At 66.0% G+C, this 54,576-nt stretch carries 55 protein-coding genes (2 of these 55 only partly in view); 27 read left to right on the top strand and 28 right to left on the bottom strand.

Annotated features, from left to right (window positions below; genetic code table 11):
• Positions 1-1,039, top strand: partial view of a Na/Pi cotransporter family protein gene (locus tag QHG62_RS03430; RefSeq protein WP_281149435.1) — the 3' portion only. Its footprint begins 623 nt before the window's first position; the window shows 1,039 of its 1,662 coding nt (coding positions 624-1,662); its start codon lies beyond the left edge, outside the window; its stop codon occupies positions 1,037-1,039.
• 43 nt (positions 1,040-1,082) lie between these two features.
• Here QHG62_RS03430 and QHG62_RS03425 read toward each other — a convergent pair whose 3' ends face one another.
• Together QHG62_RS03425 and QHG62_RS03420 are read right to left on the bottom strand one after the other, a co-directional pair.
• Entirely contained in the window at positions 1,083-1,493 is a 411-nt protein-coding gene (locus QHG62_RS03425) for a response regulator (protein WP_281149434.1), read from the bottom strand.
• A 119-nt stretch (positions 1,494-1,612) separates the two neighbouring features.
• Positions 1,613-2,596 (bottom strand): quinone oxidoreductase family protein, encoded by a 984-nt coding sequence (locus tag QHG62_RS03420; RefSeq protein WP_281151490.1) that lies wholly within the window; start codon positions 2,594-2,596, stop codon positions 1,613-1,615.
• Positions 2,597-2,697: 101 nt separating this feature from the next.
• Here QHG62_RS03420 and QHG62_RS03415 point away from each other — a divergent pair, with 101 nt between their 5' ends.
• Entirely contained in the window at positions 2,698-3,609 is a 912-nt protein-coding gene (locus QHG62_RS03415) for a DMT family transporter (RefSeq protein WP_281149433.1), read from the top strand.
• A 15-nt stretch (positions 3,610-3,624) separates the two neighbouring features.
• Here QHG62_RS03415 and QHG62_RS03410 read toward each other — a convergent pair whose 3' ends face one another.
• The 4 genes from QHG62_RS03410 to QHG62_RS03395 are packed head-to-tail and all read right to left on the bottom strand — an operon-like array spanning position 3,625 to position 8,021.
• Positions 3,625-4,419 carry an SDR family oxidoreductase gene (locus tag QHG62_RS03410; RefSeq protein ID WP_281149432.1) on the bottom strand — a complete coding sequence of 265 codons (795 nt, stop codon included), beginning with the start codon at positions 4,417-4,419 and terminating at the stop codon, positions 3,625-3,627.
• A 26-nt stretch (positions 4,420-4,445) separates the two neighbouring features.
• Positions 4,446-5,393, bottom strand: coding sequence for a DMT family transporter (locus QHG62_RS03405; RefSeq protein ID WP_281149431.1), 948 nt, complete (start codon positions 5,391-5,393; stop codon positions 4,446-4,448).
• A gap of 21 nt (positions 5,394-5,414) precedes the next feature.
• Entirely contained in the window at positions 5,415-7,028 is a 1,614-nt protein-coding gene (locus QHG62_RS03400; protein WP_281149430.1) for a gamma-glutamyltransferase family protein, read from the bottom strand.
• A gap of 15 nt (positions 7,029-7,043) precedes the next feature.
• Complete coding sequence (locus QHG62_RS03395; RefSeq protein WP_281149429.1) at positions 7,044-8,021, bottom strand: Bug family tripartite tricarboxylate transporter substrate binding protein; 978 nt, start codon at positions 8,019-8,021, stop codon at positions 7,044-7,046.
• Between the two features lie 97 nt (positions 8,022-8,118).
• Here QHG62_RS03395 and QHG62_RS03390 point away from each other — a divergent pair, with 97 nt between their 5' ends.
• Positions 8,119-9,045, top strand: coding sequence for a LysR family transcriptional regulator (locus tag QHG62_RS03390; RefSeq protein WP_281149428.1), 927 nt, complete (start codon positions 8,119-8,121; stop codon positions 9,043-9,045).
• Positions 9,046-9,396: 351 nt separating this feature from the next.
• On the opposite strand, the gene QHG62_RS03385 is transcribed toward QHG62_RS03390, so the two are convergent.
• The 7 genes from QHG62_RS03385 to QHG62_RS03355 form a co-directional block, all read right to left on the bottom strand.
• Positions 9,397-10,908 (bottom strand): tripartite tricarboxylate transporter permease, encoded by a 1,512-nt coding sequence (locus QHG62_RS03385; protein WP_281149427.1) that lies wholly within the window; start codon positions 10,906-10,908, stop codon positions 9,397-9,399.
• A gap of 16 nt (positions 10,909-10,924) precedes the next feature.
• Positions 10,925-11,413 carry a tripartite tricarboxylate transporter TctB family protein gene (locus QHG62_RS03380; protein ID WP_281149426.1) on the bottom strand — a complete coding sequence of 163 codons (489 nt, stop codon included), beginning with the start codon at positions 11,411-11,413 and terminating at the stop codon, positions 10,925-10,927.
• 120 nt (positions 11,414-11,533) lie between these two features.
• Positions 11,534-13,330: a GspE/PulE family protein gene (locus tag QHG62_RS03375; RefSeq protein ID WP_281149425.1), complete on the bottom strand. Its 1,797-nt coding sequence runs from the start codon at positions 13,328-13,330 to the stop codon at positions 11,534-11,536.
• Complete coding sequence (locus QHG62_RS03370; RefSeq protein WP_281149424.1) at positions 13,327-14,109, bottom strand: spermidine synthase; 783 nt, start codon at positions 14,107-14,109, stop codon at positions 13,327-13,329. The genes QHG62_RS03375 and QHG62_RS03370 overlap by 4 nt, the downstream gene beginning before the upstream one ends.
• Positions 14,109-14,636 (bottom strand): DNA-deoxyinosine glycosylase, encoded by a 528-nt coding sequence (locus tag QHG62_RS03365; RefSeq protein WP_281149423.1) that lies wholly within the window; start codon positions 14,634-14,636, stop codon positions 14,109-14,111. Before QHG62_RS03365 ends, QHG62_RS03370 begins: the two co-directional genes overlap by 1 nt.
• A gap of 79 nt (positions 14,637-14,715) precedes the next feature.
• Complete coding sequence (locus tag QHG62_RS03360; protein WP_281149422.1) at positions 14,716-15,123, bottom strand: hypothetical protein; 408 nt, start codon at positions 15,121-15,123, stop codon at positions 14,716-14,718.
• Between the two features lie 131 nt (positions 15,124-15,254).
• A complete protein-coding gene (locus QHG62_RS03355) occupies positions 15,255-16,115 on the bottom strand; it encodes a TatD family hydrolase (RefSeq protein ID WP_281149421.1) in 861 nt (286 codons plus the stop codon).
• Positions 16,116-16,203: 88 nt separating this feature from the next.
• On the opposite strand from QHG62_RS03355, the gene QHG62_RS03350 reads away from it, so the two are divergent.
• Genes QHG62_RS03350 through QHG62_RS03335 form a run of 4 tightly spaced genes read left to right on the top strand, consistent with a single transcriptional unit; the run spans position 16,204 to position 20,283 of the window.
• On the top strand, positions 16,204-17,208 hold the full coding sequence (locus QHG62_RS03350; protein ID WP_281149420.1) for a S1C family serine protease: 1,005 nt from the start codon (positions 16,204-16,206) through the stop codon (positions 17,206-17,208).
• A 57-nt stretch (positions 17,209-17,265) separates the two neighbouring features.
• The gene (locus QHG62_RS03345) at positions 17,266-18,279 is read left to right on the top strand and encodes an AAA family ATPase (protein ID WP_281149419.1); all 1,014 of its coding nucleotides are present in this window, start codon (positions 17,266-17,268) and stop codon (positions 18,277-18,279) included.
• Positions 18,260-19,249: a DUF58 domain-containing protein gene (locus QHG62_RS03340; protein ID WP_281149418.1), complete on the top strand. Its 990-nt coding sequence runs from the start codon at positions 18,260-18,262 to the stop codon at positions 19,247-19,249. Before QHG62_RS03345 ends, QHG62_RS03340 begins: the two co-directional genes overlap by 20 nt.
• Entirely contained in the window at positions 19,246-20,283 is a 1,038-nt protein-coding gene (locus QHG62_RS03335; RefSeq protein ID WP_281149417.1) for a VWA domain-containing protein, read from the top strand. The genes QHG62_RS03340 and QHG62_RS03335 overlap by 4 nt, the downstream gene beginning before the upstream one ends.
• Here the strand turns inward: QHG62_RS03335 and QHG62_RS03330 are convergent.
• Entirely contained in the window at positions 20,267-20,863 is a 597-nt protein-coding gene (locus tag QHG62_RS03330; RefSeq protein WP_281149416.1) for a TetR/AcrR family transcriptional regulator, read from the bottom strand. The genes QHG62_RS03335 and QHG62_RS03330 overlap by 17 nt on opposite strands.
• Positions 20,864-21,004: 141 nt before the next feature.
• Between QHG62_RS03330 and QHG62_RS03325 the strand changes: the two genes are divergently transcribed.
• Positions 21,005-21,808, top strand: coding sequence for an SDR family NAD(P)-dependent oxidoreductase (locus tag QHG62_RS03325; RefSeq protein WP_281149415.1), 804 nt, complete (start codon positions 21,005-21,007; stop codon positions 21,806-21,808).
• Here QHG62_RS03325 and QHG62_RS03320 read toward each other — a convergent pair.
• Positions 21,790-22,431, bottom strand: a complete 642-nt coding sequence (locus QHG62_RS03320) for a TetR/AcrR family transcriptional regulator (protein ID WP_281149414.1) — start codon at positions 22,429-22,431, stop codon at positions 21,790-21,792. The two genes, QHG62_RS03325 and QHG62_RS03320, sit on opposite strands and share 19 nt — an antisense overlap.
• 64 nt (positions 22,432-22,495) lie before the next feature.
• The gene (locus QHG62_RS03315) at positions 22,496-23,098 is read right to left on the bottom strand and encodes a phenylacetic acid degradation protein PaaY (RefSeq protein ID WP_281149413.1); all 603 of its coding nucleotides are present in this window, start codon (positions 23,096-23,098) and stop codon (positions 22,496-22,498) included.
• Positions 23,099-23,247: 149 nt separating this feature from the next.
• Here QHG62_RS03315 and QHG62_RS03310 point away from each other — a divergent pair, with 149 nt between their 5' ends.
• The 16 genes from QHG62_RS03310 to QHG62_RS03235 all read left to right on the top strand — a co-directional run bounded on the left by QHG62_RS03310 (position 23,248) and on the right by QHG62_RS03235 (position 38,949).
• Positions 23,248-24,051, top strand: a complete 804-nt coding sequence (locus QHG62_RS03310; protein ID WP_281149412.1) for an enoyl-CoA hydratase-related protein — start codon at positions 23,248-23,250, stop codon at positions 24,049-24,051.
• Position 24,052: 1 nt separating this feature from the next.
• Entirely contained in the window at positions 24,053-24,496 is a 444-nt protein-coding gene (paaI, locus tag QHG62_RS03305) for a hydroxyphenylacetyl-CoA thioesterase PaaI (RefSeq protein ID WP_281149411.1), read from the top strand.
• Positions 24,497-24,511: 15 nt separating this feature from the next.
• Complete coding sequence (paaK, locus tag QHG62_RS03300) at positions 24,512-25,828, top strand: phenylacetate--CoA ligase PaaK (protein WP_281149409.1); 1,317 nt, start codon at positions 24,512-24,514, stop codon at positions 25,826-25,828.
• 43 nt (positions 25,829-25,871) lie between these two features.
• The gene (gene paaA, locus QHG62_RS03295; protein WP_281149408.1) at positions 25,872-26,885 is read left to right on the top strand and encodes a 1,2-phenylacetyl-CoA epoxidase subunit PaaA; all 1,014 of its coding nucleotides are present in this window, start codon (positions 25,872-25,874) and stop codon (positions 26,883-26,885) included.
• Positions 26,882-27,178 carry a 1,2-phenylacetyl-CoA epoxidase subunit PaaB gene (paaB, locus tag QHG62_RS03290; RefSeq protein WP_281149407.1) on the top strand — a complete coding sequence of 99 codons (297 nt, stop codon included), beginning with the start codon at positions 26,882-26,884 and terminating at the stop codon, positions 27,176-27,178. The genes paaA and paaB overlap by 4 nt, the downstream gene beginning before the upstream one ends.
• Positions 27,179-27,187: 9 nt before the next feature.
• Positions 27,188-27,967, top strand: a complete 780-nt coding sequence (gene paaC / locus QHG62_RS03285) for a 1,2-phenylacetyl-CoA epoxidase subunit PaaC (protein WP_281149406.1) — start codon at positions 27,188-27,190, stop codon at positions 27,965-27,967.
• Positions 27,964-28,491, top strand: a complete 528-nt coding sequence (paaD, locus tag QHG62_RS03280; RefSeq protein ID WP_432445577.1) for a 1,2-phenylacetyl-CoA epoxidase subunit PaaD — start codon at positions 27,964-27,966, stop codon at positions 28,489-28,491. Before paaC ends, paaD begins: the two co-directional genes overlap by 4 nt.
• A gap of 7 nt (positions 28,492-28,498) precedes the next feature.
• A complete protein-coding gene (paaE, locus tag QHG62_RS03275; protein WP_281149404.1) occupies positions 28,499-29,593 on the top strand; it encodes a 1,2-phenylacetyl-CoA epoxidase subunit PaaE in 1,095 nt (364 codons plus the stop codon).
• A gap of 35 nt (positions 29,594-29,628) precedes the next feature.
• Positions 29,629-30,774, top strand: coding sequence for an ABC transporter substrate-binding protein (locus tag QHG62_RS03270; protein ID WP_281149403.1), 1,146 nt, complete (start codon positions 29,629-29,631; stop codon positions 30,772-30,774).
• Positions 30,775-30,943: 169 nt separating this feature from the next.
• Positions 30,944-31,972, top strand: a complete 1,029-nt coding sequence (locus QHG62_RS03265; protein WP_281149401.1) for a branched-chain amino acid ABC transporter permease — start codon at positions 30,944-30,946, stop codon at positions 31,970-31,972.
• Positions 31,969-33,879, top strand: coding sequence for a branched-chain amino acid ABC transporter ATP-binding protein/permease (locus tag QHG62_RS03260; RefSeq protein ID WP_281149399.1), 1,911 nt, complete (start codon positions 31,969-31,971; stop codon positions 33,877-33,879). The genes QHG62_RS03265 and QHG62_RS03260 overlap by 4 nt, the downstream gene beginning before the upstream one ends.
• Positions 33,876-34,607 (top strand): ABC transporter ATP-binding protein, encoded by a 732-nt coding sequence (locus QHG62_RS03255; protein WP_281149398.1) that lies wholly within the window; start codon positions 33,876-33,878, stop codon positions 34,605-34,607. The genes QHG62_RS03260 and QHG62_RS03255 overlap by 4 nt, the downstream gene beginning before the upstream one ends.
• Positions 34,608-34,757: 150 nt before the next feature.
• Positions 34,758-36,809 (top strand): phenylacetic acid degradation bifunctional protein PaaZ, encoded by a 2,052-nt coding sequence (gene paaZ / locus QHG62_RS03250; protein WP_281149396.1) that lies wholly within the window; start codon positions 34,758-34,760, stop codon positions 36,807-36,809.
• Positions 36,809-37,567 carry an SDR family NAD(P)-dependent oxidoreductase gene (locus tag QHG62_RS03245; RefSeq protein WP_281149395.1) on the top strand — a complete coding sequence of 253 codons (759 nt, stop codon included), beginning with the start codon at positions 36,809-36,811 and terminating at the stop codon, positions 37,565-37,567. The genes paaZ and QHG62_RS03245 overlap by 1 nt, the downstream gene beginning before the upstream one ends.
• A 30-nt stretch (positions 37,568-37,597) precedes the next feature.
• The gene (locus QHG62_RS03240; protein ID WP_281149393.1) at positions 37,598-38,158 is read left to right on the top strand and encodes a methyltransferase family protein; all 561 of its coding nucleotides are present in this window, start codon (positions 37,598-37,600) and stop codon (positions 38,156-38,158) included.
• On the top strand, positions 38,155-38,949 hold the full coding sequence (locus QHG62_RS03235; protein ID WP_281149392.1) for a CPBP family intramembrane glutamic endopeptidase: 795 nt from the start codon (positions 38,155-38,157) through the stop codon (positions 38,947-38,949). The genes QHG62_RS03240 and QHG62_RS03235 overlap by 4 nt, the downstream gene beginning before the upstream one ends.
• A gap of 21 nt (positions 38,950-38,970) precedes the next feature.
• Here the strand turns inward: QHG62_RS03235 and QHG62_RS03230 are convergent, their stop codons facing one another.
• From QHG62_RS03230 to QHG62_RS03190, 9 genes are all read right to left on the bottom strand, one after another.
• Entirely contained in the window at positions 38,971-39,612 is a 642-nt protein-coding gene (locus QHG62_RS03230; RefSeq protein WP_281149387.1) for a flavin reductase family protein, read from the bottom strand.
• Positions 39,613-39,690: 78 nt separating this feature from the next.
• Positions 39,691-41,169 carry an N-acyl-D-amino-acid deacylase family protein gene (locus tag QHG62_RS03225; protein WP_281149386.1) on the bottom strand — a complete coding sequence of 493 codons (1,479 nt, stop codon included), beginning with the start codon at positions 41,167-41,169 and terminating at the stop codon, positions 39,691-39,693.
• A complete protein-coding gene (locus QHG62_RS03220) occupies positions 41,166-42,077 on the bottom strand; it encodes a MurR/RpiR family transcriptional regulator (RefSeq protein WP_281149385.1) in 912 nt (303 codons plus the stop codon). Before QHG62_RS03220 ends, QHG62_RS03225 begins: the two co-directional genes overlap by 4 nt.
• A gap of 14 nt (positions 42,078-42,091) precedes the next feature.
• Positions 42,092-43,408, bottom strand: coding sequence for an amino acid deaminase (locus tag QHG62_RS03215; protein ID WP_281149383.1), 1,317 nt, complete (start codon positions 43,406-43,408; stop codon positions 42,092-42,094).
• Complete coding sequence (locus tag QHG62_RS03210) at positions 43,405-44,385, bottom strand: ABC transporter ATP-binding protein (RefSeq protein WP_281149382.1); 981 nt, start codon at positions 44,383-44,385, stop codon at positions 43,405-43,407. The genes QHG62_RS03215 and QHG62_RS03210 overlap by 4 nt, the downstream gene beginning before the upstream one ends.
• Before the next feature lie 157 nt (positions 44,386-44,542).
• A complete protein-coding gene (locus QHG62_RS03205; protein ID WP_281149380.1) occupies positions 44,543-45,580 on the bottom strand; it encodes an ABC transporter ATP-binding protein in 1,038 nt (345 codons plus the stop codon).
• Entirely contained in the window at positions 45,580-46,419 is an 840-nt protein-coding gene (locus tag QHG62_RS03200; protein ID WP_126745583.1) for an ABC transporter permease, read from the bottom strand. The genes QHG62_RS03205 and QHG62_RS03200 overlap by 1 nt, the downstream gene beginning before the upstream one ends.
• A 14-nt stretch (positions 46,420-46,433) precedes the next feature.
• Positions 46,434-47,375: an ABC transporter permease gene (locus tag QHG62_RS03195; RefSeq protein ID WP_281149379.1), complete on the bottom strand. Its 942-nt coding sequence runs from the start codon at positions 47,373-47,375 to the stop codon at positions 46,434-46,436.
• A gap of 43 nt (positions 47,376-47,418) precedes the next feature.
• Positions 47,419-48,993, bottom strand: coding sequence for an ABC transporter substrate-binding protein (locus QHG62_RS03190; RefSeq protein ID WP_281149378.1), 1,575 nt, complete (start codon positions 48,991-48,993; stop codon positions 47,419-47,421).
• A 190-nt stretch (positions 48,994-49,183) separates the two neighbouring features.
• Here QHG62_RS03190 and QHG62_RS03185 point away from each other — a divergent pair, with 190 nt between their 5' ends.
• A complete protein-coding gene (locus QHG62_RS03185) occupies positions 49,184-49,570 on the top strand; it encodes a RidA family protein (RefSeq protein WP_281149377.1) in 387 nt (128 codons plus the stop codon).
• A gap of 1 nt (position 49,571) precedes the next feature.
• On the opposite strand, the gene QHG62_RS03180 is transcribed toward QHG62_RS03185, so the two are convergent.
• The 3 genes from QHG62_RS03180 to QHG62_RS03170 all read right to left on the bottom strand — a co-directional run bounded on the left by QHG62_RS03180 (position 49,572) and on the right by QHG62_RS03170 (position 52,353).
• Positions 49,572-50,249, bottom strand: a complete 678-nt coding sequence (locus tag QHG62_RS03180; RefSeq protein ID WP_432445576.1) for an ATP-dependent Clp protease proteolytic subunit — start codon at positions 50,247-50,249, stop codon at positions 49,572-49,574.
• Between the two features lie 93 nt (positions 50,250-50,342).
• The gene (gene lolD, locus QHG62_RS03175; protein WP_281149376.1) at positions 50,343-51,104 is read right to left on the bottom strand and encodes a lipoprotein-releasing ABC transporter ATP-binding protein LolD; all 762 of its coding nucleotides are present in this window, start codon (positions 51,102-51,104) and stop codon (positions 50,343-50,345) included.
• Positions 51,097-52,353 (bottom strand): lipoprotein-releasing ABC transporter permease subunit, encoded by a 1,257-nt coding sequence (locus tag QHG62_RS03170; RefSeq protein WP_281149375.1) that lies wholly within the window; start codon positions 52,351-52,353, stop codon positions 51,097-51,099. The genes lolD and QHG62_RS03170 overlap by 8 nt, the downstream gene beginning before the upstream one ends.
• A gap of 88 nt (positions 52,354-52,441) precedes the next feature.
• Between QHG62_RS03170 and QHG62_RS03165 the strand changes: the two genes are divergently transcribed.
• On the top strand, positions 52,442-53,407 hold the full coding sequence (locus QHG62_RS03165; RefSeq protein ID WP_281149374.1) for a hypothetical protein: 966 nt from the start codon (positions 52,442-52,444) through the stop codon (positions 53,405-53,407).
• Positions 53,404-54,576, top strand: the 5' portion of a protein-coding gene (gene recJ, locus QHG62_RS03160; protein WP_281149373.1) for a single-stranded-DNA-specific exonuclease RecJ. Its footprint extends 549 nt past the window's final position; the window shows 1,173 of its 1,722 coding nt (coding positions 1-1,173); the start codon lies at positions 53,404-53,406; its stop codon lies off the right edge, out of view. The genes QHG62_RS03165 and recJ overlap by 4 nt, the downstream gene beginning before the upstream one ends.

Here is a 54,576-nt window from a genome sequence, read left to right as displayed (position 1 = left end):
GGCGCTGGGGCTGGTGCTCGGCGCGAACCTCGGCAGCGGATTGCTGGCCGTGCTGACCACCGCCAAGTCGGCCGTGCCGGTGCGGCAGGTCACGGTGGGCAACCTGCTGTTCAAGGCACTTGGCGTGGCCATCGTCGCGCCGTTCGTGGGGCTCTGGCTGCGCTACGTACAACCCCAAGTGCCCAACGCAACGCACGGCGTGGTGCTGTTCCACCTGGCGTTCAACGTCGTCATCAGCCTGGGATTCATCGGCCTCACGCAGTGGGTGGCAACGCTGGTCACCAGGATGCTGCCGGTGCCGCAGCAACCGGCCACTTCCACCCGGCCGCATCACCTGGACCCTTCGGCGCTTTCAACACCTTCGCTCGCCATTTCGAACGCGGCGCGCGAGGCGCTGCACCAGGCCGACATTGTGGAAACCATGCTCATCGGCACGCTGGACGTGATCCGCCACAACGACCTGCGCCTGTCGCAGGAGCTGCGCCAGCTCGACGACACGGTGGACGAGCTCTACTCGGCCATCAAGTACTACATGACGCGCATCTCGCGCGAGGCGCTGGGCGAAGAAGAAAGCCGGCGCTGGACCGACATCATCAGCTTCACCATCAACATGGAGCAGATCGGCGACATCATCGAGCGCGTGATCATCGACATCGAAGACAAGAAGATCAAGCCGCAGCGCAACTTCTCGGCCGCCGGCATGGCGGAAATCGTCGAGCTGCACGGCCGGCTGGTGGCCAACTTGCGGCTGAGCATGAGCGTGTTCTTGAACGGCAACGTGCGCGATGCGCAAAAGCTGCTGCAAGAAAAAGCACGCTTTCGCGACCTTGAACGGGCCTATGCCACCACCCACCTCGACCGGCTGTCGGACCGCACCACGCTGAGCATCGAGACCAGTTCGCTGCACATCGACCTGATCAGCGACCTGAAACGCATCAACTCGCACATCTGCTCCATCGCCTATCCGATCCTCGAATCGGCCGGTGCGCTGGCACCGAGCCGGCTGCGCGAATCGCGGCTGGGCAAGATCGAAGGCTGATTCGCCGGCGCAAGACTGCGCGAAGACGCGCGAGGCCGATTCGTCAGTGCGCAGCCGAGAACGACGAATTCATGAACTGCTCCTGCCGGCGACGCAGGCAGAAGTCGATCAGGTCGTCGATCTCGGTGGCCTTGTCGAACACCGCATCGGCGCCAAGCTGTTTGCACTTGCGCCGCATCTCGGGAGTAAGGTGATTGCTGAGCACCACCATCTTCTGCGCCGGCTCACGGTTGCGGCAGGCCTCGAGCACGCTGAAGCCGGTGCCGTCCTTCAAGAACAGGTCGACGATGGCCAGGTCCCATTGCGAGAGATTGCTCGTCAGCCAACGGGTGCCTTCACGCTCCGATTCCGCCTGGCCCACCGGGTCGACCCTTGCCACTTCGCGCAAGGTACCCAACAGGTTTTCGCGGATGGTGGGGTTGTCCTCGACAACAAAGGTTCTAACGGTGTCCATGTGGCGTTTCTCGAGCTTTGTAGCAGGCTACAAAGTGCGCTTTGCACAAGACGAAGGCATGACACCCCATCGCGGGTAGGACAAGGCTGGCCCGGCGCCGGGCCGGCGTTTGCCCTCCCTCAGAGCGTCAGGATCGTGCAGCCGGTGGTCTTGCGCGCTTCCAGGTCACGGTGCGCTTGCTGCACGTCGCCCAATGCGTAGCGCTGGTCGATCGGGATCTTCACCGCGCCGCTTTGCACCACCGCGAACAGGTCGTCCGCCATGGCCTGCGTGCTCTCGCGCGTCGAAATGTGCGTGAACAAGGTGGGGCGCGTCACGTAGAGCGACCCCTTCGAGGCCAGCGTGCCAAGGCTGATCGGCGGCACCGGGCCCGAGCCATTTCCGAACACCGCCAGCAAACCGAACGGGCGCAGGCACTCGATCGAGGCTTCCCAGGTGTCCTTGCCGACCGAGTCGTACACCACCTTCACGCCTTTGCCGCCCGTGATCTCCTTCACCCGGGCCGCGAAGTTCTCGGTGCTGTAGTTGATGGCATGCGCCGCGCCATGCTCGAGCGCGAGCTTGCACTTGGCGTCGCTGCCGGCCGTGCCGATCAGCTGCAGGCCCAGCGCCTTGGCCCATTGGCAGGCGATCAGCCCGACCCCGCCGGCCGCAGCGTGGAACAGCACGAAGTCGCCCGGCTGCAGGCCTTCCGCCGGCAGCGTTTTCTTCAGCAGGTATTGCGTCGTGAGGCCCTTGAGCATCATGGCCGCGCCGGTCTCGAAAGAAATGGCGTCGGGCAGCTTGCAGACGCACTTGGCCGGCATCACGCGCAGCTCGCAGTAGGCACCGGGAGGCTGGCTCGCATAGGCGGCGCGATCACCCGCCTTGAGATGCGTGACGCCCTCGCCCACCGCTTCGACAACGCCCGAGGCCTCCATGCCAAGCTGCAAAGGCATCTGGAACGGGTAGAGGCCGCTGCGCTGGTAGGTGTCGATGAAGTTCAGGCCCACGGCCTTGTGGCGAATGCGTATTTCACCTGGCCCGGGTTCGCCGACTTCCACGTCGACGATCTTCAGTTCTTCGGGACCGCCATGGCGGTCGATACGAACGGCTTTGCTCATCATTTTGCAGTCTCCAAGGCTCGCGAAAAAGAAGACGCGCATCGTGCCACGTTTGGCCTTTCCGCGGCGGCGGCGGGCAATGCCCGGTAGAGTCGGCGGCCATGCAGATCCAGCAGCGCCTTACACCGACAACCGTCTTCCTGCTCACCGTGCCGCCGCTGCTGTGGGCCGGCAATGCGGTGGTCGGCCGCATGGTGCGTGAACTGGTGTCGCCGCTCACCCTGAATTTCGTGCGCTGGATCATAGCCTTCGTGCTCCTGCTGCCGCTTGCGTGGCCCGTGCTGCGCCCCGGCAGCCCGATGTGGCCGCACTGGAAGCGCTACGCGGTGCTGGGGCTGCTCGGCATCGGTTGCTACAACGCCTTCCAGTACCTGGCGCTGCAGACGTCCACGCCGATCAACGTCACGCTGGTGGGCTCCAGCCTGCCGCTGTGGATGCTCGCGACGGGCGCTGTCTTCTTCGGCGCCCGCGTCAACGCGCGAGAGATCGGCGGCTCGCTGCTCTCGATGCTTGGCGTGCTGCTGGTGCTGAGCCGGGGTGAATGGCGGCAGTTGCTCGCGCTGCGCCTGGTGCCGGGCGACCTGTACATGATCCTGGGCACCATTGCCTGGGCGTTCTACAGCTGGATTCTGGTTCGCACGCGAGAGCCGCAAGGCGTGCGGCAAGACTGGGCCGCGTTTCTCATGGCGCAAATGGTGTTCGGCCTGGGATGGTCAGGCGCGTTCGCGGCCGGAGAGTGGACGCTGACCGATGCACACATCGTGCTCGGCTGGCCCCTTTTTGCTGCCCTGGCGTTCATCGGCATTGGCCCCGCCGTGGTGGCTTACCGCTGCTGGGGCAGCGGCGTGCAGCAGGCCGGGCCGCAGGCGGCAAGCTTCTTCATGAATCTCACGCCGCTGTTTGCCGCGCTGCTGTCTGCGGCGTTCCTCGGCGAGCCGCCGCACTGGTACCACGGCGCGGCATTCCTGCTGATCGTGGGTGGCATCGTGGTCTCGTCGTCATCCAGACGTTGAGACCACGAGGCGGGGTCAGTAGGTGCCTGGATAAGCCCCGCCGTCGGCCAGTACGTTCTGCCCGGTCATGTAGCCTGCCTGCATGCTGCAGAGAAAGGCGCAGATGGCGCCAAACTCGGCCGGCGTGCCGAAGCGCTTGGCCGGGATGTTCTTCTTGCGGGCTTCCCACACGGTGTCGAAGTCCTGGCCGGTCTTCTGGGCCGTACCGGCCATCGTGCCCTTGAGGCGGTCTGTGTCGAACGAGCCGGGCAGCAGGTTGTTGATGGTCACGCCCTGCGCCGCAATGGCCGTGCGTGCCACACCTGCCACAAAGCCCGTGAGGCCGCTGCGCGCGCCGTTCGAAAGGCCCAGGATGTCGATGGGCGACTTCACCGAGCTGGAGGTGATGTTGACGATGCGCCCGAAGCCGCGCTTGGCCATGCCGTCGACCGTGGCCTTGATGAGCTCGATGGGCGTGAGCATGTTAGCGTCGACCGCCTTGATCCAGGCTTCCCGGTCCCAGTTGCGGAAGTCACCTGGCGGCGGGCCGCCGGCATTGGTCACCACAATGTCGAACTCATGGCGGAGCGCGAACACGGCCGCGCGGCCTGCCTCGGTGGTGATGTCCGCTGCCACGTGCTTGACGAAAGGCGCCGGCGAGCCCGCTGCCGCCGCAACCAGCTTTGCAGCCGCCGCTTCGAGCGCCTCGGCGCCGCGCGCCACGATCACCACGTTCACGCCTTCGCGCACCAGCGCTTCGGCGCAGCCATAGCCAAGCCCCTTGCTCGCGCCGCAAACCAGCGCGGTCTTGCCTGCAATGCCCAGATCCATGTTTTTTCTCCTGTACTGCAGGGGCGCTAGCGCCCCGTGCGTGTGAAAACGAAGATGCCCGCGATCACGAGCAACGTGCCGGCCGCGATCCACGCGGTGAACGGCTCGCCGAGTATGACCACCCCCATCAGGATGGTCGAAAGAGGCCCGATCATGCCGGTTTGCGCAGCCATGGCAGGACCGATGCGCTCGATGGCCATCATGACCATCAGGACAGGCACCGCCGTGCACAGCGTGGCGTTCAGCACCGAGAGCCAGATAACCTCGGGCGCCACTTGCATTGCAACGCTCATGGGCCGCGTGAGCACAAACTGCAAGATGCACAGCACGCAGGCCACGGTGGTGGCCAGGCCCACGAGCCGCAGCGAGCCGAGCCGCTTGACGAACTCGCCGCTGTAGACCAGATAGCCCGCATAGCTCACCGCGCTCAAAAACACCAGAAAGGCGCCCCAGGCTGCCGCCCCGCCGCCCTTGCCGCCACCGCCGGTCCAGAGCTCATGCCCGAAGACCAGCAGCACGCCGGCGTAGCTCACGATCATGCCCAGCACCTGCGGCCGTGTGGCGCGCCGCCCGTACAGGAGCCAGCCGAACAGCAGCACCAGCGTGGGGTTGAGATAAAGAATCAGCCGCTCAAAGCTGGCCGAGATGTAGGCGAGCCCCGCAAAGTCGAGAAAGCTTGCAAGGTAGTAGCCCGAGAAGCCGAGCCCGATCACCCCCAGCCAGTCGCGAAACGTGAGCGAAGGCTTGCCGCGACCTGCCCACCACGCCATGACCGCGAAGAGCGGCAGCGCAAAGAGCATGCGCAGCATGATCAGCGTGACGGCATCCACCCCATGGCGGTACGCCAGCTTGACGATGATGGCCTTGCCGCTGAACGCGATGGCGCCCAGCGAAGCGAGGATGAGGCCGGGCGCAATGCTCTTTGCGCCGCTGTGCGCGGAGGGAATGCCGGTCTGTACGGCGGACTTGGTCATTCCTCGATCATCGCGTGGTCTTCAATAGCCTGCAGCCACGCCATCGCGGCGCGGATCGCTGGCGGCCACATAGCCTTCGACCGACGGATCGCCCGCGCGCCAGATGAACTGGCCGGCGCCGAAGTCCTGGTAGGAATCGTTGATCACGTCCAGTTTGTGGCCGAGGTCGCGCAGGCCCTGCACGGTGTTCGGGTTCATTGCCGCCTCGACGTTGATCTCGAGCCCCGCGTTGAAGCGCCAGCGCGGCGCATCGCACGCGGCCTGCGGGTTCTGCTTGTAGTCGAGCATGCGCACCAGCGTTTGCATATGGCCCTGGGGCTGCATGTTGCCGCCCATCACGCCAAAGCTCATGACCGGCTGGCCGTCCTTGGTAAGGAAGGCCGGAATGATGGTGTGGAAGGGCCGCTTGCCCGGGGCGACGACATTCGGGCTTTCGGCCTTGAGGCTGAAGCCGTGGCCGCGGTTCTGCAGGCTGATGCCGAACTCGGGCTCCACGCAACCCGAGCCGAAGCCCATGTAGTTGCTCTGGATGAAGCTCACCATCATGCCGCTCTCGTCAGCAGCCGTGAGATAGATGGTGCCGCCCTTCACTGGGTTGCCGGCCTTGAAGTCCTGCGCCTTGTTCACGTCGATAAGTCTCGCACGCGATGCGAGGTAGGCGTCATCGAGCATTTGCGCGGGGGTCACCGTCATCGACGATGGCTCCGACACGTAACGGTACACGTCGGCAAAGGCCAGCTTCATGGCCTCGATCTGCAAATGCTGCGAAGCGACCGAGTCGACCGGCAGCGAAGCGATGTCGAACTTTTCGAGAATGCCGAGCGCGATCAGCGCTGCAATGCCCTGGCCATTGGGCGGAATCTCGTGCAGCGTGTGGCCGCGGTAGTCGCGCGAAATCGGCTTGACCCACTCCGGCTGATAGGCCGAGAGGTCGGACACGGTGAGCGCGCCGCCCTGCTCCTTCGAAAACCTGGCGAGCGCTTCGGCGATCTCGCCGCTGTAGTAGGCCTCGCCCTTGGTGCGGGCAATGGCCTTGAGCGCGCGCGCGGCGGCCGGAAAACGAAACAGTTCACCGATCTCGGGGGCGCGGCCCCAAGGCAGGAAACTCTGCGCAAAGCCCGGCTGCGACTCGAGCAGCGAGGTGGCCGCGACCCACTTGCCCTGCACCACCGGCGGCACAAGGTAGCCGCGCTCGGCAATGTCGATGGCCGGCGCCATCAGGTCGGCGAAGGGCAGCTTGCCGAAGCGGTCGCTCAGCGCCACCCAGCTGCGCACGGCGCCCGGCACCGTGACCGAATCGATACCGCGCATGGGGGGCGTGGCGGCATCGGCGCCGTACTTGGCCTTGAAGTATTCAGGCGTCCAGGCCTTGGGCGCAGGACCGGAGCCGTTCAGGCCATGCAGTTCCTTGCCGTCCCACAAGATGCAGAACGCGTCGCTGCCGAGGCCGTTGCTCACCGGCTCGACCAGCGTCATCACGGCCGCCGTGGCAACGGCCGCATCCACGGCGTTGCCGCCTTGCTGGAGCATGCGCAGCCCGGCTTGCGACGCCAGCGGGTGCGAGGTCGACACCACATTGCGCGCGAAGATCGGGATACGGGTGGAGAGATAGGGATTGTTGAAATCGAAGTTCATGTCGGTTTTGTCTCGTTACTCGTTGGTGATCTTGCGGTCGACCACGATTTTTTTCCACTTGGCGGCATCGGCGGCCACCATCTTCGCGAACTGCTCGGGCGTTCCGGCGGTGGCAGGTTCGATGCCCAGGCGCGAAAGCTTGTCCTTCACCTCGGGATCGGCCAGCGCTTCGTTGGCGGCCTTGTTGACGCGCGCCACGATGTCCGCCGGCAGCCCCTTCGGCCCATAGAAGCCGAACCAGGTGTTCGACTCATAGCCCGGCAGCGTGTCGGCAATGGGCGGCAACTCCGGCGCGAGCGGGCTGCGCTTCAGCGTGGTCACGCCAAGCGCGCGCAAGCGTCCGTCGCGCACGTGCGGCATGCCGGTAGGGAGCGAATCGAACAGCACGTCGATCTTGCCGCTGATCAGGTCGGGAATGGCAAGCGCCGTGCCCTTGTAGGGAATGTGCGTGACGAACACGCCGGCCTGCGCCTTGAAGAGCTCTGCCGTGAGCTGCACGATGGTGCCGTTGCCGCTCGAAGCGTAGTTGAGCTTGCCCGGGTTCTTCTTGGCATGGTCGATCCATTCGCGCACCGTTTTCGCGGGCGAATTGACCGGCACCAGCATGATGCTGGGTGCATCGCCCACATGCGCGATGGGCGAAAAATCGCGCACCGTGTCGTAAGGCAGCTTGCTGGTGATGGCCGGGCCGATCGAATGCGTGCTGGTGGTGGCCAGCAGCAGGGTGTAGCCATCGGCCGGCGCCTTCGCCACCAGGTCGGAACCGATGGCGCCGCCGGCACCCGGCTTGTTGTCGATGACCAGCATGGCGCCGAGCTTGTCGCCCATCTTCTGGCCCAGCGTGCGGGCAAATAGATCCGTGGCGCCGCCCGCAGGAAACGGCACAACGAGCCGCACCGGTTTGGTGGGATAGCCCTGCGCGAAGCTGGCGGTGCTCGATGCAGCCAGGCAAAGCGCCGCGGCAACTCCTTGAAGGAACTGAATTCGTTTCATGGTGCTGGATTCTGGCTCGATAGGAAAACCTTGCATGCTATGCAGCCGCCGCGCATCAAGCCAGATAATCCACTTTATTCAACTATGAATGGGGTTTATGGCAAAGAACGCCTCGGATGAGGTTTCGCTGCAGCAATTGCGGGCGTTGGCTGCAGTGGCCGAAACGGGCAGCTTTACCCTCGCGGCGGAAACCCTGCAGCTGACGCAGCCCGCAATCAGCCACCTGGTCAAGCGCATGGAAGAAGAACTCGGCCAACCGTTGGTGGTGCGGGGCCGCCGCATCCAGCTGACGAGCGCCGGCCAGGTGATGGTCGAAACCGCGGTGCGCGCGCTGCGGCTCATTGATGAGTCGGTAGACGCCTGCCGTTCGCAGTCGCAGTTGCGCGAAGGCCGCGTGGTGCTGGCGGTGGGCCACCTCACGGCCGGTGCCCTGCTGCCGCCGATGCTCGGCCGCTTTTCGCAGAAGCACCCCACACTGGCGACCACGCTGCTCGACAGCACCGCGGAGCAGATGATTTCGCGCCTCCTCTCGCAGGAGGCCGACCTGGGCTTCGGCTCGGACATCGGGCAGAAGCACTCGGAGTTGGCCACCGAGCCGCTGTTTACGGAGCGCATGGCGCTTTTCGTGCGCGAGGACCATCCGCTGGCGCAGCGTGTGGTGGTCGACGCCAGGCACCTGGAGGCGCTGCCTTTCATCCACGTCAACCCGGACGCGAATGTGTGGCGCTCGGTGAGCCGCCAGCTGTCGAGCATGGCAAATGTGTACCCGCACGTGGTTCATCACGTATCGATGCTGTCGACGGCATTCGGCCTGATCCAGGCAGGTGCCGGAGTGGCGCTGCTGCCGCGCTATGTCGAAGTGTTGATGCCTGGAAACCTGCGTGCAGTGGCAGTCACGCGCCCCACGCTCGAATACCCGGTGGTCGCGGTACGACTGGCCAAGCACCCACTCAGCCCCGCCGCGCTGGCCTTCCTGGCCATGGCTCGGCAGTACATGAAACCACCGAGGGCTGGCAAGCCGTAGGTTTTGTTATTTCGTGTCGTGGCGCGATCAGCGTCGACGTTCAGGGCGGCGCACCCGCCGACGGGGTACCTTTCTCCGCGAATGTCCCCCGGCCTGCGGCCTCCTGGCGGGCTGTTCGTTCAGGGCGGCGCACCCGCCGACGGGGTACCTTGCTCCGCGAATGTCCCCCGGCCTGCGGCCTCCTCCTTTATTTCGCAGCGAAATAAAGGAGGAGGGGCGCAGCCCCGGGGGACATTCGCGGAGGGGAGTACCCGGTGGCCTGTGCACACGCCCTGAAGCAACGCCCCAAACAAAGCACAAATAAAAACGGCGCCCAGAAGGCGCCGTTTGAATAAAGCCGTAAGACGGAACTCAGTCTTCGACGAAAGCCTCTTCGCGCTTCGCCTTCACCGCCGGCAACAGCACGATCACCAGCAGCAACGCAGCGGCAAGCAGCAGTCCAAGCGAGATCGGACGGGTGACGAAAACGCTCCAGTCACCGCGCGAGAGCAGCAGCGAGCGGCGCAGGTTTTCTTCCATCATCGGCCCGAGGATGAAGCCCAGCAGCAACGGTGCAGGCTCGCAACCCAGCTTGAAGAAGGTGTAGCCCACGAAGCCGAAGACACCGACCATCCAGATGTCCCACGTGTTGTTGTTCGTGGAGTACACGCCAATGGCGCAGAACAACACGATGGCGGGGAACAGGAACTTGTATGGCACCGTCAAGAGCTTGATCCACATGCCGATGAGCGGCAGATTCAAGATGATCAGCATCGCATTGCCAAGCCACATCGAGGCGATCAGGCCCCAGAACAACTCCGGGTTGCTGGTCATCACCTGCGGGCCCGGCTGGATGTTGTGGATGGTCATTGCGCCCACCATCAGCGCCATCACCGCGTTGGGCGGAATACCCAGCGTCAGCAGCGGAATGAAGGAAGTTTGCGCGCCGGCATTGTTGGCCGCCTCGGGTGCTGCCACGCCGCGGATGTTGCCCTTGCCGAAGGGCACTTCGCCCGGGTGCAGCTTGGTCTTCTTCTCGATCGTGTAGGCCGCAAAGGCCGACAGCAACGCACCGCCACCCGGCAGGATGCCGAGCGACGAGCCCAGTGCCGTGCCGCGCAGCACAGCGGGGATCATGCGCTTGAAGTCTTCCTTGGTCGGGAACAGGCCCGAGACCTTGGCCGTGAACACTTCACGCTCGTCGTCGGGGCGCGAAAGGTTGGCAATGATTTCGCCGTAGCCGAACACACCCATGGCAATGGCCACGAAGCCGATGCCGTCGGTCAGTTCGGGAACGTCGAAGCTGTAGCGTGCAACGCCGGAGTTCACGTCGGTGCCCACCAGGCCCAGCAGAAGGCCCAGCACGATCATGGCGATTGCCTTGAGCAACGAGCCCGAAGCCAGCACCACGGCGCCGATCAGGCCCAGGATCATCAGCGAGAAGTATTCAGCCGGGCCGAACTTGAAGGCCAGTTCGGTCAGCGGCGGTGCAAAGGCAGCCAGGATGAGCGTGCCCACGCAACCGGCAAAGAACGAGCCCAGGCCCGCTGCGGCAAGCGCCGGACCTGCACGGCCCTTGCGCGCCATCTGGTAACCGTCGATCACGGTCACCACCGAGGACGATTCGCCCGGCAGGTTCACCAGGATGGCGGTGGTCGAGCCGCCGTATTGCGCACCGTAGTAAATGCCGGCCAGCATGATCAGCGCCGAAACGGGCGGCAGTGCATACGTGGCGGGCAGCAGCATTGCGATGGTCGCAACGGGGCCAATGCCCGGCAGCACGCCGATCAGCGTGCCCAGGACACAGCCGGCCAGGCAGTACAGCAGGTTCGTGAAGGTAAAGGCAACGCCAAAACCCATCGAGAGGTGTTCAAACAATTCCATGTGAGCAGCTTTCTTCTCAACCGGTGATGAAGGTCGGCCAGACCTGGATCTGCAGCTTGAGAGCCCAGATGAACGCGATATAGCTGCCAATGGCCAGCACGGTGGCCAGGATCAGCACGGTAGGCAGCTTGAACTCGTGGCCCGCCAGGCTTGCGATGATCACGAGCGCGTAGATCGCGATGATCATTCCCATGGCCGGTACGCCAAGGCTCGGCAGGCCGCCGAGCAAGATGCCGAAGGCAATGTTGGCGCCCAGAATGAACACCACCTGCTTCCAGGCCCACTTGCCGATCTTCTCGCCGTCGGTGGTTTCAACGGTCAGGCCGCTGAACATGATCCCCAGGCCGATGACGGCCATCAGGACGCCCAGCATCAACGGGAAGTAACCCGGCCCCATGCGGGCGCCGCTGCCTACGCTGTAGGTGGTGGCGCCCCATGCGAACGCCACGCCCACGACCGTAAACATCAGGCCCGAGAAAAAGTCTTTCTGACTCTTGATCTTCACGAACAGTCTCCTCGAACAAATTTCGATGCGAGATTGTCGAGTCAGCTGGTGGTCAGGCCGATGTGGATTCCACTAACCAAAGGCCTAGGGATAACCCGAAAGACTTCACAGCACCACGGCTCATTCCAGGGGCGGCGTGGCGCTCAGCACCTCTTCGATGGTCGTCACGCCCTCGGCCACGCGCAATGCGCCGGCCAGACGCAGCGGGCGCATGCCGTCGATCACGGCCTGCCGGCGCAGCCCTGCGAGGTTCGGCTCCTTGTTGACCTGGGCCTTGAAGTCTTCGCTGATGCTCAGCAGCTCGTAAAGCCCCATGCGGCCCATGTAGCCCGTCATGCGGCAATCGACGCAGCCCACGGGTTTGTAGGCACGCACGGAGCCGGTGATCTGCCACGGCTTGACGATGGTCTCGAGCTTCTCGCGCGTGACGGTGTCGTCAGGCTGCTTGCAGTTGGGGCACAGCGTGCGCACCAGCCGCTGGGCCAGAACGCCGAGCATCACTGCATTGATGAGGTACGAAGGCACGCCAAGCTCCATCAGCCGCGTGATGGCGCTCGGCGCATCGTTGGTGTGCAGCGTGCTGAACACCAGGTGGCCGGTGAGCGCGGCCTGCACCGCCATCTCGGCCGTGGCAAGGTCGCGGATTTCACCGACCATGATGATGTCCGGGTCTTGCCGCATCAGCGCGCGAAGGCCTTCGGTAAAACCGAAATCCAGCTGCGGCTGCACCTGCGTCTGGTTGAACGAAGGCTCGATCATTTCGATCGGGTCTTCGACCGTGCTCACGTTGACCTCTTCGGTTGCAACACGCTTGAGCGTGGAGTACAGCGTGGTGGTCTTGCCCGAGCCCGTGGGCCCGGTCACCAGAATGATGCCGTTGGGGCGCGTGACCAGTTGCTCCCAGCGGTGCGCGTCGTGCTGGGAGAAGCCGAGCGCGTCGAGATCTTTCACCGCGGTGTCGGGGTCAAAGATCCGCATCACCATCTTCTCGCCGAAAGCAGTCGGCAAGGTGGACAGCCGCATTTCGACTTCGTCGCCGCGCATGTTGCGGGTCTTGATGCGGCCGTCCAGCGGGCGGCGCTTTTCGACCACGTCCATGCGGCCCAGCAGCTTGATGCGCGACACCATCGCGTTCATCACGCCCATGGGCATCTGGTATGCGGGATGCAGGATGCCGTCGATGCGGAAGCGGATCACCCCTTGTTCCCGGCGCGGCTCCAGGTGGATGTCGCTCGCGCGCTGGTCGAAGGCGTATTGCCAGAGCCAGTCGACCACCTGGACCACGCTCTGGTCGTTGGCGTCGAGCTGCTTGGTGCTCTTGCCCAGCTCCACCAGCTGCTCGAAGCTCGCGCCGCCGGTGTTGCCCCCCGCCTTCTGCGCCGCGCGCACCGACTTGGCAAGCGCGAAGAACTCGGCCGTGTAGCGCTGGATGTCCGTCGGGTTGGCCACCACGCGGCGCACCGTGCGGCGCGCCTGGCGCTCCACCTCGGCGATCCAGTCGGTGAGAAACGGCTCGGCCGTGGCCACCACCACCTCGGTGGGGAGCACTTGCACAGGCAGCACCTTGTGGCGCTCGGCATAGGCCGCGCTCATGGTGTCGGCCACCTTGCCCACGTCGACCTTGAGCGGATCGATGCGCAGGTAGCCGAGCCCCGCACGGCCGGCGAGCCACTGCGTGAGCATTTCAAGATCGAGCGGCTTGCCGTCGCTCTCGCGCGTCATGGCCACGTTGGCAAGGCGCACCAGCGGCGCCTGCCGGCTCTCGGCCTGGGCGCAGCGCGCAATGGTGCGCTTGGCTTCCACCGGCGAGATCACGCCGTCGGCGGCGAGCCATTCGATCAAGCGGCGAAGGTCGAGCGGGCCTTCGTGGGGAGGATGCGAAGGTTTGGATGCGGAAGCAGCGGGAACAGCGCTCATGGGCCGGAAGGTCGGGTGAGAGTGGGATTCAGCGGTTTGAACACACGCAGCCATTTAGGTGCGGGCAGGCCCCATCGAGTCTGGATCGTTTGGGCGCGCTCGGCAAGGGCTTCGCGCTTCGGACGGCTTGGCGTGCGCTGCGCCAGCACCACCGTGTTGCCTTCGCGCGTCGGCTTGAAGGCCCACACGGCATCGGCGCCGAACGCGCCGGCAATTTTCTCGAGGCTGCGTTCGTAGCTCGACGATCGGCCGAACAGATTGACCGTCATGCAGCCGTCTTCGGTAAGCAACGCACGGCAATCGGCATAAAAGTCTTCGCTGTCGAGCACCGGCGCGGCAGCCTCATGGTCGTACAGGTCAACCTGCAATGCGTCGACCGTGCCGTGCCACTCGGGCTTGCGGATTTCAAGCGCCGCATCGGCAATGACCACGCGCAGCTTCGGGTCGTCGGCCGGCAGCTTGAACCAGCCGCGGCACGCAGACACCACCTGCGGGTTCAGTTCGACCGCGCTGGTGCGCATGCGCAAGGTCTTGCGCGAAAACTTGGTGAGCGTGGCCGCGCCGAGGCCCAGCTGCATGGCATGGCGGCTGGCCACGCTTTTCGGGTCTGCAAACAGCAGCCAGGCCATCATGCGCTGCACGTATTCGAGCTCGATCTCGAACGGCGCATCGATCTTCATCGAGCCCTGAACCCATTCGGTGCCCAGGTGCAGGTAGCGGATGTCGCCCCAGTCGGAAAAATTGACTTCGGGGAGGACGGGGGTTTTGCTCGTGGCCATCAGGTGAGTTGGTGGGCTTCGAAGACCTCGCGCCAGGCTGCGAGCTTGCGCTCGAAGCTCCACGACGCGTTGGCGGGGCTGGTGGAAGGCAGCTGGTAAACGGGCACCCCCAGGGTGCGCGTGTGGCGTGCATGCTTGAAGCTCTCGCCACCGTTGTGGGCAATGGCCGCAAGCTTCGGCAGATGCAGCCCGGCAATGTCGTTGGCAATGGGTGCGCGAATCGCCGAATCAAGGCTGCCTTCGCGTTCACAGGCGGCGTAGACGTCCCAAACGCCCAGCCCGCGCGCAAGCAGCCATTTCTTCTTTTCGGGATAGCTGTCTGCGCCCATTGGCAGCGGGCGTCGGGGCCAAACGGCTTGCAAGATTTTCCAGAACTGATTTTGCGGATGCGCATAGTACTGCTGCTGCTCGAGCGAGCGAACGCCCGGGAAGCTTCCGAGAATCAGCACGACGGTGGCAGGAGACACGACGGGCGCAAGGCCTGTGAGCACCGCGCCCTTGGTATCGGGTACGTTGGTTGGTTTCATGAACAGCCTCTATCTTGGCACTGTCGATCGCCCATGAAAAAACCCGCCGCAGCGGGTTTGTGCTGAAAGCGAGCGCCGGTTATTTCTTGGCGGCTTCGTGTTCGGCGGTGCCGGGCACCTTTTCGCCGATGGCCTTGCCGGTGCTGCGCATGCCGTCCGCCGTCTTGTGGCCCGCGGTTTCAACAGCGTCACCGGTCTTGGCGGCCACGTTCTTGGTGGCGTTGGTGGCCTTCTTGGTGGTGCGCTTGGTGGCGTCCCATGCCTTCTTGGTGCCGCGTTCGGTGGCGTTCACGGCCTTCTTGGTGGTGGTCTTGGTCGCATCGACTGCGTCCCTGCCGGCTTCCTTCACCTTTTCGGTGGTGGTGGGCTCGGCGGTGGTCGTTGCGGGCGCGGCGGTTGTCGCGGTTTGAGCCACGGCGGACACGCCGATGGAAGCAAGCGCGAGAGCAAGCAGGACGGGCACGGTGCGAACGAAAGATGTGGTCATGTAAAGACTCCTTTTTGGATGAAGTGTCGGAGTGACGAACTTGCCACTGAACAAACAACGCCACTTCGAACACCGAGGATGACAGCAAAAATGCAGCGCCCGCTTGCGCAAACGCAAGTCGGGGCGTCGGCCTACGTGCACTGCGGTTCCTGCTCCGACAACGAGAGAAGACTTTCAAGCCGTGGCATGGCTTTGAGCGCATTCCGGGTCGTCGCCTCGGCGAGTTCATCAACGCCAATGCCGCGCAGTTGCGCCACCACTTCGGCAATGCGCGGCAGTTCTCCCGGCTCGTTGCGCCCCTGCGCCTCGCCGGCCGCACGCTGTGCCTGCGTGCGGTAGATCCAGTGCGGCTGGATGTCGGGCGCATCGGTTTCCATCACCATCGATTCGAGCGGCAGCGTGGCCGCCAGCCGCCGCAGCTGCAACGCGCGGTCGAAAGTCACCGCGCCGCCGAAGCCGAGCTTCAGGCCAATGTCGATGCAAGCCTTGGCTTGCTGCTCGCTGCCGTTGAATGCATGCGCAATGCCCTCCCACGGCCGGCCGCCGGCCGTCTGGCGCAAATGCTTGAGCACCTTGTCCACCGAACGGCGCACATGAATCAGCACCGGCAAGTCGTACTTGCGGGCGAGTTGCAACTGAGTGTGAAAAAAGTGCTGCTGCTTGTCGCTGTCCAGCCCTTCCACGAAGTAGTCGAGGCCGATCTCGCCGACCGCAACCAGCCGCGGATCGCCCAGGCGGGTGGACAGTTCGGCGTCGAGCGCCTCCAGGTCGGACTCTTGCGCATTGCCGGTGCACAGCGGATGGATTCCCAGCGCATAGGCGTCGCGCTGCACATGCGCCAGCTCGCGCACGGTTGCAAAGTTGAACGCCGCAACGGCCGGAATGACGCACAGTGCCACGCCCCGTTCGGCGGCACGGGCACGGATGAGCGGCATTTCCGCACCGAATTCGGGCGCGTCCAGATGGCAGTGGGTGTCGATGAATACAGCCATGGCGAGATGATGCCCGAAGGGATGCAAGGCAGAAGAAAGCGTGCTACTGTGAACCCCTCACCCGTCATCCCTTGCCGGAGGTGTTTCGATGCGCAGGCCCGCTTTCTACAGCCGTTCGCCCCGCACGCTGCCTCAAGCGGCCGATTCCGCGGCCGCCGATCAGGCCGTGCCATCGCCCGAGGGCGGACGCAATGGCGCGCCGCCGGATTCACCTGTTTCTCCGCCCCAAGGCAAGCAGCGCTGGCAGCCCGGCCGCCGCAGCTTCGCGTTTCTGGTGGTGCTCAGCGCCGTTGCGGTCGGCAGCGCCGCCTGGTGGCCCCGCCACGGCGCCAAGGCACTGACCCAAAAAGACATCGATGCCGCGGTGCTGCGCACCCTGCAAACCAACACGCTTCCCTCGCCCGCCGCCAAGGCCGCCGAGATCGTGCGGCCTTCAGTCGTTCGCGTGGTCGGCTACGGACCTGAAAAGGCCACGCCAGAGGCCAAGACGCAAAAGCGCGGACGCAATCTTGCCAAGGGCAAGTCGCCTGAAGCCGACCCGCCGCCGGGCGAAACCGAGCGCGGCGTAGGCACGGGCGTGGTCATTGTCGACAAGGGCGTCATTCTTACCAACCTGCACGTCGTGGCCGGCGCCGAGACCATCAAGGTCACGTTCTCAGATGGCCTCGAGGCGGTGGCCACCATTACCGGCGTGCAGCCCGAGAACGATCTTGCGGTGCTGCAGGCTCAGAAGATCCCCGACGACCTGATTCCCGCGGTCATGCGCTCGACGGCCGACCTGCAATCCGGCGACCAGGTGGCCGCGGTGGGCTTTCCGTTCGGCATCGGTCCTTCGGTGTCGGCGGGCGTGGTGTCGGGCCTGAAGCGCTCGTTCCGCTCGCCCGAAGGCAAGCAGGAGTTGGGCAACCTGATCCAGTTCGATGCGGCGGCCAACCCCGGCAATTCGGGCGGTCCGCTGATCAACATGGACGGCGAGGTGCTCGGCATCGTCACCGCCATTCTCAATCCCACGCAGCAGCGCACCTTCATAGGCATCGGTTTTGCCGTGCCCATAGAGAACGCGGCCTCCGCCGCCGGCTCGCCGCCGTTCTAGCGCGACCTAGAAAAACCGCAGCATGCATTCTTCGATTGTTTATTGAGAGGCCATCGCATGAGCACCGAGACCCCCTTTTCCACGTCTGCCGCCACGGCCGAGTTGATGGAGCAGATCCTCTACGAGGTCAAGCGCGTGGTGGTGGGCCAGGACCGCTTTCTGGAGCGCGTGATGGTCGCCATGCTCGCGGGCGGCCACCTGCTGGTCGAAGGCGTGCCGGGTCTTGCAAAAACCCTCACCATCAAGACGCTGGCCGACACGGTGCGCGGCCAGTTCAAGCGCATTCAGTTCACGCCCGACCTGGTGCCGGCCGACCTGGTGGGCACGCGCATCTACAACCAGAAGACGGGCGAGTTCAGCACCTCGCTCGGCCCGGTGTTTGCCAACCTGCTGCTGGCCGACGAAATCAACCGTGCGCCGGCCAAGGTGCAGAGCGCGCTGCTCGAAGTCATGCAGGAGCGCCAGGTCACCATTGCCGGCGAAACGCACAGGGTGCCGCGCCCGTTCCTCGTCATGGCCACGCAAAACCCCATCGAAACCGAAGGCACCTATCCGCTGCCCGAGGCGCAGGTCGACCGCTTCATGATGAAGGTGCTGGTCGACTACCCGACCGACGAGGAAGAGTTCGTCATCGTCCAGCGTGTGATCGGCACCTTGGTCGAGGTCAATCCGGTGGCCACCACCGAGCAGCTCGCGGCCCTGCAGGCCGAGGCCCGGCGCGTGTATGTCGACCCTTCGCTCATCCAGTACGCGGTAAAGCTCGTATCGGCCACGCGTACGCCCGACAAGCACGGGCTCAAGGACATGCACCGCTTCATCACCTTTGGCGCCAGCCCGCGCGCGAGCATCAGCCTGACCGAAGGCGCGCGCGCGCTCGCCCTGTTGCGCGGCCGCAGCTACGCCCTGCCCGAAGACATGACCGCGCTGGTGCCCGACGTGCTGCGCCACCGCGTCACGCTTTCCTACGAGGGCCTGTCCGAAGGCCTCACACCCGACAGCCTGATCGAGAAGATCATGAAGGCCGTTCCCGCTCCCCCAAAACCGCTCGAACATGAAAAGCTGGTGGCGTAAGGCCCCCGAGGCCGCCAACGACGAACGGCTCAATGCACAGGCCGGCGGAGCGGAACGCGCGCTGCGCCGGCTCGAATGGACGGTCATCCGCCGCCTCGATGGTTTGCTGCAGGGCGACTACCGCACGCTGATGCGCGGCACCGGACTCGACCTGGCCGACCTGCGCGAATACCAGCATCACGACGACGTGCGCCACATCGACTGGAACGTCACTGCCCGGCTGCAGACGCCGCACGTGCGCGTATTTACCGAAGACCGCGAGATGTCCGCGTGGTTCGTGCTCGACCTGAGCCGCTCGGTCGACTTCGGCTCCGGCCTGAAGGCCAAGCGCGAGATCTCGGCCGGCTTTGTCGGCGTGCTCGCGCGCCTGCTCACGCGCCACGGCAACCGGGTCGGGGCGCTGGTCTACGGCAGCGACCTCGAAGCGGTGATTCCCCCTCGCAGCGGCCGCCGGCATGTACTGCACCTGCTGCACGCCATGGAACGCCGGGCCGACAAGGCCGAAAAAGCGCCCGCGCAAAAGGGCATGACGCGGCTGGCCGACCTGCTGAAATCGGCCGCCACGCTGATGCCGCGCCGCTCCACCGTTTTTGTGGTGTCCGACTTCTTGAGCGAGCCCGGTTGGGAGCGGCCGCTCGGTCAACTGGTGCAGCGGCATGAAGTGATTGCCGTGCGCCTGTTCGATCCGCTCGAGCTCGAACTGCCAGACCTCGGCCTGGTGCCGCTGCGCGATGCCGAGACCGGCGAGCAGCTATGGGTCGACACCCACGATGCCGGTTTTCGCAAACGCTTCGCCCGGCTGGCGGCCGAACGCGAAGCAACGCTGCGCGCCTCGCTCGCCAAGGCCGGCGTCGATGCACTCGAGCTTTCGACCAGCGACGACCTGGTGGAGGCCATCGTACGTTTTGCCGACCTGCGCAAGCGCCGCACGCGCATCGGCTCCAGCGGAGTGAAGGCGGTGGCAGCATGACATTTCTCTGGCCTCAATTCCTGTGGTTGCTGGCGGCCTTGCCGCTGCTGGTGTTGCTCTACGTCTGGCTCATCCGCCGCAAGAAGAAGCTCGCTGTGCGCTATGCCAGCCTCTCGATCGTGCGCGAGGCCATGGGCGCCGGGCAGAGCATCAGGCGGCACATTCCGCCCTTTCTCTTCCTCCTGGCCATGGCCGCCATGCTGGTGGCCGCCGCGCGGCCGATGGCCGTGGTGCTGCTGCCATCGAACCAGCAGACCATCATCCTCGCGATGGACGTGTCCGGAAGCATGCGCGCGGCCGACGTGCTGCCCAACCGGCTGGTTGCCGCGCAGGAAGCTGCCAAGAGCTTCATCAAGGACCTGCCGCGCCATGTGAAGGTGGGCATCGTCGCCTTTGCCGGCAGTGCCCAGGTGGCCCAGCTGCCCACCACCAACCACGACGATCTGGTGACCGCGATCGACAGCTTCCAGCTACAGCGCGCCACGGCCACGGGCAACGCCATCGTGGTGTCGCTTGCCACGCTCTTCCCCGACGCGGGCATCGACGTTTCGCAGTTCAGTGCGCCCAGCCGCCAGCGCGGCACGCCCATCGACCAGACCGAGAAGCAGGCGAAGGAGTTCACGCCGGTGGCGCCGGGCTCCTACACCTCGGCCGCGGTGATCATGCTCACCGACGGCCAGCGCACCACCGGCGTCGATCCGCTCGACGCGGCCAAGGCGGCGGCCGACCGCGGGGTGCGCATCTACACGGTGGGCGTGGGTACGGTCGATGGCGAAACCATCGGTTTCGAAGGCTGGTCGATGCGCGTTCGGCTCGACGAGGAAACGCTCAAGGCCGTGGCCAACAAGACCAATGCCGAGTACTTCTACGCGGGCACCGCCGCCGACCTGAAGAAGGTGTATGAAACGCTGAGCTCCAAGCTCACGGTCGAGAAGAAGGAAACCGAGATCTCGGCCCTCTTCGCGTTGGGCGCGGCCATTCTCACGCTGCTGTCGGCGGGGCTCTCGCTGCTCTGGTTCAACCGGATTCTTTAGCTCCGGCCTTGGGGGCGGCCGGCAGCCCGGCGAGCACTTCTCGCAAAATTTCTTCGGACAAGGCCTCGTCGTCCATGGCGCGGGCCAGCACCACGCCGCCGTACATCGATGCCAGGATGCGGATCGCGTCGCCGCGGGCGTTCTTCTTCGACCGCCACGGAAATTTGCTGGTGAACCGGTCGATCAGCACCTTGAAGTAGGCCGTCAGCGGCGCGCCGATGGCTTTCTCGCTGCCCGGCTGGCCCGCATGCGCGGCAAAGGCCGCCACGAGGCAGCCGCCGGCGCGGCTGTCGCGGTGCTCGCGGCTCAGGTAGCTGCGCACATAGGCGCGCATGCCTTCGGGCGTCTCGCCGGTTTCGTCGAGGTAGGCGAGCGCGGCATCTCCCGAGTGGGCAATGCACTCCGCCATCAGTGCCTCCTTCGATTCGAAGTGGTTGTAGAACGGCCCGTGCGTGAGCCCCGTGGCTTTCATGATCTCGCTCACGCTCACGCCGTCGAAGCCGCGTTCCTTGAAGAGGCGCGAGGCCTCGGCAAGGATCTTCTGGTGCTTTTCGGCGGTTTCTGCTGCGGGGTATCGCATGTGACCTCTTTCTGTTCCGGGGTACTTCAAGGCATGGCTTGACGTTAAGCATGATACCCATCATGCTTCGACACCTCAAACATGATGGTCATCATGCTTGCAGTGACCCAGACCTACAACCTACCTTTGAACGGATTCCAAATGAGCGAACAAGCAACCCTCGGCACCGCGGTCGTCACCGGCGCCTCGGCCGGCCTCGGCAAGATCTACGCAGACCGCCTGGCCCGCCGCGGCCACGACCTGCTGCTGGTGGCGCGCCGCGCCGACCTGCTGGAAGAAGTTGCCACCGCCCTGCGCGCCAAGTACGGCGTCAAGGTGCAAACGCTCGCAGCCGACCTGGCCGCCGCCGATGACCTCGAGCGCGTGGCCAAGGCCGTGGCCGCCGACCCGTCGATCACGCTGCTGATCAACAACGCCGGCCTTTCGACGCTCGCGCCCGTCGCGCTGACCACGAGCGCGCAACTCCAGAGCATGCTCGACGTGAACATCAACGCCCTCGCTCACCTGAGCCATGCCGCGTTGACCGCGTTCAAGTCGCGCAACCGCGGCACGCTGGTGAACATCGGCTCGGTGCTCGGCTTCTACACGCTGCCGATCAGCAGCATCTACAGCGGCACCAAGGCCTTTGTGGTCGCCTTCACGCGCGGGCTGCAGGAAGAAGTGGCAGGCACCGGCGTGAAGGTGCAGCTGGTGCTGCCGGCGGCCACGGCCACCGATATCTGGGAGCTTTCGGGCGTGCCGGTGTCGGCGCTGGCCGAAGGCACCGTCATGCAGGCCGAAGAATGCGTGGACGCCGCGCTGGCCGGCCTCGACCTGGGCGAGGCGATCACGCTGCCGTCGGTGAACGACGCCGCCCTGCTCACCGGCTTCACCGATGCAAGCACCAAGCTGTTCGGCGCCTCGCAGACCAGCAAGCCGGCCGCGCGCTACTTGGCAACGGTCTGATCGGCCTCGGCGGCAGCCGCCTGGTCCGGCGACTTCACCGCGCCAATACCCCCAAGAAAGAGATCGGCCACGATCGGCGCAATCGCCGCGTGGTCGAGCTTTCCATCGGGCTTCATCCAGGTGAACATCCAGTTGATCATGCCGAACAGCAGCATGGTCAGCGGCTTGGCCAAGTCGTCGCTCGGCGCGCCGGGCCGGAGTGCCGAAACGGCGCGCGCAAAGCCCGCGACCACCTCGCGCTCCTTGTCGAGCACGCGCTCGCGGTCTTCCTCTTCGAGAAAGCGCACGTCATCGGTCAGCACGCGGTGCGCGTCCTGCGCGCCGGCGTATTCCTCCACGATGCGGTAGATGAAGCGGCGCAGCCGCTCTTCATCGGTGTGCGTCGACGCTTCTTCCTCAGCCACCAGCGCCGCGAGCTTCGAGACGTGCGTCTCGGCGATGCTGATCAGCAGGCTGCTCTTGTCCTTGTAGTAGTGATAGAGCGTTGCCTTGGAAAGGTTGCAGGCTTCGGCCACCTGGTTCATCGAGGTGGCGGGATAGCCGCGGCGCGCGAATAGCTGGGCGGCCTGCGCAAGGATGAACTCGCGCTGGTCGTCGTAAGTGGCGGATCTTCCACGCGGCATCGGGTCTTCTTTCTTCCTTGATTGGCGTTGCGGGCAACCCGCGATCTTGCATGAAGCGCGCCGGCTAGCCGCGCCGGGTCGCAATGAGCGAACGCACGTCAGTGGCTGGCAGCCGCGGGCGATCGGGCTCCATCTGCCGCAGCGGCGCCACCTCGTGCAGGCTGGCAAGGCTGCGAACCGTCAGCGCCTGGTAGGTCTGCGTGCCCTCGAGCTTCCAGGCAATTTCCTCCTCGCTCAGCATCTTCTTCACCTTGGCGGGAATGCCGGCCACCAGCGAGCGCGCAGGCACCTTCATGCCGGCCGGCACAAAGGCGCAGGCCGCCACGATGGCCTGCTCGCCGATTTCCGCCTCGTCCATCACCACCGCGTTCATGCCCACGAGCGCATCGCGCCGCACGATGCAGCTGTGCAGGATGGCGCCATGGCCGATGTGGCCGTTGACCTCGACCACCGTGTCCTGGTCCGGAAAACCGTGGATGCAGCAGTGGTCCTGCACGTTCGAGCCCTCTTCCAGCACGATGCGCCCGAAGTCGCCGCGCAGGCTCGCGCACGGGCCCACATAGCAGTGGGGGCCCACGACGACATCGCCGATCAATACGGCACTGGGATGCACATAGGCCGTGGGGTCGACGACGGGTATCACGCCGTCGATGGAATAGCTGGGCATTCGGTCAGTCTCCTTTTCTCCGGGCCTCAGGGTTTGCCCTGAATCAACCCGCTTGTGCCGGAACCGAGCTCGATCCTAAAATCTACCGTCCGGTCGGTCAATAGTGTTTGCGTGCCGATTTCGCCAAAAGAAGGATGAGAGACAAGCCCATGCCAGAACCTTTAGTTCTCACCAGCAATGCCGCCGCCGTTCGCACGCTGAGCCTCAACCGCCCCGCCGCGCTCAACAGCTTCACGACGGAGATGCATGCCGAACTGATGGCCGCACTGGAGCTCGCAGCCAAGGACGACAGCGTGCGCTGCGTAGTACTCACGGGCGCCGGCCGCGCCTTCTGCGCCGGCCAAGACCTGGCCGATCCCTCGGTCGCGCCCGACCTCACTCCCGGCGCCAGCCCCAAGGACCTGGGCCACGTCATCTCCACGTACTACGCCCCACTGGTCACCCGCCTGCGTTCGATGCCGGTGCCCGTGGTCGCCGCCGTCAACGGCGTGGCCGCCGGCGCGGGCGCCAACCTTGCGCTGTGCTGCGACCTCGTCGTGGCCGCGCGCTCGGCGAGCTTCATCCAGGCTTTCACCAAGATCGGCCTTGTGCCCGACACGGGCGGCACCTGGTTGCTGCCCCGGCTCGTAGGCTCGGCTCGGGCAACTGGTATCGCGATGCTGGGCGACAAGCTCCCAGCCGAAGAAGCGGCGCGCATCGGACTGATATGGCAGTGCGTGGACGACGCGGCACTGGCCGACACAGTGGCATCGCTCGCATCGAAGCTCGCCGCAATGCCGACCCGCGCCGTGGTCGCCACCCGCCAGGCCATGGCCGCCGCGCAGGACATGAACCTGGACACGGCCCTCGCCGAAGAAGCACGCATCCAGCGCGAGTTGGGCAACGCCGCCGACTACCGCGAAGGCGTGGAAGCCTTTCGCGCCAAGCGTGCACCGGTGTTCAAGGACCGCTGAAATGACCGACACCACCCGCACCCCACAACAGACAGCCGAACACGTCCGCGACGGCATGTTCGCCAACGACAACGCCAGCAAGGGCCTGGGCATGCGCATCGTCGAAGTCGCCCCCGGCCAGGCCACCCTGCAGATGCAGGTGCGCCAAGACATGCTCAACGGCCACGCCATCTGCCACGGCGGCTTCATGGCCACCCTGGCCGATTCCACCTTTGCATTCGCCTGCAACTCGTACAACGAACTTACGGTGGCCTCGGGCTTTTCCATCGACTTCATTGCACCGGCACACGAAGGCGATGTGCTCACCGCGCGCTGCTTCGAAGTTTCGAAGGCCGGGCGCACCGGCGTGTACGACACCGAAATCACCAACCAGCGCGGCGAGCGCGTCGCCATCTTTCGCGGCCGCTCATACACCGCCAAAGGCCGCACCGCCGTTGCCGCCTGAGGAGACACACGCACCATGACCGCCAGACACCCCGCCCCCGGCGAACTCGAGCCCATCGAAACCGCGAGCCGCGACGAAATTGCCGCCCTGCAGCTCAGCCGCCTGCGCGCTACGCTGCAGCGCGCGTACGACAACGTGCCGCACTACCGCAAGGCCTTCGATGCCAAGGGCGTGCACCCGAGTGATCTGAAGTCCCTTGCCGACCTCTCGAAATTTCCGTTCACGGTAAAGAGCGACCTGCGCGACAACTATCCCTTCGGCATGTTCGCCGTGCCGCGCGCGCAAGTGGCGCGCATCCATGCCTCGTCGGGCACCACCGGCAAGCCGACCGTGGTGGGCTACACGCTCAAAGACATCGACACCTGGGCCGACCTCGTTGCGCGTTCGATCCGTGCCGCGGGCGGGCGGCCGGGCGACATGGTGCATGTGTCCTACGGCTACGGCCTCTTCACCGGCGGCCTGGGCGCCCACTACGGCGCCGAGCGTGCGGGCTGCACCGTCATTCCGATGTCCGGTGGGCAAACCGAAAAGCAGGTGCAGCTGATCCAGGACTTCAAGCCCGACATCATCATGGTCACGCCCAGCTACATGCAGGTGATCATCGAGCAGTTCGAGCGCCAGGGCCTCGATGCAAAGAACAGCTCGCTCAAGATCGGCATCTTCGGCGCCGAGCCCTGGACCGAGGCCATGCGCCGCGACATCGAGGGCAAGGCCGGCCTGGACGCAGTCGATATCTACGGCCTTTCCGAAGTGATGGGCCCCGGCGTGGCCAGCGAATGCGTCGAAAGCAAGGACGGCCCCGTCATCTGGGAAGACCACTTCTACCCCGAGATCATCGATCCCGACACCGGCGAGCTCAAGGCCGACGGCGAGGAAGGCGAACTGGTCTTCACCTCGCTCAGCAAGGAGGCCATGCCCATCGTGCGCTACCGCACGCGCGACCTCACGCGGCTGCTGCCGCCCACCTCGCGATCGTTCCGCCGCATGGGCAAGATCGTCGGGCGCAGCGACGACATGATGATCATCCGCGGCGTGAACGTGTTTCCCACGCAGGTGGAAGAAGTCGTGCTCGCGCACGAGCGCCTCTCGGGCCTTTACCAGGTGCACGTGCGCCGCGAAGGCCTGCTCGACGAAGTCGAGGTGCATTGCGAGCTCGACCACCGCAACGGCGCCGTCGACGAAGCCGAACGCAAGGCCATCGCCGGCTGGGTGCAGGACCGCGTGAAGACGCTGGTCGGCATTTCGACCACGGTGCGCGTGTTCGACCCCGATTCCATCGAACGCACGCAGACCGGCAAGGCCCGCCGCGTGATCGACACACGGCCGCGCTGAACGCGCACCGTTTCCATTCTCTTTGCAGACAAAGGACACGCACATGTACACCCAGGCAATGGACACCATGGGCAAGGACGCAGGCGACGACGGCAAGAAAAAGGCCGTGCGCTCCGCCGACGAAATGCGGCTCGAAGAACGCTTCGATGAGCGCATCGACGCCGGTGAATTCATCGAGGCGAAAGACTGGATGCCCGAGCACTACCGCAAGACGCTGGTGCGCCAGATCAGCCAGCATGCCCATTCCGAGATCGTCGGCATGCTGCCCGAAGGCAACTGGATCGGCCGCGCACCTACTCTCAAGCGCAAGGCCATCCTGCTGGCCAAGGTGCAGGACGAAGGCGGCCACGGCCTCTACCTGTACGCCGCCGCCGAAACGCTGGGCACCTCGCGCGACCAGATGTTCGACGCGCTGCACAGCGGCAAGGCCAAGTACAGCTCGATCTTCAACTACCCCACGCTCACCTGGGCCGACATGGGCACCATCGGCTGGCTGGTCGATGGCGCGGCCATCATGAACCAGGTGCCGATCTGCCGCTGCTCGTATGCGCCGTATGCGCGCGCCATGGTGCGCATCTGCCGCGAGGAGAGCTTTCACCAGCGCCAGGGCTACGAAGCCCTGCTGACCATGATGACGCGCGGCACCGATGCGCAGAAGGCGATGGTGCAGGACGCGGTCAACCGCTGGTGGTGGCCGTCGATCATGATGTTCGGACCGCCGGACGACCAGTCGCCCAACTCCGCGCAGTCGATGCGCTGGGGCATCAAGCGCTTCAGCAACGACGAACTCCGCCAGAAGTTCGTCGACGCCACCGTGGAGCAGGCGCGCATCCTCGGCGTGACCCTGCCCGACCCCGACCTGAAGTGGAACGAAGAGCGCCAGGCGCACGACTTCGGCACCATCGACTGGAGCGAGTTCTGGCGCGTAGTGGGCGGCGACGGGCCCTGCAACCGGGAGCGCCTGCAGGCCCGCGTCGACGCCTGGGATGAAGGCGCATGGGTGCGCGAAGCCGCCATGGCCCACGCCAACAAGCAACCGATGAAGGAGGCCGCATGAGCGCCGAACAGAAACAAGAGTGGCCCCTGTGGGAAGTGTTCGTGCGCAGCAAGGCCGGGCTCGACCACAAGCATTGCGGCAGCCTGCACGCAGCGGATTCGAAGATGGCGATCCAGCTGGCGCGCGACGTTTACACGCGCCGGCAGGAAGGCAGCAGCATCTGGGTGGTGCGCTCGGACCAGATCGTGGCGAGCGACCCGGGGGACAAGGACATGTTCTTCGATCCGGCGGAGGACAAGGTGTATCGGCACCCGACCTTCTATGCGCTGCCCAAGTCCGTGGACCACATGTAGGCGGCCGGCATGCAAGCATCCATAGAACTGAACCGCACCCCCACGGTGCAATACCTGCTGCGCATCGGCGACACCTGCCTGGTGCTCGCGCAGCGCCTGGGCGAATGGTGCGGCCATGCACCCGTGCTGGAAGAAGACATCGCCATGGCCAACATCGCGCTCGACCTGGTCGGTCAGGCGCGCGCACTGCTTACCCATGCCGGCAAGCTCGAAGGCGAAGGACGCGAGCATGACGAAGACCAGCTCGCCTACCTGCGCGACGAGCGCGACTACTTCAACCTCACCCTGGTCGAGCTGCCGCGCGGAGACTTCGCCTTTGCCGTGGTGCGCAACACCATGGTCGCCACGCTGCTCAAGCTGCTGTGGCAACGCCTTGCCGCTTCGAGCGATGCCGAGGTGGCCGCCATTGCCGGCAAGGCCGTGAAGGAGGCGCGCTATCACCAGCAGCATTCGGGCGATTGGGTCGTCCGGCTCGGCGACGGCACCGAGGAATCGCGCCGCCGCACCGAGCGAGCCTTGAAACAGCTCTGGCTCTACATGCCCGAACTGTTCGAAAGCGATGCGGTCGATGAAGCAGCCAGCGCGAGTGGACTTGGCCCGGCGTGGAGCGAGCTGCGCGAACCATGGCTTGCCGAGGTGCAGCAGGTGCTCGATGCCGCCGGCCTCCCGATGCCGCAGGAAGCCGCCTTCCGCAGCACCGGCAAGCACGGCGAGCACAGCGAGCACATGGGCTACATCCTCGCCGAGATGCAGCACCTGCAGCGCTCCTACCCGGGAGGCGTGTGGTGAACGCCGTGGCATCGCGCGTCGATGCGGCGTGGACCGTGCTCCATACGGTGCTCGACCCCGAGGTGCCGGCCGTGTCCGTCTGCGACCTCGGCATCGTTCGCGAGGTGATCGAGCATGACGACGGTCTGGAGATCGTGCTCACGCCCACCTACTCCGGCTGCCCCGCCACCGAAGCCATCGAGCATGACGTGCTCGCCGCCATCGAGCAGGCAGGCCTCGGCCACGCACGCGCCACGCTGCGCCGTGCACCCGCCTGGAGCAGCGACTGGATCAGCGACGAAGGCCGCGCCAAGCTCAAGGCCTACGGCATCGCGCCGCCGGCGCATCTCACGCCAGAGGCGGCAGCCAATACCGCAATGCCCATCCGCCTCTTCGGCCGCATGGCCGGCGGCGAGCGCATCGCCTGCCCCCGCTGCGCGAGCGAACGCACCGAACGCCTTTCCGCCTTCGGCTCCACCGCATGCAAGGCGCTCTACCGCTGCATGGCCTGCCGCGAGCCCTTCGAACATTTCAAGCCGATCTGACAAAGCGATGAGCACCCTCTTCCACCCGCTGCGCGTGAAGGCGATCGAGCCCGACACGGCCGAGGCCGTCATCGTGTCGTTCGAAGTACCGGCCGATCTGCGGGAAACCTTCGGCTTTACCCAGGGCCAGTACCTCACGCTGCGCCGCGACATCGACGGACAGGACCTGCGCCGTTCGTATTCGATCTGCGCCGGCCTCGACGACGGCGAGCTGCGCGTCGGCGTGCGCAAGGTGCGCGGCGGCGTTTTCTCAAACTGGATCAACGCGCACCTGCAGCCCGGTGACACCGTGCAGGTGATGGCGCCGCAGGGCCGCTTCTTCGTACCCATCGAACCCGGCGCCGCCCGCCATCATGTCGGCATTGCGGGCGGCAGCGGCATCACGCCGATTCTCTCGATCATGAAGACCGTGCTGGCGCGCGAACCCCATAGCCGCTTCACGCTGATCTACGGCAACCGGCAGCTGCAATCCACGATGTTCAAGGAAGAAATCGAGGACCTGAAGAACCGCTACATGACCCGGCTGGTGCTGCAGCATGTGTTCTCCGACGAGCATACCGATTCGCCGCTGGGCCACGGCGTGATGAACCGCGAAAAGATCGGTGAGTTTCTTCAGACGGTGGTTCCCGCCAGGAGCATCGACCACGTCTACGTTTGCGGCCCGTTCCAGATGAACGACGAGGCCGAGGCCGCCCTGCTTGCCGCGGGCGTTCCCGAGGAGCGCATCCACATCGAGCGCTTTGGCGTTGCGCTGCCCTCCGCCACCTCGGCGGGCCAGGTGGGCGCAGTGGTGCACGAGGCCTTGCCGGGCGATGCCAAGCAGGCGCGCATCACCATCGTGCGCGACGGCCTTCAGCGCGAAATCGCCTTTACCGAAGGCCAGCCGAGCATTCTCGATGCGGCCTCGGCGGCGGGGCTCGAAGTGCCCTTCTCATGCACCTCCGGCGTGTGCGGAACATGCCGTGCCAAGCTGGTGGAGGGGGAAGTCCGCATGGAAAGAAACTTTGCGCTCGACAAGAATGAAGTGGCCGCAGGATTCGTGCTGACCTGCCAGGCGCACCCCCTCACCGAACGCGTCACCCTGTCGTTCGACGAGCGCTGACACACAACGATTTTTCAACCCGGAGACAAACCAAAATGAAATTCTTCAAGCCCCTGGCGATTGCCGCGCTGTGCGCCACTGCCGCCCTGGCATGGGCCGATGTGAACGTCGGCGTGACGCTTTCGGCCACCGGCCCGGCCGCCTCGCTCGGCATTCCCGAGAAGAACACCATCGCGCTGATGCCCAAGACCATCGGCGGCCAGAAGATCAACTACATCGTGCTGGACGACGCATCCGACACTACGGCGGCCGTGGCCAATACGCGCAAGCTCATTGCCGATAACAAGGTCGACATCGTGCTGGGCTCCACCACCACGCCCAACTCGCTTGCCATGATCGACGTGGCCAGCGAAGCCAAGACACCGATGATTTCCATCGCAGCCTCGGCCCGCATCGTCGAGCCGATGGATGCGAAGAAGCAATGGGTCTTCAAGACGCCGCAGAACGACATCATGATGTCGCTGGCCATTGCGGAGCACATGGCGGCCAACGGCGTGAAGACCGTGGCCTTCATCGGTTTTTCCGACGCGTACGGCGAAGGCTGGTCGCAGGAATTCGCCAAGGCGGCGGAGCTGAAGAAGCTCAAGATCGTGGCCAACGAGCGCTATGCGCGCACCGACACCTCCGTGACCGGACAGGCCTTGAAGATCATGTCGGCCAAGGCCGATGCGGTGCTGGTGGCGGGCTCGGGCACGCCGGCGGCGCTGCCGCAGAAAACGCTCAAGGAGCGCGGCTACACCGGCAAGATGTACCAGACCCACGGCGTGGCCAACGCCGACTTCCTGCGCGTCGGCGGCAAGGACGCGGAAGGCACCTTCCTGCCCGCCGGTCCCGTGCTGGTGGCCGAGCAGCTGCCGGCCAGCCATCCGGTAAAGAAATCGGCCATGGCCTACGTGACCGCCTACGAAGGCGCGAACGGCAAGAACACCGTGTCGACCTTCGGCGCGCACGCATGGGACGCGGGCCTGCTGATGACGTCGGCCGTTCCCGTTGCCCTGAAAAAGGCGCAGCCCGGCACGCCCGAATTCCGCGCTGCGCTGCGCGACGCGCTCGAGCAGGTAAAGGACGTGGCCGGCGCGCACGGCGTGTTCAACATGACCGCCAACGACCACCTGGGGCTGGACCAGCGTGCCCGCGTCATGGTCAAGATCGAAAACGGCGCCTGGAAATACCAGCCCTGACCTGGTCTTGCTCCCTCCCCCTCTGGGGGAGGGCTGGGGTGGGGGCTCGACGGCATCGACGTTCGTGCAGCCGTGAACACGGGGGCTGCCCCCATCCCAACCTTCCCCAAAGGGGGAAGGAGCAATGCAGGCACTGATTCGATACAAGGGCTGAGCCCAAAGGTTTTCTATGGATCTGCAGATCGCCCTTTTGCTGGGGCAGGACGGCATCGTGAATGGTGCCGTCTACGGATTGATAGCGCTTGCTCTTGTGCTGGTGTTCTCGGTCACGCGCGTCATCTTCATTCCCCAGGGCGAGTTCGTCGCCTTCGGGGCGCTCTCGATGGCAATGCTGCAAACGGGCCGTGTGCCGGCCACGCTGTGGCTGCTGATTGCGCTCGCGGCCATGGTGCTGGTGGTCGAGTTGTGGCGCTGGAAGCGCGGCGCGGTCGTCGACTGGGCCTCCGCAGTTGCGTGGTGCGTCGTGCTGCCACTGGCCGCCGCCGCGCTGGTACTGCTGCTCAAGCCCACATCGATGGCGGCTCAAGCCCTCACCACACTGGTGCTGATCGCACCGCTTGGGCCGCTGCTGTACCGCCTGGCCTACCGGCCTTTGGCCGATGCCAGCGTGCTGATGCTGCTGATCGTCTCGGTCGCGCTGCACGGCGTGCTGGTGGGGCTGGGCCTGCTGTTCTTCGGCGCAGAGGGCTACCGCACCGCGGCGTTCTCTGAAGAGCGCTTCGACGTGGGCGGGATCCCGGTAAGCGGCCAATCGTTGGTGGTGGTGGGCGTCACGCTGCTGCTGGTGATTGCGATGTTCCTTTTCTTCGGCCGCTCGATGATCGGCAAGGCGCTGCGCGCCACGGCCATCAACCGTGTGGGCGCTCGCCTGTCGGGCATCCCGACGGAGCTTTCGGGCGACTTGAGCTTTGCGCTCGCGGCGCTCATCGGTGCCATCTCGGGCCTGCTGATTGCGCCGCTCACCACGGTGTATTACGACACCGGCTTCCTCATCGGCCTCAAGGGCTTTGTCGCCGCGATCGTCGGTGGGCTCGCAAGCTATCCGCTGGCGCTGGCGGGCGCGCTGCTGGTCGGCCAGCTCGAAGCCTTCGCTTCGTTCTGGGCCAGCCCGTTCAAGGAAGTGCTGGTCTTCACGCTGATCATCCCGGTGCTGTGGTGGCGGTCGCTGCACAGCCATCATGTGGAGGACGAGGAATGAACGACACCTCCGCCAACAACACCGCCGGCGCCGCGCCGGCATCCACCGGCCGCGCGCTGGTCACGCCAAGGCAGCTCACGCTCGGCCTTGTCGTGCTGCTTGCAGCGGCCTGGGGCTTCCTTCCGGAGTTCACGGTCTCGGTGCTCAGCAACATCGGGCTCTATGCGCTGGTCGCGGTCGGGCTGGTCATGCTGACCGGCGTGGGCGGCATGACGTCATTCGGTCAGGCCGCATTCGTGGGCGTGGGCTCGTACGCGACTGCGTGGATCTGCACCTCGCCTGGCGCGGCGGCCTGGATGGGCGGCATTGTCGGCCCCGCCCTGCTGCCATGGGCCGGGCTGCTGCTGGGCCTGCTGCTGACATTCGCCCTGGCATGGGCGCTCGGCGCGGTCACGCTCAAGCTGCAGGGGCACTACCTGCCGCTGTGCACCATTGCCTGGGGCCTGAGCCTTTACTACCTGTTCGGCAACATGGATTTTCTTGGCGGGCAAACAGGCATCACCGGCGTGCCGCCGCTGGTGATTGCCGGCTTCTCGCTGGCCACGCCGCGCGCGCTTGGCGTGGTGATCTGGGCCGTGCTGCTGCTGGCGCTCTGGGCCATGCACAACCTGCTCGATTCGCGCGAAGGCCGCGCCATCCGCGCGCTCAAGGGCGGGCGGCTCATGGCCGAGTCCATGGGTGTGGACACCGCCCGCCACCGCGTGAAGCTCTTCGTGCTTGCGGCCCTGCTGGCGGCCGTATCGGGCTGGCTCTATGCGCACCTGCAGCGCTTTGTGAACCCCACCCCCTTCAACCTGAACATCGGCATCGAGCTGCTGTTCATGGCGGTGGTCGGCGGCGCGGGGCACCTGTGGGGTGCGGTGCTGGGCGCCGCGCTCATCACCCTGCTCAAGGAAAAGCTGCAGGACGTGCTGCCCTCCCTGCTCGGCAGCAGCGGCAACTTCGAGGTGATCGTTTTCGGCCTGCTCATGCTCTTTGTGCTGCAGCGCTTTGCGGACGGCCTGTGGCCAACGCTGGCGCGCATTGCTAGGCGCTGGGTGCGCCCGCATGCGGGTGCTGAAACCAAGGCTTCGCAGCCTTCCGAGCCCGCGATGCAACTGGCGCAGCGCAACCTGCCCGCCAAGGGCGAGGTCATGCTGCAGGCCGTCAACGTCAGCAAGCGCTTCGGTGGCCTCGTCGCCAACAACGACATCTCGATGACGCTGAAGGCCGGTGAGATCCATGCGCTGATCGGGCCGAACGGTGCGGGCAAGAGCACCTTCTTCAACATGATCTCGGGCGTGGACGATCCGAGCTCCGGCGAGGTGCGCCTTGCCGGCCAGCCGATGGCGGACAGGCCTTCGCGCGTGTTCGCGGCGCTCGGCCTGGGGCGCACCTTCCAGCATGTGCGCCTGCTCGGGCAGCGCAGCGTGGTCGAGAACGTGGCACTGGGTGCGCACCTGCGTGCCCGCCGCGGCTGGCTTGCCGCCATGCTTCGGCTGGACCGCGCGGAAGAGGCCGCGCTGATGGCTGAAGCCCGCCGGCAAATCGAGCGCTGCGGCCTTGGCGCGCATGCCGATACGCCGGCCGCATCGCTCTCGCTCGGCCAGCAGCGCGTGGTCGAAATTGCGCGTGCGCTGGCCGGCCAGCCCTCGGTGCTGCTGCTCGACGAGCCCGCCGCGGGCCTGCGCCACCTGGAGAAGCGCGCGCTTTCCGTGCTGCTGAGCCAGCTGCGCGCCGAAGGCCTCGGCATTCTCGTGGTCGAACACGACATGGAATTTGTGATGAATCTTGCCGACCGCATCACCGTGCTCGAATTCGGCACCGTCATCGCTACCGGCACGCCGGCCGAGGTGCAAGCCAATCCGCGCGTGCTCGAGGCCTACCTGGGCGGCGCCGACGACGAGTTGCTGGAGGACGCACGATGAGCCATCCACTCCTTCAACTCGACGGCTTCTGCGTTGCCTACCGTACCGTGGAGGCGGTGCACAGCGTGCGCCTGCATGTGAACGAAGGCGAGATCGTCACCGTGATCGGGCCCAACGGCGCGGGCAAGACCACCCTGCTGTGTGCGGCCATGGGGCTGCTTCCTTCCACCGGAAGCCTCTCGCTGCATGGCGAACGCATCGCGCGCCCCGGTGTCGAGACCATGGTGGCGCGCGGCGTGGCGCTGGTGCCCGAGCGGCGCGAACTGTTCGGCGACATGTCGGTCGAAGACAACCTGCTGCTCGGCGGCTTCTACCAGTGGCGCAAGGGCAAGCGCGACCAGCGCGCACGCATGGAGGAAGTGTTCGAGATCTTTCCGCGCCTGCGCGAGCGCAAGCCGCAGCTGGCGTCCACGCTCTCGGGCGGCGAGCGGCAGATGCTGGCCATCGGCCGCGCGCTGATGGCGCGGCCACGGCTGCTGATGCTCGACGAACCCTCGCTGGGACTGGCTCCGCTGGTGGTGCGCGAAGTGCTTCGCGTGGTGTCGCAATTGCGAAGCCACGGAGTTTCGGTGCTGCTGGTGGAACAGAACGCGCGCGCTGCGCTGCAAGTGGCCGACCGGGCCTATGTGCTGGAGATGGGCGCCATCGCACTCGAAGGCGCCGCCGGCGACCTGCTGCACGACCAGCGAATCATCGATACCTATTTGGGCATCGGCAACAAACACTGACCCCGACTTTTTCTCCCACCCCTCCCGGGGGAGGGTCGGGGTGGGGGCACGCCGGCATTTGATAAAGCACTGCGCCGAACCAACGCCGCTTGCCCCCATCCCAGCCTTCCCCCGAAAGGGGAAGGAGCAATGCATCTAAAGGACACTCTCATGACCACCCTTCAAAGCTACATCGCCGGCCGCTGGATCGGCAAGGAAAGCGCGCAACAACTGCGCAGCGCCATCAACGGCCAGGCCGTCGCCAGCACGCATGCCGAGGCCATCGACTTCGCCGAGGCGTTGAACCACGCACGCAACGTCGGCCTCCCCGCGCTGATGGCTCTCGATTTCCAGCAGCGCTCCGAGCGCCTGAAGGCGCTGGCCAAGTACCTGGCCACGCACAAGGAAACGCTCTACGCCATTTCCGCCCACACCGGCGCGACCCGCGCCGACAGCTGGATCGACATCGAGGGTGGCGCCGGCACGCTCAGCGCCTATGCGGGCATCGGCACCAACGAGCTGCCCTCCGGCAACCTGGTGCATGAAGGCCCGGCCTTTCCACTCGGCAAGAAGGGCGGCTTTGCCGGCACGCACATCCTGGTGCCGCGCGGGGGCGTGGCGGTGCACATCAACGCGTTCAACTTTCCGGTGTGGGGCCTGCTCGAAAAATTTGCGCCCAGCTTTCTGGCAGGCATGCCCTGCATCGGCAAACCAGCTACCGCAACAAGCTACGTGACCGAGGCACTGGTGCGGCTCATCGTACAGTCGGGCATCTTGCCCGAGGGCAGCCTGCAACTCGTGGTCGGCGGCACGGGCGACCTGCTCGACCGGCTCGGGAGTGCCGACGTGGTTACCTTTACAGGCTCTGCCGACACCGCCGCCAAGCTGCGCGTGCACCCGAACCTGGTACGGCAGTCGATACCGTTCAACGCCGAGGCCGATTCACTCAACTGCGCAATCCTCGCGCCCGACGTGACGCCGGACGACGAGGAGTTCGACCTCTTCGTGAAAGAAGTGGCACGCGAAATGACCATCAAGGCCGGCCAGAAGTGCACCGCCATCCGCCGCGCAATCGTGCCGCGCCAGCACCTCGACGCGGTGGCCGAGCGCCTGCGCGCGCGGCTGGCCAAGACGGTCATCGGCGATCCTTCTCGCGAAGAGGTGCGCATGGGCGCCCTCGCCTCGCATGCGCAAAGGTTCGACGTGGCCGACCGCGTGGCCACGCTGCTGCAAGGCGCCGAGCTCGTCTATGGCGAGCGTGACGGCTTCTCGCCGGTGGGCGAAGGCGTGAGCGAAGGCGCCTTCTTCGCGCCCACGCTGCTGTTGAGCCGCAAGCCGCTCGAACATGACGCCGCGCACGACGTCGAAGCCTTCGGCCCCGTCAGCACGCTCATGCCCTATGACGGCCTCGACGAAGCGCTCGCGCTGGCCGCGCGTGGCCGCGGCAGCCTGGTGGGCACACTGGTCACGCGCGATCCGGCCATTGCGGCCAAGGCCATCCCGGTGGCTGCCGCATGGCACGGCCGCCTGCTGGTGCTCGACCGCGAAGCGGCCGCCGAATCGACCGGCCACGGCTCTCCGCTGCCGCAACTCAAGCACGGCGGCCCGGGCCGCGCGGGCGGCGGCGAAGAACTCGGCGGCCTGCGCGCGGTCAAACACTACCTGCAGCGCGCCGCGGTGCAAGGCTCGCCCACCATGCTGGCCTCGATCACCGGCGAGCATGTGCGCGGCGCGGCGGTGCGCGAAAGCGAGGTGCATCCCTTCCGCCGCCATTTCGAAGACTTGCGCATCGGCGACTCGCTGCTCACGCACCGCCGCACGGTCGGCGAGGCCGACATCGTGGCCTTCGGCGGCATCTCGGGCGACTATTTCTACATGCACTTCGACGAGGTGGCGGCCAAGGAGTCGCCCTTCGGCAAGCGCATTGCGCATGGCTACTTCGTGCTGTCCGCGGCGGCGGGCCTCTTCGTGTCGCCCGCGCCGGGCCCGGTGCTCGCCAACTACGGCCTCGACACGCTGCGCTTCGTCAAGCCCGTGGGCATTGGCGACACCATCCGCGCGCGCCTGACCTGCAAACGCAAGATCGACCGCAACAAGAAGGACGCGAGTGGCCAGGGTCAAGGCGTGGTGGCCTGGGATGTGGAAGTGACGAACCAGGACGGCGAGCTGGTCGCGAGCTACGATATCCTGACCCTCGTCTCCAAGAAACCAGAATCCACCTGATGTTCGATCTCACAGGAAAAACAGCACTCGTCACCGGCGGCAATGGCGGCATCGGCTTGGGAATGGCCCAGGGCCTTGCCCAAGCCGGCGCCCGCGTCATCGTGGCCGCGCGCAACGCCCAAAAGTCGGCCGCCGCGGTCGAAGCGCTCAAGGCGCTGGGCAGCGACAGCTTTGCGCTCGAAATCGATGTGGCCGATGAAGCCTCGGTGCAGAAGGCCTTCGACGAAGCGGCTGCGCGCTGCGGCCGGCTCGACATCCTCATCAACAACGCCGGCACCACGGTGCGCAAGCCCGTGGACCAGCTGGCGCTGGACGAGTGGCACAAGGTGATGGACACCAACCTGACCAGCGCCTTCCTGTGCAGCCGGGCCGCGCATCCCCACCTGAAGAAGGCGGGCGGCGGCAAGATCATCAACATCGGCTCGATGATGTCGATCTTCGGCGCGCCCTACGCCCCAGCTTATGCCGCGAGCAAGGCCGGCATCGTGCAGCTCACCAAGTCGACCGCGCTCTCTTGGGCGGCCGACAACATCCAGGTGAACGCAATTCTCCCGGGCTGGTTCGAGACCGAGCTGACCGACGGCGCCCGCAGCCAGATTCCGGGCCTGTACGACCGGGTGGTCGCCCGGGCGGCCGCCGGCCGCTGGGGCAAGCCCGCCGACATTGCCGGCACGGCCGTGTTTCTGGCCAGCCGGGCGTCTGATTACGTGACCGGCACTGCGATTCCGGTGGACGGCGGATTTTCAATCTCTGGCTGAAGTCGGGCGGGCCGTGTAAATTCGGCCGCCATGCTCCTCTGGTTTCAGATTTTTCTTTTTGTCGCCGGCACGGCAGCGCTGCTGTACGTGTCGCGCGGCCCGCTGAGCCAGCCGGGCTCGCACGGCTTCTACCGCTTTTTTGCGTGGGAGTGCATGCTGGTGCTCATCATCGTGAACCTGCCGGTCTGGCATGTAGACCCGCTGTCGTTCACCCAGCTGCTCTCCTGCGTGCTGCTGGCGCTGTCGATCTGGCTGCCGATCCATGCGGTAAGGCTGCTCAAGGCCCATGGCAAGCCGACCGAGGCGCGCAACGACGATCCGGCGCTCTATGGTTTCGAGAAAACATCGTTCATCGTCAGCACGGGTGCCTTCCGCTACATTCGCCACCCCATGTACACGGCACTGATGCTGCTGGCCTGGGGCGCCTTCCTGAAGCAGTTCACCTGGCTCACCCTTGCGCTGGTGCTGGCGGCCACGGTGCTGTTGTTTCTGACGGCGCGCAGCGATGAGAAGGAATGCATTGCCCATTTTGGCGATGCCTACCGCGAGTACATGCGCCGCACGCGGCGCTTCATTCCTTTCCTGCTGTGAAGAGCCAGGGCTTTCCCAGCGGGCCGCAGGCCGCCCTCCTGTTCCTGGCGCTGTTCCTGTGCGAGTTCGTCATTGCCGTTGCGCTGCGCGACGCCAACCGTTGGCTCGGGCTGAACGACATGCAGCTTGGCGTGCTTGCCGCCGTGCTGGGCAACGGCTGCGTCTTTGCCGGGGTCATGCACTTTCAGCAGCTCACCTATCGCGAGTTGTTCCACCAGTCTCCGGCCTCCGCCCGGGCCACGCTGGTGCTGATCGTGCCGCCGGTGCTGCTGCTGGTGCCGGGACTGATGGTGGTGATAGTGTCGGCAATGAACCTGCTGGTGCTGGTCGCGCCGCTTTCCGCTTGGGAAGAATCGATGTTCAGCCGCATGGCCGACGGCAGCGTTGCCGCCACGCTTGCCGTGTGCGTGATGGCGCCCCTGCTCGAGGAAATGCTGTTCCGTGGCATCGTTCTGCGGGGTTTCCTGCAGCGCTATTCGAGGTGGCAGGCCATCCTGGGCTCGGCGTTGCTCTTCGGGGTGGCGCACATGAACATCTACCAGTTTTTCGTCGGGCTGGTCTTGGGCACGGTGCTGGGGTGGCTCTATGAGCGCACCCGCTCGCTCATTCCGTGCATCGCGCTGCATGCGGCCTACAACACCGGCACCATTTTCTTGAGCGACCTGCCCGAAACCATTTCGCTCGCGGACACCGCGCTGGCCTTGGTGGCAATCCTGGTGGCAACAGTGTGCGGCGTGCTGGCTTTGCGGCACATGCTGGTGGCACCCATTGCGCGCAGGCAAGCGCCCTGACGCAGGACGCCAATCAAAAAACTAGGTTTGCACCGGCCGGATCGGCTGCGCATCGACCGCGTCGCCATCGACGATGAAATGACCGCCCGCCACATGATGCAGCGTGCGGAGTTCATCGTGTCCCGTGAAGTTCCAGCGCCCCTCGGCAAACACGCGCGAGTCGGCCTGCGCAGCAATCACCTCGCCGAGGAACAGGTCGTAGCGCTGCTGAATGTGCGGCTCTGGCAACAGCCGGCATTCGAGCCAGGCCACGCAGCCCTCAAGCAAGGGCGCCGCAACGGCGGTGCCGGCGAAAGTCTGCAGCCCGTAGGCCGCAAACTTGTCGCGCCCATCGCGTTCGACGATCTCGCGCCCCGAACTGTTGCCCAAGGCTTCCGTCAGATCGAGCTGCGCGCGAGAGGGCACCTGCAGCGCAAAGGTGCCCTCGCTTTCAAGCAGCGTGCGGGTCCAGGTGCTCTTGTCGAGCACCACGGCCACCTTGGGCGGGTCGAAGTCCAGCGGCATCGCCCAGGCCGCGGCCATGATGTTGCGCTGCCCGCCGTGAGCGGCACTCACGAGAACGGTGGGACCGTGGTTGATCAGGCGGTAGGCCTTGGCCAGGGGAACCGGCGAGCGGTACGAAGACGACGATGCGTCGGGAGTAGCGGACGAGGAACGGGTCATGCGGCCAGCATGCCACGCCTTGCGGCTCTCCGCACGCGCTGTTCAGGGGTAACCGGCAGTGCACACGCCCTGAATCAATTAAGCCCTTCCCCCCCGACTAAGCATCCGCCCCGCCCGAGCCAGCACCTTCGCCTCGGCGCCACCGCCGCGGTACGCCAGCACGCCATTCACGAACACACGCTCGACGCCCAAGCTCACGCCGTGCGGCTTGTCGTACGTGGCGGTGTCGGCGATGGTCTCGGGGTCGAACACCACCACGTCGGCCATGCCGCCCACGCGCAGCAACCCGCGGTCGGCGATGCGCAGGTTGCGCGCGGTCATGCCGGTCATCTTGTGCACGGCCTGCTCCAGCGTGAACAGGCGGCGCTGACGCCAGTAGCGTGCGAACACGCGTGGGAATGCGCCCCACAGCCGCGGATGCGGATGGCGGTCGTGCGGCAGGCCATCGCTGCCGATCATGGTGAGCGGGTGTGCGATGACGCGCTCCACGTCTTCTTCCTGCATCTGGAAATAGCAGGCGCCGCCGGGCTTCAGGCGCAGGCACGCCTCCTGTTCGGTGGTGCCCCACTCGCGTGCAATGTCGGAAATGAGCCGCCCCGTCATCTCCGGGTAGGGGTCGGACCAGGTCAGCAGCACGTCGATGACGCCGTCGACCAGGTCTTCACGCAGCACGGTGGAGCCCGCCACGTAGGGGTACACGTCCATCGAAATTTTCTGCCGCTCGGCCAGCGCCTCGATCAGCGGCAGCGTTTCCTTCGTGCGGCCCCAGTTGGCGGGGCCGGCGCACTTGTGGTGCGAAATGACCAGCGGCACGCCCGCGCTGAAGGCTGTGTCACCCGCTTCATGCAGCGCTTCGATGATCTGCTGCATTTCGCTGCGCAGGTGCGTTGCGTAGACGCCGCCATGCCTTGCCACCACGCGCGCGAGCGCCGTCACTTCTTCGGCGGGAGCGGCAAACGCTTCTTCATAGAACAGGCCCGACGACATGCCGTGCGCACCCTCGGCCATGCTGCTGTCGAGCAGCATGGCCATGCGCGCCAGTTCGTCGTTGCTTGCGGGCCGATCGAGCGCTTCCATGGCCGCGAAGCGCAAGGTGGTGTGGCCCACCAGCGCCGCAACGTTGAGCGCGGGCTGCGTTGCATCGACAGCCGCGCGGTACTCGGCCATGGTGGCGTGCTTGAACGACTCTGCGCCCAGGAGCGTGAGCGGCGGCTTGGACTGCGGCGTGCGGTACGGCGCGAGCGAGATGCCGCAGTTGCCGGTCACCACGGTGGTGATTCCTTGCGACACCTTGGGCAGGCAGAGCGGGTCGCGCAGCACGATGGCGTCGTCGTGCGTGTGCGCATCGATGAAGCCGGGGGCTATTACCTTCTTGCGGCAGTCGACGATCTCGATGTCGGCCAGCGTCAGGCCTTCGGGCAGCCGCTCACGCAGGCGTTCGCCAAGCGCAACGATTCGATCGCCCTGCAGCAGCACGTCACCGGTCCACGAAGGCCCGCCCGATCCATCGACGACCAGGCCCGCTTCGAGCAATATGGCTTTGGCTTCTCCGCTCACGATGCGCGGCCTCCCGTGTTGATGCCGCCGCCGTCCCAGCTTTGCAGCGGGTGCGTGGCGGCGTCGATGCCGTGGCGCTGAAAGGCTTCGCGCGCGCGCTGCAGCCGTTGCACCGCGGGCTCGCCCCGTCGCTGCGCCACCAGCACCGTGAGAATCTCGATAGCGGTGAGGTGCGTCAGGTAGGCATCGATGCCCACATGCATCACCGCGTCGTCGGGCACCGAAAGGCCCAGCAGGAAGTCGGCCTTGGCCGCCAGCGCGGTGTCCGGCCGCGTGAGCGCGACCACCTTGGCGCCCTGCCCGCGCGCGATGTCCACCGCGTCGAGCAGCGAAGGCATGCCACCCACGTGCGAGATGGCGATGACCACTCCGCCTGGGCGCTGCGCCGCGCCCGCCACCTGCTGCAGGTGGTAGTCGGCCCAGGCATTGGCCGAGAGGCCGAGCCTGAAGAGCCGCGCCTGCAGATCGTTGGCCATGAACCACGAGGTGGCGCCCGCACCGTACAAGTCGACGTGCGGTGCGGCCGCAATGACGGCCACCGCGCCTTCGAGCACCTGCATGTCGAGTTGCCCGCGCACACCCGAGACCGAAGCCGCGGCGCTGCGCGCGATCTTGCTGACCACTTCGTCCGCCGCGTCCTCGATGTTCACGCGGCGGTGCAGCGGGGAGCCGCCCAGCGCGAGCTCTTGCGCGAGCGCAAGCTTGAACTCCCGCAATCCCGCAAAGCCCAGGTCGCGGCAGGTGCGCATGATGGTGGGCACCGAACTGCCCGAGCGCTCGGCCAGTTGTTCGAAGCTCTCTTCGAGCGCGCGGTCCGGGTCCTCGAGGATCAGGTCGAGAATTGCGCGGCGCGTGGCGGGTGCGCTGCTGCGGATCTCGCCGATCTTCTGAAGCAATGAGGGGGTCATCGGGTTCGCGTTGTTCAGAAGTGCATGGCGACGGCGTCGCTCACGCGGTAGTTCTCTTCGACCACCGGCATCCAGTGCCACTTGTCGAAGGTGGTGCAGGGGTGCGAAATGCCCAGGCCGACCCGGTCTCCGACCACGGGCGCCTGCGCCTCTTCGGATTCGTTCCAGCGCAGATAGGCGTGCTGGTCGTTCAGCGCGGTGATCTTCCAGCCGGCGGGCACGGCCTCGGCTTCGAGCATGCCGCGTGCGGCGCGTGCGATGGGCACCGGCATCGAGAGATCGAACGAAATGTCGCGCTTGCCGACCGCCAGAATCGCCAGGCCCTTTTCAGGCCGCGATTGCACCGTGGCCCACACCTCCATGGCGGGGCGCAGGCTCTCCCCGCAATCGCAACCCAGCCGCTCGTCCACCGCGCTCACCATGCGCTTGTAAAACCCGTGGTCGTGCGTGACATAGCAGCCCGAGCGCAGCAGGCCGCGCACGGGCGAACCCAGCGCGGGCTTGAGCCGGCCGGCCACCAGGTCGAAGATGGCCGAGCCGCCAGCGGAAACCAGCACCTCGGCCGTTTCGAACAACTGCTGCGTATCGCAGTGGCGCGCAATGGCTTCCACGCGGTCCATCAGCGTGGTGGCATAGGCCGCATCGGGTTCGCTGGCGCCGGTGGCGCCTTGACCTTCGTAGGTTTCGATGCCCACTAGCTTGACCGCATCGCTGGCGCGCAGCCGCGTGGCAAGGGCCACGGCTTCCTCGTGGGTACGGCAGCCGGTGCGTGCGCCTTCGACGCCAATCTCCAGCATCACCTCGAAAGGCACGCTCTCGGGGTGGCGCTTCGACCAGTCTTCGATCAGCGCGAGCTGCGCCAGCGAATCGACCAGGAACACCACGCGAAGGTCCGCATGCGCATGCAGCAGCAACTGGATGCCGGCCAGGTCTTCGTCGCTGACCACCTGGTTGGCGATGAGCGTGCGGCGGGCGCCGGCCGCGACGCCAACGGCGAGTTGCGTCACGGTAGCGAAGGTCAGGCCCCAGGCGCCGGCATCGAGCTGGCGCTGGAAGAGCTGCGGCGACATGGTCGTCTTGCCATGCGGCGCCAAATCGATGCCCCACTCGCGCACGCGCGACTGCATCCAGGTCAGGTTGTGCTCGAGCGCCTCGCGCTTGAGCACGGCCAGCGGCAGCGGCAGGTCGCCGGCGAGCACGTTCCACCCTGCGGCGCCAACCTCGCTGCGGCGGCGCGGCGGCTGGGTGCGCGGGTAGCCCTTGAAGTTGCTGCCCAGCAGCGGGTCGTTGAAATCGTTGATCTTGTCGGTGGCGGCTGTGGTGTCGGTCATGGTCGTGCGGCAATGTTGGAGAGCAGCTCTTTGCGGATGCAGGCGCTGTAGTGTCCGACGGAAATCTCATCGAGCGGCGGCACGGTCTGAGCGCAGGCCGCGATGGCGTGCGGGCAACGGGTGCGGAACACGCAGCCCGAAGGCGGAGAGATGGGGCTGGGAATGTCGCCCTTGAGCGCGATGCGTTCCGTGGCCAGCGTCGGGTCGGGCTTCGGGCTCGCGGCCAGCAGCGCCTGGGTGTAGGGGTGCGAAGGCCGCGCGAACAGTTCGTCGGTGGTGGCTACCTCCATCACCTTGCCAAGGTACAGCACCACCACGCGGTCGCACAGGTACTCGACCACGTCGAGATCGTGCGAGATGAAGAGCATGGTCAGCCCAAGCCGCTCGCGCAGGTCGGCCAGCAGGTTGATGACCTGCGACTGAATGGAGACGTCCAGCGCCGACAGCGGCTCGTCGGCCACGATGAACTCCGGCTCCACCGCGAGCGCGCGCGCCACGCCGATGCGCTGGCGCTGCCCGCCCGAGAACTCGTGCGGGAAACGGCTCGCATGCTCCGCGCGCAGGCCCACGGTTTCGAGCAGCTCGGCAATGCGTTTGTCGCGTGCGGCGGCGCCCTTGTGCAGGCCGTGCGTGGACAGCGCCTCTCCGAGGATGGCGCTGATGCGCATCTTGGGGTTCAGGCTTGCGTACGGATCTTGAAAGATGATCTGCAGCTTGCTGCGCAGCTTGCGCATGCGCTCGCCCGAGAGTGTGCCGATGTCGTCGCCGCGGTAGAGCACCTGGCCCGCAGTGCTTTCCACCAGCCGCAGCACGGTGCGGCCGATGGTGCTCTTGCCGGAACCCGATTCGCCGACGAGGCCCAGTGTTTCGCCGGGACGGATGACGAACGACACATCGTCGACGGCGCGCACCGGGCGGTCGCTGCTGCCGAAGTATTTCTTGAGGCTGCGGACTTCGATGAGAGGGGCGGCGGTCATTGTGGGGATGTTGTATTGGCTCCCTCCCCTTCCGGGGGAGGGTTGGGGTGGGGGCAGCCGGCCGTTTTATTGTTGCGACGGTCTCCACCGCCCAGAGCCCCCACCCCAACCCTCCCCCGGAAGGGGAGGGAGAAAGACAGGGGCGGCAGCGGGCGGCTCATGCAACCCTCGCAAGTTGCGCTTCCGGCTGCACCCGCGTGCAGCGCGCCTGGCGATCCTGGCGGATGTCGATGAGCGGAGGCATCGCCTCCTTGCACCCTGCCACCGCGCGGTCGCAGCGCGGCTCGAAGGCACAGCCGGGGGGCGGTGCGAGCGGGCTCGACACCTGGCCGCGAATCGCGAACAGCCGCTTCGGCTTGGGCTGCCCCGGCACCCGCGCCTTGCCCGGCAGGCAAGCCAGCAGGCCCTGCGTGTACGGATGCTCAGGCTGCGCGAACAGCGGCCGCACGGGCGCGCTTTCAACCACGCGACCTGCGTACAGCACCACCACATCATCCGCATGGTGCGCGACCACGCCGAGGTTGTGCGTGATGAACAGGATGCTCATGCCCGTCTCGGCCTGCAGCCGGCGCATGAGCTCGAGAATCTGCGCCTGTATGGTCACGTCGAGCGCGGTGGTGGGCTCGTCGGCAATCAGCAGCGTCGGGTCGCAGGCCATGGCCAGCGCGATCATCACGCGCTGGCGCATGCCGCCTGACAGCTGGTGCGGGTACTCGTGAATGCGCTGCGCCGCGGCCGGAATCTCGACCAGCTCCAGCATGCGCAGCGCATGTGCGAGCGCGGCCTTGCGGTCGAGCCCCTTGTGCAGCCGCACGCTCTCGGCAATCTGCTCGCCGATGGTGAAGACCGGGTTCAGGCTGGTCATCGGCTCCTGGAAGATCATCGACAGCTGGTTGCCGCGCAAGCTGCGCATTTCGCGCTCGCCGATCTTCAGCAGGTCGAGCGTCTTGCCTTCGCGCGTGACGAATGAAGCCGAACCGCTGACCTGTGCGTTGGCAGTCTTGGGCAGGAGGCGCATCAGCGTGAGGCTGGTGACTGACTTGCCCGAACCCGATTCGCCCACCAGCGCCGTCGTCTTGCCCGGCTGGATTGAAAAGCTCACATCGGCTACCGAGCGGATGAGGCCGTCTTCGGTGGGAAAGCTGGTGCTCAGGTTGCTGACCTGGAGACGCGGTGTGTTCGCAGCGGTCGTCATCAGAGCGTCTTCTTGAGCTTGGGGTCGAGCAGGTCGCGCACGCCGTCGCCCAGCAGCTGCAGCGAGAGCGCGGTAAAGATGATGGCGAGCCCCGGGAACAGCACCACCCAGAAGGCCTGGTGCGCGTACTGCTGACTGCCCGCGACCATGGTGCCCCAGGTCGGTATTTCAGGCGGCACGCCGACGCCGAGAAACGAGAGCCCCGCCTCGGCCAGGATGGCGTAGGCAAAGATGAACGACACCTGCACGAGGATCGGCGACATCAGGTTGGGCAGGATGTGCCGCCACAGGATGCGGGAGGTGCGCACGCCCAATGCACGCACCGCTTCGACGAACAGCAGCTCGCGCACCACCAATGTCGAGGCCCGCACCACCCGCGCCACGCGCGGCGTGTACACGAGCACCAGCGCCAGCACCGTGTTGATGAGCGAAGGGCCGAGGATGGCAACGAGCGCGATCGCCAGGAGGATGTCTGGGAACGACATCATCGCGTCGACCACGCGCATCAGCGGTGCATCGAGCCGGCGGAAGAAGCCGGCCATGAGGCCCAGCACCGTGCCGGCAACCACCGCGCCAAGGGCGGTGAGCGCCGCAATCGCCAGCGAGTAGCGCGCACCGTGCACGATGCGCGAGTACATGTCGCGGCCCAGTTCATCGGTGCCCAGCAGGTGCTCGGCACTCGGCCCCTTCAGGCGTTGCAGCACGGCGGTGTCGTTGGGATCGATGGAGGCGAACAGCGGCGCGCCGATGGCCATGACCGCGATGACCAGCAGCACCAGCGCGGAGACCATCACGATGCGGCGGTGCATCAGCTGGCGGAGCATTCGGGGCATTTGCATGTTGTTGTTCTCTCTCAAACCTTCACGCGCGGATCGACGACCGCATACAGCAGGTCGATGGAGAAATTGATCAGCACGTAGATCGCCGCAATCACGAGCAGCGCGCCCTGGATCACCGGGTAGTCGCGCCGGAGCACCGCGCTCACCACCAGGTTGCCGACGCCGGGCAGGCCGAATACGGTTTCGGTAATGACGGCGCCGCCGATCATCAGCGCCACCGTGAGGCCGATCACCGTGACGATGGGCACCAATGCATTGCGCAGCGCATGCTTGAGCACGACCACGCTCTCGCTCAGGCCCTTGGAGCGCGCGGTGCGCACATAGTCTTCACCGAGCACGTCGAGCATCGAGGCCCGCGTGAAGCGGATGATGAGGGCCGAGTTCAAGAGGCCGAGCACCGTGGCCGGCAGCACCAGCGCATGCAGGCGCTCGGCAAACGGCGCGTCAGGCGCGCCGTAGCCCGACACCGGGAACCAGCCGAACGACACTGCGAAGATCTGGATCAGCACGATGCCGAGCCAGAAGCTCGGAATGCTGGCGCCGAGCATGGCAATGCCGGTGAACAGCTGGTCCACCACCCGTCCGCGGAACACGGCCGAAACAATGCCGCAGGGCACGCCGATCAGCGCCGCAATGGCCACGGCCATGAGCGCAAGCAGCGTGGTGGGCTCGGCCCGCTCCCACAGCGCCTGCGTGACCGGCCGCTGCAGGAAGATGGAGGTGCCCAGGTTGCCCTGCAGCACCTCGCGAAGCCAGTAGCCGAACTGCACCGGCAGCGGCTTGTCCAGGCCGTATTCCTTTTGCACGCGCGCAATGTCGGTGGCCGTGGCCTGGTCGCCCAGCAGCACCGACACCGGGTCGCCCGAAGCCGCACGCGTGAGCACGAAGACGAGCACCGCCACGATGGCGAGAACCACCAGCATGCCGGCGGCGCGGGAAGCGATGTAGCGGATCATGGAGTGCGGTCTTGTCGAGGCGATGCGAAGGCGAACGGCCCCATCACTTGATCCGTGCGTTCCAGAAGAAGGGCCAGGTGGCGGGCTGGTAGTTGTCCAGCGCCGGGCTCTTGGCCGAGAGGCCGTTGAACTTGCCCACGTTGATGTACGGCACCTCTTCGTAGACCACCTGCTGCACCTTGCCCCAGAGCGCACCGCGCTTGGCGGGATCGCTCTCGACGTTGAAGGCCTGCAGCGCCGCCTTCTTGGCGGGCGAATCCCACCAGCCGGGCGCGCCGTCGCCCAGCTGCGGCGGCGAGAGCATCGGTTCGGGGAACTGGCCCGAATGGGTGACGTAGATGTCCCAGAGCTTGGGGTCGTTGCGGCGCTGCACCAGCGTGGCCCAGTCGACCACGTTGAGGTCGACCTTGAAGCCGGCGCGCTTGAGCTGCTCGGCCATCAGGAGCGACATGTTGTAGTGAAAGTCGTACTGGCGGCTGGTGAGCACGCGGATCGGCTCACCCTTGTAGCCGGCCTTGGCCGCGGCCTCCTTGGCCTTGGGCGCGTTGCGTTCGTTGTACAGCGTGGCGCCGGCCGCCGAATAGAACGGCGAGCCCTTCGGAAAGTGGTTGCCCTCGGCCACGAAGAAGCGCGTGTCGCCAAAGCCGGCCGCGAGCATCTCGCCCTCGCCGAGCGCCGTTTGAATGGCCTGGCGGATGGCCTGGTTGGAAGCAACGCCTTCCTTGGTGTTGAGCACCAGGTACGGAAAGCCGAACGACGGCGTCATGATCGGCACGGTCTTGCCGCCAGCCTTCTCGAGCCGGGGCAATGCCTCTACTGGCAGCAGGTCGGCAAAGTCGTACTGGCCGGCCAGGGCGCCTTCGACGCGCGTGCTGGCGTTGGGCACGGGCACGAAGCGCAGTTCTTCAATGGCGGCTTCGCGCTTGCCGCCGTAGCCGCTTGCGGGCTCCTTGCGCGCTGCGTATTTGTCGAAGCGCGTGAGCAGCACGAACTGGTCGGGCCGGCGCTCCTTGAACTTGTAGGGCCCGGTGCCGACGAAGTCCTTCAGCGGCGAGGCGAAAGAGTCCTTCGCCATGATGGCGGCCATGCCGCTCGGCAGCGCAAGCTGCGACAGCAGCGGCGCATACGGCGCCTTCAGCACGATCTCCACGCCCAGCGGGCCCTTGGCCTTGAGGCTTTCGATTTCCTTGCCCACGGCCTTGCCGCGCGGCGACTGGTCCATCCAGCGCTGCAGGCTGGCCACCACGTCGTCGGCCGTGAGTTCGCGGCCGTTGTGCAGCATGACGCCCTTGCGCAGGGTGATGGCGTAGGTCTTGCCGTCGGCTGAGATCTTCGGCATGGTCTCGGCCAGCATGGGCACCACGTTCCACTTGGCGTCGAAGGTGTACAGCGTTTCGTACACGTGCTGCATGATGGTTCCGACCAGGTCGGCGGTCGAAGCCATCGGGTCGAGCGTCTGCGGCTCGGCCACCATTGCCAGGGTGGCAAAGTTGCGCGGGCCCTGGGCTTGCGCCTGCTGATGGGGCAGCGCGGCGCACAGCAGCGCAAGCAGGGAAGCGCCCAGGAGGCTGCGCTTGGACAGGTGCGGCAGGCGCTGGACAAGACCGGCGTGAGGCATGGGGAACTCCTTCATGGGGCGGGCAGGTTGTGAAAGAAATTTTCTTTTCGGCCCGGACTTTGAAGCAGTATTCATGCCAAATCATCCGTGTTAACCCTTGTTTGATGGCTTTTCTGAAACTAATTTTCAGATTGGATCGATACTTGCGATCCTCTTTCCTCCCTTCTTTTTTCACTCCAGGAGTTTTCCCATGCCGCTCGAATACCTCGGCGCCCCGCCCGTCGCCTCGGACCGCCAGGCCCGCCCCTTCTCCCCCGCCGTGCGCGCGGGCGATTTCATCTACGTGTCGGGCCAGGTGCCCGCCAACGCCGAGGGCGAAATCGTGGTGGGCGGCATCGAGGCGCAAACGCGCCAGGTAATGGAAAACCTGAAGAAGGTGCTCGCACTGGCCGGCGCCACGCTCGACGACGTGTGCAAGAGCACCGTGTGGCTGCACGACGCGCGCGACTTTGGTGCCTTCAACCGCATCTACATGAGCTATTTCGGTGAAAACAAGCCGGCGCGCTCGACCACCGAGGCGCGCTTGATGGTCGACGCCAAGGTCGAGATCGACGTGGTGGCCTACAAGCCCAAGTAAGTCACCAGCGCCGCTGAATTACCGCAGCTCGGTCTTGCGCTGGATGATGCGCGAGACCAGGCCGTATTCGACCGCTTCCTCGGCCGAGAGCCAGCGGTCGCGCTCGATGTCGGCCAGCACCACGTCGATCGGCTTGCCGGTTTCGCGCGCGATTTCGTGCGCAATGCGATGCCTGGCCTTGATGCACCACGTCGATCGGCTTGCCGGTTTCGCGCGCGATTTCGTGCGCAATGCGATGCCTGGCCTTGATGATCTCTTGCGCCTGAATGGCAATGTCCGTCGCCTGACCGCCCGCGCCACCGCTGGGCTGGTGAATCAGGAAGCGGGTGTTGGGCAGGCACACGCGCCGTTCCTTCGGCGCGGCCAGGTACAGATGCGTGGCGGCGCTGCCGACCCAGCCGGTGCCGATCATGTTCACCGGCGCAGAAATGAAACGCACGATGTCGTGGATCGCATCGCCCGATTCCAGGTGGCCGCCGGGCGAGCTCACCAGGATGTCGATGGGTTTGTCGGCGCTGTCGGCGTCCAGCGCGATGAGCCTGCGCGTCACGTCGGCGGCCACCGAATCGGTGATGCTGCCGAAGATCAGCAGCGTGCGCGACTTGAACGCTTTTTCTTCCAGATAGGAGTTGCGCGGCTCGGCAGTGGCAGCGGGCGTGGTGTCGTCGTCGGTTTCCATGATGAAGAAGCACTCCTGTAGTTGAACGGCATCTTGCCGAACAGACAGACAGTTTCGCCGACATTGCGTGCACGCGTGGCAGGCGGCATCGACTCAACCCGCCAGACGTCCCGCCACAAGTTGCAGCACGCGGTCGCAGCGCTTTGCAAGTTCCTGGTCGTGCGTGACCATCACGAACGCCGTGCGGTGCTTGTGCGCGAGTTCGATCATCAGCGCAAACACGGTGTCGGCCGTGTTGCGGTCGAGGTTGCCCGTGGGTTCGTCGGCCAGCACGCAGGCCGGCTGCGTGACCAGCGCGCGCGCGATGGCCACGCGCTGGCGCTCGCCGCCGGACAGCTCCGCGGGCCGGTGATGCAGGCGGCCGCCAAGGCCCACGCTTTCGAGAATCCTGGTGGCCGCCGCCGCCGCTTGCGCGGGCTCGGTGCGCCGGATCTTGAGCGGCATCGCCACGTTGTCGAGCGCGCTGAATTCGGGCAGCAAGTGGTGAAACTGGTAGACGAAGCCCAGGTGCTGGTTGCGAAGCCGCCCCTGCTCGGCCGCATCGGCATGCGCGATGTCCTTGCCGAGCAGCTCGACCTTTCCGGAGGTGGGCGCGTCGAGCCCGCCCATCAGGTGCAGCAGCGTGCTCTTGCCGGAACCCGAGGCGCCGACGATGGCCAGCGTTTCGCCGGCGCGCACGTCCAGGTCGACGCCGTGCAGCACGGTGAGGTCGATGCGCCCCTCGTGAAAGCGCTTGGTAAGGCCGCGGGCCTTCAGGACGACGGCATTGGCGCCGGGCCGCCCCAAGCCGCTGGCGGCCCCCTCGGGGGGCAGCGAGGACACGTCAGTGCCGAGCGTGGGGGTCCGTTCACTCATAGCGCAGGGCCTCGGCGGGGTTGACGCGGCTCGCGCGCCAGCTCGGATACAGCGTGGCCAGGAAGGCCAGGACAAGGGAAATGATCGCAATCGGCATGATGTCGCTGCGCTGCGGGTCGCTCGGCATCTTGCTGATCAGGTAGATGTCCTTGGGCAGGAAGCTCGCATGAAAGAGCTGCTCGAGCGCGGGCACGATCACGTCGATGTTGTAGGCAATGCCCAGCCCCAGCAGCAGCCCGGCCACGGTGCCGATCACGCCGACCATGGCACCCTGCACCACGAAGATGCCCATGATGCTGCGCGGCGAACTGCCCAGTGTGCGCAAGATGGCAATGTCCGCGCGCTTGTCGGTCACGGTCATTACCAGCGTGGACACCAGATTGAAGGCCGCCACGGCCACGATGAGCGTGAGGATGATGAACATCATGCGTTTCTCGACCTGGACGGCCGCAAACCATGTCTTGTTCTGGCGCGTCCAGTCTCGAATGAGAAACTGGCCCGGCAGGGTGACGGCCATCTGGTCGGCCACGTCGCGTGCCTCGTTGAGGTCCTTGAGCTTGATGCGGATACCGGTGGGCCCGTCGAGCCGGAACACGCGCTGCGCGTCTTCGGCATGAATCATTGCCAGCGCCGAGTCGTATTCGTAGTGGCCCGAATCGAAGGTGCCCACCACGGTGAACTGCTTGAGCCGCGGCACCACGCCCGCGGGCGTGACCTGCCCGCCAGGTGCCACCAGCGTGACCTGGTCGCCCGGGTGCACGAAGAGCGACCGGGCCAGCTCGCCGCCGAGCACGATGCCGAACTCGCCCGGCACCAGCTTGTCGAGCGTGCCCTTTTGCGCGGTGGTGGCAATGTCGGTGACCTCGGGTTCGAGCTTGGGCACGATGCCGCGCACCAGCGTGCCCTTCATGTCTTCGCCGCGCGCAATGAGCGCCTGCGTGGCAATGAAGGGGGCGGCGCCGATGACTTCGGGGTTCTTGCGGGCGGCTGCCGTGATGGCGTCGATGTCGGGCAGGGCCTGGCCGTCGCGCGAAAGTATTTCGATGTGCGACACCACGCCGAGCATGCGGTCGCGCACTTCCTTCTGGAAGCCGTTCATCACGCTGAGCACGATGATCAGCGCCGCCACCCCCAATGCGATGCCAAGCATCGACACGCCGGAGATGAAGGAGATGAAGCCGTTGCGCCGTGTCGCCCGGCCTGCGCGCGTATAGCGCCAGCCGAGCTGCAGTTCATAAGGAAGTCGCATATTTTCAGTTATTTAACGCGCTTCCGGCGCCAACGGCGCTTCGGGGCGTTTCATCCCCGGGATTGTGGCATTCCCGGACAATAGGGGAATGGCCGAACCTCTCCCACGTCATCTGTTGATTCCCTTTGCCGGCCGCGGTTCCCCTGCTTGCCGCGCCGCGCTGCCATCGCTTCGGCTGCCCAACCTCGAGTCCCTGCTCTCCCGCCTCTCGCTGGTGGAGACCGATACCCAAGACGAAAGCACGCGCTCACCGCCCCATGAACGGGCGCTGGCCGCGGCGCTGGGCATTTCTGCAGCCGACGGCTGCATTCCCTGGGCCGCGCTCGAGGCCAGGCAGATCGGCATTGCCGAGCCCGGCGACCGCGAAGGCTGGGGCCTGGTGTCGCTTTGCAATTGGCAGGTGGGCATCGACGACGTGGTGCTGGGCGACCCGAGCGCCATCGAGATCGATGCCGCGGAATCGGCCACACTGCTGGCCGCCGCCCATCCCTTCTTCGAGGAAGACGGCATTGCGCTGCACCCCTCTTCCACGCCGGGCCGCTGGCTGGCGCGCGCGCGCATCTTCGACGGCCTGGCAACGGCATCGATCGACCGTGCGGTGGGCCATCCGATTTCGCAGTGGTCGCCGCTGGCCGAAGCCGCGCGGCCGCTGCGCCGCCTCCAGAACGAAATGCAGATGCTGCTCTATACCCAACGCGTGAACGACGACCGCGCCGCCCGCGGCGTACCGCCGATCAACTCCTTCTGGCTCAGCGGCACCGGCGCGCTGCAGGCGGACCCTTCTCCCGCCATGCCCGCGCCCACCGTGAGCGACGCGCTTCGCGTGGCCGCATTGCGCGACGACGGGCCGGAATGGGCACAGGCGTGGCAAGCGCTGGATGCGGGGCCCGTCGCCGGCCTGCTGGCCGACTACACCGCCGGTGCCGACATCACGCTCACGCTGTGCGGCGACCGTGCGGCGCAGCGCTATGCGGTACAGCAGCGCGGCCTGGTGGGTTGGGCCAAAAGCCTGTTCGACCGGCCACGCGCCCCTGCGGTGCTCGAGGCCCTATGAAGATCATCGCCAGGGAAATTCCGCCCCGCACGGTCTGGGCGCTGGAGCAGGCCGGTGTGCACCCCTTGCTGGCCCGCCTTTTTGCCGCGCGCGGCGTGCTGGCCAAAGACGAGCTCGACGACGGCCTGGCGCGCCTGCTGCCGCCCGATACGCTGCACGGCGCGCGCGAAGCGGCGGTGCTGCTGGCCGATGCCATGGCGCAGGACAAGCGCCTGTGCATCGTGGCCGACTACGACTGCGACGGCGCCACTGCCTGCGCCGTTGCCGTGCGCGGCCTGCGCCTGCTCGGCGCAAAGAACGTGAGCTACCTGGTGCCCGACCGCGTGGTCGACGGCTACGGCCTCACGCCGCCGATTGCCGAGCGCGTCGCAAACAGCGGCGCCGACATGCTGATCACCGTGGACAACGGCATTGCCAGCGTCGAGGGCGTGGCGGCCGCCAAGGCGCGCGGCCTGCAGGTGCTGGTAACCGACCACCACCTGCCCGGCCCGGAACTGCCGGCCGCCGATGTGCTGGTGAACCCCAACCAGCCCTGCTGCGGCTTCGAGAGCAAGAGCATTGCCGGCGTGGGCGTGATGTTCTATGTGCTGCTGGCGCTGCGCTCCGAGTTGCGCACGCGCGGCGTGTTCACGGCGGCAACGCAGCCCAAGCTGGACGTGCTGCTTCCGCTGGTGGCGCTCGGCACCGTCGCCGACGTGGTGAAGCTCGACGCCAACAACCGCCGCCTGGTTGCGCAGGGCCTCAGGCGCATTCGCGCTGGCGCACTGCCAGCGGGCATTGCGGCACTCTTCAAGGCGGCCGGGCGCAACGCTTCGGTGGCCACCACTTTCGACTTCGGCTTTGCGCTCGGTCCGCGCATCAACGCGGCCGGAAGGCTCGCCGACATGACGCTGGGCATCGAATGCCTGCTGACGGACGACGCCGGCCGTGCCGATGAACTTGCGCGCATGCTCGACGGCATCAACCGAGAGCGGCGCGACATCGAAGGCGGGATGCGCGACCAGGCGCTGATGCTGGCCGAGTCGCTCTTCGGCCCCGATGCCGCGGGCGGCGAAGCGCCGCCCGCGGCCATCAGCGTGTTCGATGCAGAATTCCACGAGGGCGTTGTCGGCATCGTGGCGTCGCGCCTGAAAGACCGCTTCCATCGCCCGACCTTCGTGTTTGCCGCC

The sequence above is a fragment of the Variovorax paradoxus genome (assembly GCF_029919115.1).
GTDB lineage: Bacteria > Pseudomonadota > Gammaproteobacteria > Burkholderiales > Burkholderiaceae_C > Variovorax > Variovorax paradoxus_O.
Note: the sequence above shows the minus strand (reverse complement) of the source record. Positions and strands in the feature narration are given on the sequence as shown.

What these genes read in the sequence shown, in the direction of transcription:
- QHG62_RS03325 (WP_281149415.1), top strand. Translation starts at nt 21,005, where the DNA reads ATGAGCGAACAAGCAACCCTCGGCACCGCGGTCGTCACCGGCGCCTCG.
- QHG62_RS03185 (WP_281149377.1), top strand. Translation starts at nt 49,184, where the DNA reads ATGCCGCTCGAATACCTCGGCGCCCCGCCCGTCGCCTCGGACCGCCAG.
- QHG62_RS03270 (WP_281149403.1), top strand. Translation starts at nt 29,629, where the DNA reads ATGAAATTCTTCAAGCCCCTGGCGATTGCCGCGCTGTGCGCCACTGCC.
- QHG62_RS03390 (WP_281149428.1), top strand. Translation starts at nt 8,119, where the DNA reads ATGGCAAAGAACGCCTCGGATGAGGTTTCGCTGCAGCAATTGCGGGCG.
- QHG62_RS03220 (WP_281149385.1), bottom strand. Translation starts at nt 42,077, where the DNA reads ATGACCCCCTCATTGCTTCAGAAGATCGGCGAGATCCGCAGCAGCGCA.
- QHG62_RS03195 (WP_281149379.1), bottom strand. Translation starts at nt 47,375, where the DNA reads ATGATCCGCTACATCGCTTCCCGCGCCGCCGGCATGCTGGTGGTTCTC.
- lolD (WP_281149376.1), bottom strand. Translation starts at nt 51,104, where the DNA reads ATGAGTGAACGGACCCCCACGCTCGGCACTGACGTGTCCTCGCTGCCC.
- QHG62_RS03170 (WP_281149375.1), bottom strand. Translation starts at nt 52,353, where the DNA reads ATGCGACTTCCTTATGAACTGCAGCTCGGCTGGCGCTATACGCGCGCA.
- QHG62_RS03360 (WP_281149422.1), bottom strand. Translation starts at nt 15,123, where the DNA reads ATGACCACATCTTTCGTTCGCACCGTGCCCGTCCTGCTTGCTCTCGCG.
- QHG62_RS03200 (WP_126745583.1), bottom strand. Translation starts at nt 46,419, where the DNA reads ATGCAAATGCCCCGAATGCTCCGCCAGCTGATGCACCGCCGCATCGTG.
- paaK (WP_281149409.1), top strand. Translation starts at nt 24,512, where the DNA reads ATGACCGCCAGACACCCCGCCCCCGGCGAACTCGAGCCCATCGAAACC.
- QHG62_RS03415 (WP_281149433.1), top strand. Translation starts at nt 2,698, where the DNA reads ATGCAGATCCAGCAGCGCCTTACACCGACAACCGTCTTCCTGCTCACC.
- QHG62_RS03375 (WP_281149425.1), bottom strand. Translation starts at nt 13,330, where the DNA reads ATGAGCGCTGTTCCCGCTGCTTCCGCATCCAAACCTTCGCATCCTCCC.
- QHG62_RS03230 (WP_281149387.1), bottom strand. Translation starts at nt 39,612, where the DNA reads ATGACCCGTTCCTCGTCCGCTACTCCCGACGCATCGTCGTCTTCGTAC.
- QHG62_RS03350 (WP_281149420.1), top strand. Translation starts at nt 16,204, where the DNA reads ATGCGCAGGCCCGCTTTCTACAGCCGTTCGCCCCGCACGCTGCCTCAA.
- QHG62_RS03315 (WP_281149413.1), bottom strand. Translation starts at nt 23,098, where the DNA reads ATGCCCAGCTATTCCATCGACGGCGTGATACCCGTCGTCGACCCCACG.
- QHG62_RS03265 (WP_281149401.1), top strand. Translation starts at nt 30,944, where the DNA reads ATGGATCTGCAGATCGCCCTTTTGCTGGGGCAGGACGGCATCGTGAAT.
- QHG62_RS03395 (WP_281149429.1), bottom strand. Translation starts at nt 8,021, where the DNA reads ATGAAACGAATTCAGTTCCTTCAAGGAGTTGCCGCGGCGCTTTGCCTG.
- QHG62_RS03165 (WP_281149374.1), top strand. Translation starts at nt 52,442, where the DNA reads ATGGCCGAACCTCTCCCACGTCATCTGTTGATTCCCTTTGCCGGCCGC.
- QHG62_RS03370 (WP_281149424.1), bottom strand. Translation starts at nt 14,109, where the DNA reads ATGGCCACGAGCAAAACCCCCGTCCTCCCCGAAGTCAATTTTTCCGAC.
- QHG62_RS03320 (WP_281149414.1), bottom strand. Translation starts at nt 22,431, where the DNA reads ATGCCGCGTGGAAGATCCGCCACTTACGACGACCAGCGCGAGTTCATC.
- paaB (WP_281149407.1), top strand. Translation starts at nt 26,882, where the DNA reads ATGAGCGCCGAACAGAAACAAGAGTGGCCCCTGTGGGAAGTGTTCGTG.
- QHG62_RS03405 (WP_281149431.1), bottom strand. Translation starts at nt 5,393, where the DNA reads ATGACCAAGTCCGCCGTACAGACCGGCATTCCCTCCGCGCACAGCGGC.
- QHG62_RS03330 (WP_281149416.1), bottom strand. Translation starts at nt 20,863, where the DNA reads ATGCGATACCCCGCAGCAGAAACCGCCGAAAAGCACCAGAAGATCCTT.
- QHG62_RS03210 (WP_281149382.1), bottom strand. Translation starts at nt 44,385, where the DNA reads ATGACCGCCGCCCCTCTCATCGAAGTCCGCAGCCTCAAGAAATACTTC.
- QHG62_RS03215 (WP_281149383.1), bottom strand. Translation starts at nt 43,408, where the DNA reads ATGACCGACACCACAGCCGCCACCGACAAGATCAACGATTTCAACGAC.
- QHG62_RS03245 (WP_281149395.1), top strand. Translation starts at nt 36,809, where the DNA reads ATGTTCGATCTCACAGGAAAAACAGCACTCGTCACCGGCGGCAATGGC.
- QHG62_RS03340 (WP_281149418.1), top strand. Translation starts at nt 18,260, where the DNA reads ATGAAAAGCTGGTGGCGTAAGGCCCCCGAGGCCGCCAACGACGAACGG.
- QHG62_RS03205 (WP_281149380.1), bottom strand. Translation starts at nt 45,580, where the DNA reads ATGACGACCGCTGCGAACACACCGCGTCTCCAGGTCAGCAACCTGAGC.
- QHG62_RS03385 (WP_281149427.1), bottom strand. Translation starts at nt 10,908, where the DNA reads ATGGAATTGTTTGAACACCTCTCGATGGGTTTTGGCGTTGCCTTTACC.
- QHG62_RS03420 (WP_281151490.1), bottom strand. Translation starts at nt 2,596, where the DNA reads ATGAGCAAAGCCGTTCGTATCGACCGCCATGGCGGTCCCGAAGAACTG.
- QHG62_RS03255 (WP_281149398.1), top strand. Translation starts at nt 33,876, where the DNA reads ATGAGCCATCCACTCCTTCAACTCGACGGCTTCTGCGTTGCCTACCGT.
- QHG62_RS03180 (WP_432445576.1), bottom strand. Translation starts at nt 50,249, where the DNA reads ATGGAAACCGACGACGACACCACGCCCGCTGCCACTGCCGAGCCGCGC.
- QHG62_RS03355 (WP_281149421.1), bottom strand. Translation starts at nt 16,115, where the DNA reads ATGGCTGTATTCATCGACACCCACTGCCATCTGGACGCGCCCGAATTC.
- QHG62_RS03410 (WP_281149432.1), bottom strand. Translation starts at nt 4,419, where the DNA reads ATGGATCTGGGCATTGCAGGCAAGACCGCGCTGGTTTGCGGCGCGAGC.
- paaA (WP_281149408.1), top strand. Translation starts at nt 25,872, where the DNA reads ATGTACACCCAGGCAATGGACACCATGGGCAAGGACGCAGGCGACGAC.
- QHG62_RS03310 (WP_281149412.1), top strand. Translation starts at nt 23,248, where the DNA reads ATGCCAGAACCTTTAGTTCTCACCAGCAATGCCGCCGCCGTTCGCACG.
- paaZ (WP_281149396.1), top strand. Translation starts at nt 34,758, where the DNA reads ATGACCACCCTTCAAAGCTACATCGCCGGCCGCTGGATCGGCAAGGAA.
- QHG62_RS03365 (WP_281149423.1), bottom strand. Translation starts at nt 14,636, where the DNA reads ATGAAACCAACCAACGTACCCGATACCAAGGGCGCGGTGCTCACAGGC.
- QHG62_RS03335 (WP_281149417.1), top strand. Translation starts at nt 19,246, where the DNA reads ATGACATTTCTCTGGCCTCAATTCCTGTGGTTGCTGGCGGCCTTGCCG.
- QHG62_RS03190 (WP_281149378.1), bottom strand. Translation starts at nt 48,993, where the DNA reads ATGCCTCACGCCGGTCTTGTCCAGCGCCTGCCGCACCTGTCCAAGCGC.
- QHG62_RS03345 (WP_281149419.1), top strand. Translation starts at nt 17,266, where the DNA reads ATGAGCACCGAGACCCCCTTTTCCACGTCTGCCGCCACGGCCGAGTTG.
- paaC (WP_281149406.1), top strand. Translation starts at nt 27,188, where the DNA reads ATGCAAGCATCCATAGAACTGAACCGCACCCCCACGGTGCAATACCTG.
- QHG62_RS03425 (WP_281149434.1), bottom strand. Translation starts at nt 1,493, where the DNA reads ATGGACACCGTTAGAACCTTTGTTGTCGAGGACAACCCCACCATCCGC.
- QHG62_RS03400 (WP_281149430.1), bottom strand. Translation starts at nt 7,028, where the DNA reads ATGAACTTCGATTTCAACAATCCCTATCTCTCCACCCGTATCCCGATC.
- QHG62_RS03260 (WP_281149399.1), top strand. Translation starts at nt 31,969, where the DNA reads ATGAACGACACCTCCGCCAACAACACCGCCGGCGCCGCGCCGGCATCC.
- paaI (WP_281149411.1), top strand. Translation starts at nt 24,053, where the DNA reads ATGACCGACACCACCCGCACCCCACAACAGACAGCCGAACACGTCCGC.
- paaE (WP_281149404.1), top strand. Translation starts at nt 28,499, where the DNA reads ATGAGCACCCTCTTCCACCCGCTGCGCGTGAAGGCGATCGAGCCCGAC.
- QHG62_RS03240 (WP_281149393.1), top strand. Translation starts at nt 37,598, where the DNA reads ATGCTCCTCTGGTTTCAGATTTTTCTTTTTGTCGCCGGCACGGCAGCG.